Origin of the sequence: Methylocapsa sp. S129 (assembly GCF_009765995.1) — a bacterium.
Classification (GTDB): domain Bacteria; phylum Pseudomonadota; class Alphaproteobacteria; order Rhizobiales; family Beijerinckiaceae; genus Roseiarcus.
In genome coordinates this window covers 167,214-223,560 of the sequence record NZ_LMUI01000030.1, presented here as the reverse complement: position 1 = coordinate 223,560, position 56,347 = coordinate 167,214, and the positions used below count along the sequence as shown (strand labels likewise).

54 protein-coding genes (2 of these 54 only partly in view) are annotated in these 56,347 nt (G+C 63.0%); 20 read left to right on the top strand and 34 right to left on the bottom strand.

Annotation, left to right across the window (positions count from 1 at the left end):
* From GSQ90_RS18695 to GSQ90_RS18670, 6 genes are all read left to right on the top strand, one after another.
* A protein-coding gene (locus GSQ90_RS18695) for a phosphomannomutase/phosphoglucomutase (RefSeq protein ID WP_158816394.1) crosses the window boundary here: on the top strand, window positions 1–1,431 show its 3' portion. It extends 69 nt beyond the left edge of the window; only the last 1,431 of its 1,500 coding nucleotides appear in the window; its start codon lies beyond the left edge, outside the window; its stop codon occupies window positions 1,429–1,431.
* A 156-nt stretch (window positions 1,432–1,587) separates the two neighbouring features.
* Window positions 1,588–2,532 carry a substrate-binding domain-containing protein gene (locus tag GSQ90_RS18690; RefSeq protein WP_158816393.1) on the top strand — a complete coding sequence of 315 codons (945 nt, stop codon included), beginning with the start codon at window positions 1,588–1,590 and terminating at the stop codon, window positions 2,530–2,532.
* A gap of 346 nt (window positions 2,533–2,878) precedes the next feature.
* The gene (locus GSQ90_RS18685; RefSeq protein ID WP_158816392.1) at window positions 2,879–4,468 is read left to right on the top strand and encodes a sugar ABC transporter ATP-binding protein; all 1,590 of its coding nucleotides are present in this window, start codon (window positions 2,879–2,881) and stop codon (window positions 4,466–4,468) included.
* A gap of 8 nt (window positions 4,469–4,476) precedes the next feature.
* Window positions 4,477–5,511, top strand: a complete 1,035-nt coding sequence (locus GSQ90_RS18680; protein ID WP_158816391.1) for an ABC transporter permease — start codon at window positions 4,477–4,479, stop codon at window positions 5,509–5,511.
* A gap of 43 nt (window positions 5,512–5,554) precedes the next feature.
* Window positions 5,555–6,100, top strand: a complete 546-nt coding sequence (locus tag GSQ90_RS18675) for a mismatch-specific DNA-glycosylase (protein WP_158816390.1) — start codon at window positions 5,555–5,557, stop codon at window positions 6,098–6,100.
* Window positions 6,101–6,207: 107 nt separating this feature from the next.
* On the top strand, window positions 6,208–6,768 hold the full coding sequence (locus GSQ90_RS18670; protein ID WP_158816389.1) for an ATP-binding protein: 561 nt from the start codon (window positions 6,208–6,210) through the stop codon (window positions 6,766–6,768).
* Between the two features lie 71 nt (window positions 6,769–6,839).
* On the opposite strand, the gene GSQ90_RS18665 is transcribed toward GSQ90_RS18670, so the two are convergent.
* The 4 genes from GSQ90_RS18665 to GSQ90_RS18650 all read right to left on the bottom strand — a co-directional run bounded on the left by GSQ90_RS18665 (window position 6,840) and on the right by GSQ90_RS18650 (window position 9,750).
* Window positions 6,840–7,124, bottom strand: a complete 285-nt coding sequence (locus tag GSQ90_RS18665; RefSeq protein WP_158816388.1) for a hypothetical protein — start codon at window positions 7,122–7,124, stop codon at window positions 6,840–6,842.
* A 157-nt stretch (window positions 7,125–7,281) separates the two neighbouring features.
* The gene (locus tag GSQ90_RS18660; protein WP_158816387.1) at window positions 7,282–7,773 is read right to left on the bottom strand and encodes a cupin domain-containing protein; all 492 of its coding nucleotides are present in this window, start codon (window positions 7,771–7,773) and stop codon (window positions 7,282–7,284) included.
* On the bottom strand, window positions 7,766–8,881 hold the full coding sequence (locus GSQ90_RS18655) for a RuBisCO large subunit C-terminal-like domain-containing protein (RefSeq protein WP_158816386.1): 1,116 nt from the start codon (window positions 8,879–8,881) through the stop codon (window positions 7,766–7,768). Before GSQ90_RS18655 ends, GSQ90_RS18660 begins: the two co-directional genes overlap by 8 nt.
* Before the next feature lie 284 nt (window positions 8,882–9,165).
* Window positions 9,166–9,750, bottom strand: a complete 585-nt coding sequence (locus GSQ90_RS18650) for a YbhB/YbcL family Raf kinase inhibitor-like protein (protein ID WP_158816385.1) — start codon at window positions 9,748–9,750, stop codon at window positions 9,166–9,168.
* A gap of 165 nt (window positions 9,751–9,915) precedes the next feature.
* Between GSQ90_RS18650 and GSQ90_RS18645 the strand changes: the two genes are divergently transcribed.
* Window positions 9,916–10,797, top strand: coding sequence for a helix-turn-helix domain-containing GNAT family N-acetyltransferase (locus tag GSQ90_RS18645; RefSeq protein ID WP_158816384.1), 882 nt, complete (start codon window positions 9,916–9,918; stop codon window positions 10,795–10,797).
* Window positions 10,798–10,901: 104 nt separating this feature from the next.
* On the opposite strand, the gene GSQ90_RS18640 is transcribed toward GSQ90_RS18645, so the two are convergent.
* From GSQ90_RS18640 to GSQ90_RS18630, 3 genes are all read right to left on the bottom strand, one after another.
* Window positions 10,902–11,828 (bottom strand): bifunctional helix-turn-helix transcriptional regulator/GNAT family N-acetyltransferase, encoded by a 927-nt coding sequence (locus tag GSQ90_RS18640; RefSeq protein ID WP_158816383.1) that lies wholly within the window; start codon window positions 11,826–11,828, stop codon window positions 10,902–10,904.
* Window positions 11,829–11,953: 125 nt separating this feature from the next.
* Entirely contained in the window at window positions 11,954–12,412 is a 459-nt protein-coding gene (locus GSQ90_RS18635) for a GNAT family N-acetyltransferase (protein ID WP_158816382.1), read from the bottom strand.
* Entirely contained in the window at window positions 12,409–13,137 is a 729-nt protein-coding gene (locus tag GSQ90_RS18630; RefSeq protein ID WP_158816381.1) for an NAD(P)-dependent oxidoreductase, read from the bottom strand. Before GSQ90_RS18630 ends, GSQ90_RS18635 begins: the two co-directional genes overlap by 4 nt.
* A 93-nt stretch (window positions 13,138–13,230) precedes the next feature.
* On the opposite strand from GSQ90_RS18630, the gene GSQ90_RS18625 reads away from it, so the two are divergent.
* On the top strand, window positions 13,231–13,722 hold the full coding sequence (locus GSQ90_RS18625; RefSeq protein ID WP_158816611.1) for a MarR family winged helix-turn-helix transcriptional regulator: 492 nt from the start codon (window positions 13,231–13,233) through the stop codon (window positions 13,720–13,722).
* Window positions 13,723–13,786: 64 nt separating this feature from the next.
* Window positions 13,787–14,812, top strand: a complete 1,026-nt coding sequence (locus GSQ90_RS18620) for an LLM class flavin-dependent oxidoreductase (protein ID WP_158816380.1) — start codon at window positions 13,787–13,789, stop codon at window positions 14,810–14,812.
* Between the two features lie 24 nt (window positions 14,813–14,836).
* Here the strand turns inward: GSQ90_RS18620 and GSQ90_RS18615 are convergent, their stop codons facing one another.
* Window positions 14,837–15,163, bottom strand: a complete 327-nt coding sequence (locus GSQ90_RS18615; RefSeq protein WP_158816379.1) for a hypothetical protein — start codon at window positions 15,161–15,163, stop codon at window positions 14,837–14,839.
* Between the two features lie 719 nt (window positions 15,164–15,882).
* On the opposite strand from GSQ90_RS18615, the gene GSQ90_RS18610 reads away from it, so the two are divergent.
* Window positions 15,883–16,755, top strand: a complete 873-nt coding sequence (locus GSQ90_RS18610) for a YihY/virulence factor BrkB family protein (protein ID WP_246731661.1) — start codon at window positions 15,883–15,885, stop codon at window positions 16,753–16,755.
* Here GSQ90_RS18610 and ccrA read toward each other — a convergent pair.
* Window positions 16,752–18,008 carry a crotonyl-CoA carboxylase/reductase gene (gene ccrA, locus GSQ90_RS18605; RefSeq protein ID WP_158816609.1) on the bottom strand — a complete coding sequence of 419 codons (1,257 nt, stop codon included), beginning with the start codon at window positions 18,006–18,008 and terminating at the stop codon, window positions 16,752–16,754. The genes GSQ90_RS18610 and ccrA overlap by 4 nt on opposite strands.
* A 277-nt stretch (window positions 18,009–18,285) precedes the next feature.
* Between ccrA and GSQ90_RS18600 the strand changes: the two genes are divergently transcribed.
* From GSQ90_RS18600 to GSQ90_RS18590, 3 genes are all read left to right on the top strand, one after another.
* Window positions 18,286–18,597 carry a hypothetical protein gene (locus GSQ90_RS18600; RefSeq protein ID WP_158816378.1) on the top strand — a complete coding sequence of 104 codons (312 nt, stop codon included), beginning with the start codon at window positions 18,286–18,288 and terminating at the stop codon, window positions 18,595–18,597.
* 162 nt (window positions 18,598–18,759) lie between these two features.
* Window positions 18,760–20,706: a protein meaA gene (locus GSQ90_RS18595; RefSeq protein ID WP_246731660.1), complete on the top strand. Its 1,947-nt coding sequence runs from the start codon at window positions 18,760–18,762 to the stop codon at window positions 20,704–20,706.
* Window positions 20,707–20,881: 175 nt separating this feature from the next.
* The gene (locus GSQ90_RS18590; RefSeq protein ID WP_158816377.1) at window positions 20,882–22,357 is read left to right on the top strand and encodes an MDR family MFS transporter; all 1,476 of its coding nucleotides are present in this window, start codon (window positions 20,882–20,884) and stop codon (window positions 22,355–22,357) included.
* 18 nt (window positions 22,358–22,375) lie between these two features.
* Here GSQ90_RS18590 and phbB read toward each other — a convergent pair whose 3' ends face one another.
* Together phbB and GSQ90_RS18580 are read right to left on the bottom strand one after the other, a co-directional pair.
* Window positions 22,376–23,101 carry an acetoacetyl-CoA reductase gene (gene phbB / locus GSQ90_RS18585; RefSeq protein ID WP_158816376.1) on the bottom strand — a complete coding sequence of 242 codons (726 nt, stop codon included), beginning with the start codon at window positions 23,099–23,101 and terminating at the stop codon, window positions 22,376–22,378.
* Window positions 23,102–23,207: 106 nt separating this feature from the next.
* A complete protein-coding gene (locus tag GSQ90_RS18580; RefSeq protein ID WP_158816375.1) occupies window positions 23,208–24,386 on the bottom strand; it encodes an acetyl-CoA C-acetyltransferase in 1,179 nt (392 codons plus the stop codon).
* A 285-nt stretch (window positions 24,387–24,671) separates the two neighbouring features.
* Between GSQ90_RS18580 and phaR the strand changes: the two genes are divergently transcribed.
* Entirely contained in the window at window positions 24,672–25,265 is a 594-nt protein-coding gene (phaR, locus tag GSQ90_RS18575; protein WP_158816374.1) for a polyhydroxyalkanoate synthesis repressor PhaR, read from the top strand.
* A 28-nt stretch (window positions 25,266–25,293) separates the two neighbouring features.
* Here phaR and gloB read toward each other — a convergent pair whose 3' ends face one another.
* A complete protein-coding gene (gene gloB / locus GSQ90_RS18570) occupies window positions 25,294–26,067 on the bottom strand; it encodes a hydroxyacylglutathione hydrolase (RefSeq protein WP_158816373.1) in 774 nt (257 codons plus the stop codon).
* A gap of 86 nt (window positions 26,068–26,153) precedes the next feature.
* Between gloB and GSQ90_RS18565 the strand changes: the two genes are divergently transcribed.
* A complete protein-coding gene (locus GSQ90_RS18565) occupies window positions 26,154–26,975 on the top strand; it encodes a methyltransferase domain-containing protein (RefSeq protein ID WP_158816372.1) in 822 nt (273 codons plus the stop codon).
* On the opposite strand, the gene GSQ90_RS18560 is transcribed toward GSQ90_RS18565, so the two are convergent.
* From GSQ90_RS18560 to GSQ90_RS18500, 13 genes are all read right to left on the bottom strand, one after another.
* Window positions 26,917–27,882, bottom strand: coding sequence for an isopenicillin N synthase family oxygenase (locus GSQ90_RS18560; RefSeq protein WP_158816371.1), 966 nt, complete (start codon window positions 27,880–27,882; stop codon window positions 26,917–26,919). The genes GSQ90_RS18565 and GSQ90_RS18560 overlap by 59 nt on opposite strands.
* A 36-nt stretch (window positions 27,883–27,918) precedes the next feature.
* Complete coding sequence (locus GSQ90_RS18555; protein WP_158816370.1) at window positions 27,919–29,343, bottom strand: amidohydrolase family protein; 1,425 nt, start codon at window positions 29,341–29,343, stop codon at window positions 27,919–27,921.
* A gap of 247 nt (window positions 29,344–29,590) precedes the next feature.
* Window positions 29,591–29,992 carry an oxalurate catabolism protein HpxZ gene (gene hpxZ / locus GSQ90_RS18550; protein ID WP_158816369.1) on the bottom strand — a complete coding sequence of 134 codons (402 nt, stop codon included), beginning with the start codon at window positions 29,990–29,992 and terminating at the stop codon, window positions 29,591–29,593.
* On the bottom strand, window positions 29,989–30,774 hold the full coding sequence (locus GSQ90_RS18545) for a 5-formyltetrahydrofolate cyclo-ligase (RefSeq protein WP_158816368.1): 786 nt from the start codon (window positions 30,772–30,774) through the stop codon (window positions 29,989–29,991). Before GSQ90_RS18545 ends, hpxZ begins: the two co-directional genes overlap by 4 nt.
* A gap of 48 nt (window positions 30,775–30,822) precedes the next feature.
* The gene (locus GSQ90_RS18540; protein WP_158816367.1) at window positions 30,823–32,226 is read right to left on the bottom strand and encodes an AtzE family amidohydrolase; all 1,404 of its coding nucleotides are present in this window, start codon (window positions 32,224–32,226) and stop codon (window positions 30,823–30,825) included.
* Window positions 32,223–32,411, bottom strand: coding sequence for a DUF4089 domain-containing protein (locus tag GSQ90_RS18535; protein ID WP_158816366.1), 189 nt, complete (start codon window positions 32,409–32,411; stop codon window positions 32,223–32,225). Before GSQ90_RS18535 ends, GSQ90_RS18540 begins: the two co-directional genes overlap by 4 nt.
* 86 nt (window positions 32,412–32,497) lie before the next feature.
* Entirely contained in the window at window positions 32,498–33,178 is a 681-nt protein-coding gene (locus tag GSQ90_RS18530) for a cysteine hydrolase family protein (protein WP_158816365.1), read from the bottom strand.
* Between the two features lies 1 nt (window position 33,179).
* Complete coding sequence (locus tag GSQ90_RS18525) at window positions 33,180–34,724, bottom strand: ABC transporter ATP-binding protein (protein WP_158816364.1); 1,545 nt, start codon at window positions 34,722–34,724, stop codon at window positions 33,180–33,182.
* Window positions 34,721–35,830 carry a ring-opening amidohydrolase gene (locus GSQ90_RS18520; RefSeq protein WP_158816363.1) on the bottom strand — a complete coding sequence of 370 codons (1,110 nt, stop codon included), beginning with the start codon at window positions 35,828–35,830 and terminating at the stop codon, window positions 34,721–34,723. Before GSQ90_RS18520 ends, GSQ90_RS18525 begins: the two co-directional genes overlap by 4 nt.
* The gene (locus GSQ90_RS18515) at window positions 35,827–36,504 is read right to left on the bottom strand and encodes a cysteine hydrolase family protein (protein WP_158816362.1); all 678 of its coding nucleotides are present in this window, start codon (window positions 36,502–36,504) and stop codon (window positions 35,827–35,829) included. The genes GSQ90_RS18520 and GSQ90_RS18515 overlap by 4 nt, the downstream gene beginning before the upstream one ends.
* A 38-nt stretch (window positions 36,505–36,542) precedes the next feature.
* Entirely contained in the window at window positions 36,543–37,460 is a 918-nt protein-coding gene (locus GSQ90_RS18510) for an ABC transporter permease (RefSeq protein WP_158816361.1), read from the bottom strand.
* On the bottom strand, window positions 37,457–38,590 hold the full coding sequence (locus GSQ90_RS18505; protein ID WP_158816360.1) for an ABC transporter permease: 1,134 nt from the start codon (window positions 38,588–38,590) through the stop codon (window positions 37,457–37,459). The genes GSQ90_RS18510 and GSQ90_RS18505 overlap by 4 nt, the downstream gene beginning before the upstream one ends.
* Before the next feature lie 12 nt (window positions 38,591–38,602).
* Window positions 38,603–39,718, bottom strand: coding sequence for a BMP family ABC transporter substrate-binding protein (locus GSQ90_RS18500; RefSeq protein ID WP_158816359.1), 1,116 nt, complete (start codon window positions 39,716–39,718; stop codon window positions 38,603–38,605).
* Window positions 39,719–40,339: 621 nt separating this feature from the next.
* On the opposite strand from GSQ90_RS18500, the gene atzF reads away from it, so the two are divergent.
* The 3 genes from atzF (at window position 40,340) to GSQ90_RS18485 (ending at window position 43,942) form a co-directional block, all read left to right on the top strand.
* On the top strand, window positions 40,340–42,127 hold the full coding sequence (gene atzF / locus GSQ90_RS18495) for an allophanate hydrolase (protein ID WP_158816358.1): 1,788 nt from the start codon (window positions 40,340–40,342) through the stop codon (window positions 42,125–42,127).
* A complete protein-coding gene (locus GSQ90_RS18490; protein ID WP_158816357.1) occupies window positions 42,124–43,023 on the top strand; it encodes a polysaccharide deacetylase family protein in 900 nt (299 codons plus the stop codon). Before atzF ends, GSQ90_RS18490 begins: the two co-directional genes overlap by 4 nt.
* 76 nt (window positions 43,024–43,099) lie before the next feature.
* The gene (locus GSQ90_RS18485) at window positions 43,100–43,942 is read left to right on the top strand and encodes a protein-L-isoaspartate O-methyltransferase (protein ID WP_158816356.1); all 843 of its coding nucleotides are present in this window, start codon (window positions 43,100–43,102) and stop codon (window positions 43,940–43,942) included.
* Window positions 43,943–43,946: 4 nt separating this feature from the next.
* On the opposite strand, the gene GSQ90_RS18480 is transcribed toward GSQ90_RS18485, so the two are convergent.
* The 7 genes from GSQ90_RS18480 to GSQ90_RS18450 form a co-directional block, all read right to left on the bottom strand.
* Complete coding sequence (locus GSQ90_RS18480; protein ID WP_158816355.1) at window positions 43,947–44,330, bottom strand: RidA family protein; 384 nt, start codon at window positions 44,328–44,330, stop codon at window positions 43,947–43,949.
* 25 nt (window positions 44,331–44,355) lie between these two features.
* Complete coding sequence (locus GSQ90_RS18475) at window positions 44,356–45,264, bottom strand: alpha/beta fold hydrolase (RefSeq protein WP_158816354.1); 909 nt, start codon at window positions 45,262–45,264, stop codon at window positions 44,356–44,358.
* An 86-nt stretch (window positions 45,265–45,350) separates the two neighbouring features.
* Window positions 45,351–46,082, bottom strand: coding sequence for an aspartate/glutamate racemase family protein (locus GSQ90_RS18470; protein ID WP_158816353.1), 732 nt, complete (start codon window positions 46,080–46,082; stop codon window positions 45,351–45,353).
* Window positions 46,083–46,967, bottom strand: coding sequence for an ABC transporter permease (locus GSQ90_RS18465; protein WP_158816352.1), 885 nt, complete (start codon window positions 46,965–46,967; stop codon window positions 46,083–46,085). It lies immediately after the preceding gene.
* 3 nt (window positions 46,968–46,970) lie between these two features.
* Window positions 46,971–47,867: an ABC transporter permease gene (locus tag GSQ90_RS18460; protein ID WP_158816351.1), complete on the bottom strand. Its 897-nt coding sequence runs from the start codon at window positions 47,865–47,867 to the stop codon at window positions 46,971–46,973.
* A gap of 71 nt (window positions 47,868–47,938) precedes the next feature.
* A complete protein-coding gene (locus GSQ90_RS18455; RefSeq protein WP_158816350.1) occupies window positions 47,939–49,234 on the bottom strand; it encodes a PotD/PotF family extracellular solute-binding protein in 1,296 nt (431 codons plus the stop codon).
* A 28-nt stretch (window positions 49,235–49,262) separates the two neighbouring features.
* A complete protein-coding gene (locus GSQ90_RS18450; protein ID WP_158816349.1) occupies window positions 49,263–50,264 on the bottom strand; it encodes an ABC transporter ATP-binding protein in 1,002 nt (333 codons plus the stop codon).
* A 268-nt stretch (window positions 50,265–50,532) separates the two neighbouring features.
* Between GSQ90_RS18450 and GSQ90_RS18445 the strand changes: the two genes are divergently transcribed.
* Together GSQ90_RS18445 and GSQ90_RS18440 are read left to right on the top strand one after the other, a co-directional pair.
* Complete coding sequence (locus tag GSQ90_RS18445; protein WP_158816348.1) at window positions 50,533–51,285, top strand: GntR family transcriptional regulator; 753 nt, start codon at window positions 50,533–50,535, stop codon at window positions 51,283–51,285.
* A 190-nt stretch (window positions 51,286–51,475) separates the two neighbouring features.
* Window positions 51,476–52,342: a hypothetical protein gene (locus tag GSQ90_RS18440; RefSeq protein ID WP_158816347.1), complete on the top strand. Its 867-nt coding sequence runs from the start codon at window positions 51,476–51,478 to the stop codon at window positions 52,340–52,342.
* Between the two features lie 147 nt (window positions 52,343–52,489).
* Here the strand turns inward: GSQ90_RS18440 and GSQ90_RS18435 are convergent, their stop codons facing one another.
* Together GSQ90_RS18435 and GSQ90_RS18430 are read right to left on the bottom strand one after the other, a co-directional pair.
* Window positions 52,490–55,429 (bottom strand): tetratricopeptide repeat protein, encoded by a 2,940-nt coding sequence (locus GSQ90_RS18435; protein WP_158816346.1) that lies wholly within the window; start codon window positions 55,427–55,429, stop codon window positions 52,490–52,492.
* A 101-nt stretch (window positions 55,430–55,530) separates the two neighbouring features.
* A protein-coding gene (locus GSQ90_RS18430; RefSeq protein ID WP_158816345.1) for a tannase/feruloyl esterase family alpha/beta hydrolase crosses the window boundary here: on the bottom strand, window positions 55,531–56,347 show its 3' portion. 914 nt of this gene lie beyond the right edge of the window; only the last 817 of its 1,731 coding nucleotides appear in the window; its start codon lies off the right edge, out of view; the stop codon is at window positions 55,531–55,533.

The window sequence follows — 56,347 nt, the reverse complement described above, 5'->3', positions numbered from 1 at the left end:
CCGACAGGCTTTCGCGAATATGACGCGCGCTGGCTGTTCGAAAAAGAAATCAACCTGATGGGCGTGCAGGCGCTGGGTCTGGGCCTTGGCGCGCTGCTGCATGAAATGGGCGTGAAGCCCGAGATCGTCGTCGGTCACGATTTCCGCGGTTATTCCTCATCGATCAAATATGCGCTGATCGCCGGCCTGATGGCGGCCGGGGTCAAGGTGCATGACATCGGCCTCGCGATCACGCCGATGGCCTATTTCGCGCAATTCGACCTCGATGTCGCGGCGGTTGCGATGGTCACGGCCTCGCATAACGACAATGGCTGGACCGGGGTGAAAATGGGCGCGCAGCGCCCGGTCACATTCGGACCTGAGGAAATGAGCCGCCTGCGCGATATTGTCATATCGGGCAAGTTTCGCTTCAGCGAAGGCGGCGGCTATCGCTTCGTCGAGAATTTCCCCGCGCGCTATATCGCCGATCTCACGACGAGGCGGAAGCTGTCGCGCAAGCTCAAAGTGGTCGCCGCCTGCGGCAATGGCACGGCGGGCGCCTTCGCGCCGCAGATCCTGTCGGCGCTCGGCTGCGAAGTGGCGCCGCTCGATTGCGAGCTCGACCATACCTTTCCGCGCTACAATCCTAATCCCGAAGACCTGCACATGCTGCACGCGATGGCCGAGGCTGTGCGCGAATCCGGCGCGGATGTCGCGCTCGGCTTTGACGGCGATGGTGACCGCTGTGGCATCGTCGACAACGAGGGCGCGGAAATATTCGCCGATAAGATCGGCGTCATGCTCGCCCGCGACTTGTCGGCGCTGCACGCCAACGCCACCTTCGTCGTCGATGTCAAATCGACCGGCCTGTTCGCAACCGATCCCGTGCTCATCGCCCACGGCGTCAAGGCTGATTATTGGAAGACCGGTCATTCCCATATCAAGCGCCGCGTCCGGGATTTGAAGGCTTTGGCGGGGTTCGAGAAATCGGGGCACTTTTTCTTCAACGCGCCGATCGGGCGCGGCTATGACGACGGTTTCGTCACCGCCATCGCGGTTCTCGACATGCTCGATCGCAATCCAACGAAATCGATGGCCGACCTCTATCGCGCGCTGCCCAAGACCTTCGGTTCGCCGACGATGTCGCCTTATTGCGCGGATGAGGTGAAATATGCCGTCGCCGATCGCGTCGTCGCGCGCTTCAAGGACATGCAGGCCAAGGGCGCGTTGGTCACAGGTCAGAAAATCCGCGACATCGTCACCGTCAACGGCGTGCGCGTGACGGTCGAGGACGGCACCTGGGGGCTTGTTCGCGCCTCCTCCAACAAGCCTGAGCTCGTCGTGGTCGTCGAAAGCCCGGTGTCGGAGGCGCGCATGCGCGAGATGTTCGCGGCGGTCGACGGCGTGCTGCGGGAGAACGGCGAAGTTGGCGCCTATAATCAAACCATCTGAGGCGGTCCCGCCGCGCAATTTCGGCGAGGAGGGGCCAGGAGGGGCTTGGCAGACTTCATGAGGGGCTGGTATACCAGGCCCGGGTGATGCATATTCAAGCGACGTCATTCACCGGAAAAATCCGGACGTTAGAAACGAAAATCGGAGGAAACATCAATGCGCCTGACCCGTCGAATCGCCGTTGCGAGCCTTCTCGCCGCCGCTCTCTCGGCTCCCGCCTTCGCCGCGGACAAGCCGACTATCCTGGCTTCGGTGCCGGGAATGACCTTTCCCTTCTTCGTCCACATGATGGACGCCTTCAAAGCCGAGGGCGCCAAGCTCGGCGTCAACGTCATCGAGAGCGACGGCCAGGTTTCCTCGCCCAAACAAACCGCGGACATTGAAGCGGCGCTGACCAAGGGCGTGCAAGGCATTGTGTTGAGCCCGAACGAAGTTGACGCGATGGCCCCGGCGCTCCAGGAAGCGATCGACGCCAAAGTGCCCGTCGTCACCATCGACCGGCGCGTGCCTTCCGTCAAAGGCATCCTCGCTCATATCGGCGCGGACAATGTCAAAGGCGGCGAGGCGCAGGGCGAGTTGATCGTCAAATTGTTCCCCGACGGCGCCACGATCGTGAACCTGCAGGGCCAATCGGGCGCGAGCCCCGCCATCGACCGAAACAAGGGGCTGCATAACGTTCTCGACAAGGCCGGCGCCAAATATAAGGTCGTGTTCGAACAGACCGCCGGATTCGATCGCGCGCGCGGGCTGTCGGTGACGGAAGCGGCGCTGGCCGGACTCGCCGAGCCGCCCAAAGTGATCGTCGCCGGCAATGACGATATGGCGCTCGGCGCGATGGAAGCCGTCAAGGCGCGCAACCTCAAGGGCATCGTCATCATCGGCTTCGACGCGCTGCCTGAAGCGCTCGCCCAGATCAGGGATGGCGGACTGACTGCGACGGTCGAGCAATTCCCGGCCAAGCAATGCTCGCTCGGCGTGCAGACCCTGGTCGATTTCATCAAGAACGGCAAAAAGCCTGATCAGCAGATCACCTTGCTGACGCCGGTGGCGATCACCAAGGCCAATCTGAGCGAGGCGGAGCGCTTGAACGAGGTCAAGTGATTTCGCTTCTTTGACTTGTGGCCTGCATCGGTCGAACTAAAAGGCGCGACCCTTCCCCTCTTGCGGGGGAAGGTGTCATGCGAAGCATGACGATGAGGGGTAGTCGAGCGAAGCGAGACGGCTTTGAGCGGTTGCCAGGAATCGATCTTGGACGAGAATGGCTTCGCAAAACGGCTCCAGGGGAAAGACCTCTGAGGTTCAAAGCCGTCTCGCTTCGCTCGACTCCCCTCATCCGACCTTCGCTGACGCGAAGGCCACCTTCCCCCGCAAGGGGGGAAGGAGCGCGCATAGTCCTCTCAATTTGTGGATGCACGACGCTGAAATAGCCCAACCCTTGAGATCAGTCATGACGGGTACGGAAGCTCCATCAACGCCGGCGGACGAAGGGCCAGGGCGGCCCATTCTGAAGATGACCGGCGTCTCGAAGCAATTTCCGGGCGTCAGGGCGTTGGACGGCGTCGATCTGGAGATTGCCGAAGGCGAAATCCACGCGCTGCTGGGGGAGAATGGCGCGGGCAAGTCGACGCTGCTTAAAATCCTGTCGGGCGCGCAATCGGCCGATAAGGGCAGGATCGAACTGTTCGGCGACGAGGTTCGCTTCGAGAGCCCGCATGACGCGCAGCGCGCCGGCGTCGTGACCATCTATCAGGAGTTCACGCTGGCGCCTGATATGTCGATCGCCGAGAACGTCTTCATCGGGCGCGAGCCGGGCTCAAGATTGTTGGTGAGCTGGAAGCGGCTCGCCGCCGATACGCGGGCGATCACCGATAAGATCGGCCTCAGGCGCGATCCCATGACGCTGGTGCGCGATCTCTCTGTCGCGGAGCAGCAGCTTGTCGAAATCGCGCGCGCGCTTTCGATGCGTTCGCGCGTCATCGTCATGGACGAGCCGACATCGGCGCTGAGCGAAGCGGAAGTCGCCAATCTTGCGACGATCGTGCGCAAGCTTCGGTCCGAGGGCATTTCGATCATTTTCGTCACCCACCGGCTTGAGGAAGTGTTTCGCCTCTGCGATCGCTACACCGTGCTGCGCGATGGGCGCCTCGTTGGCGCGGGGATCGTCGCGGCGACCAATGTCGACGCCATCATCCGCATGATGGTCGGGCGCGACGTCGACGCGCTTTATGGCAGCCGGCCGATCCCCGAGCCGGGGCCGATCGCGCTTGAAGTCAAGGGCCTGACGCGGCGGCGAACGGCGCAGGATCCGCATGCGATCGAATTGATCGACGTTTCGCTGCGTTTGCATCACGGCGAAATCCTCGGGCTCGCCGGCCTGGTCGGCGCCGGCCGTACGGAAACCGCGCGCGCGATATTTGGCGCCGACCGGTTCGACCAGGGCTCGATCATAGTGGAGGGACAGCCCGTATCTTTCACCTGCCCACAGGACGCGATGAATTGCGGCATCGGGCTGGTTCCGGAGGACCGCAAGAAACAGGCTTTGTTTCTGCGCCTCGCGATCCGCACCAATGTGACGATCGCCGCGCATGACCAGATCAGCCGCCTTGGCTTTTTCATCGACGAGCGCAAGGAAAACAAGCTCGTCGAGCAATATCGCCGCCTGCTGAGCATACGCATGGCGAGCCCCGACCAGGCCGCGGGCAATTTGTCGGGCGGCAATCAACAAAAAGTCGTTCTCGCGCGATGGCTGGCCCTGCGTCCGAAAATATTGATCGTCGATGAGCCGACGCGCGGCATCGATATCGGCTCGAAGGTCGAGGTGCATAATCTGCTGGTCGAAATGGCCAAGACCGGCATTGCGGTGCTCGTCATTTCCTCCGAACTGCCCGAGATACTTGCGATCTCCGACCGTATCGTCACGATGCGCGAGGGCCGGATCACCGGTGAAATCAGCCGAACCGACGCCACCCAGGAAAACCTGATGGCGATGATGACGCTGCACGAGACGCCGGCCAACGCCGGCCCGAAAATAAACTGAGAGGCACAATGTCGGATTCGAAAGCCCTGGCGCAGGGCGAAGACAAGGGGTTCGATTTCTTTGGCTTCGTCGCAAGATTCGCGCCGCTCATTTTCCTCGTCGCGCTGATGATTCTGTTCGCGCTGCTGCAACCGCGCTTTCTATCCTCGATCAACCTGTTCAACGTGATGCGGCAGGTGTCGATCACGGGTCTGCTGGCGATCGGCATGACTTTTGTGATTCTGACGGCGGGCATCGACCTGTCGATCGGCTCGCTCGTCGCCTTCGCCGGCCTCGTCGCCGCGGCGGTCGCCAAGGGCGGATTGCAGGATCGGTTCACGGTCGGGGAGGGCGGCATCGGCTATGGTTGGGGCCTTGCGGCGCTCGCCGCGATCGCGGTCGGATTAATAGGTGGCTATATCCAGGGTCTCGCCATCACGCGGCTGAAGGTGCCTCCTTTCGTGGTGACGCTCGGCGGTATGTCCGCCTTTCGCGGCGCCGCTCTGCTGTTTGCGGCCGGCGGTCCGATATCGGGTTTCGAACCGTCGTTTACCTGGTGGGGGCAGGGCAAGATCGGTCCAGCCGATCTTGCCGTTCCGGTTCCCGTCATCATCTTTCTGGCCGCCGCGGCGCTCGCGCATGTGGCGCTGCGCTACACACGCTACGGCCGCAAGGTCTATGCGGTCGGCGGCAATCCCGAGGCGGCGCGCCTTTCGGGCCTGAACGTCAACCGGATGATCTGCAGCGTCTATGTCATCATGGGATTCTTCGCCGGGCTTGGCGCCTTCGTGCTGTCGGCGCGATTGAACTCCGCCGAGGCCGTCGCGGGCACCGGCTATGAACTGACGGTGATCGCGTCGGTGGTGATCGGCGGCACCAGCCTGTTTGGCGGATCGGGGACCATTTTTGGCACCGTCATCGGCTCGATCCTGATCGGCGTCTTGCTGAACGGTCTCGTGCTGATGAATGTCTCGTCCTATATCCAGCAGATCGTCATCGGCATCATCATCGTCCTGGCGGTCGCCTTCGATACTTTCGCTAAATCGAGGCGGCGCAGGATCTAAGCGAGGAAGCGGGCGGCGATTGGCGCGATGAGAAAAGCTGCGAATGGACGCCCGCCTCGATATGACTGCCGAGCCGCCGGCCTTCGTCTTGCCCGATCTCCTGCAGCCTGGTCTCAGGATCGTGTTTTGCGGCACGGCTGCCGGGACCACGTCGGCGCGGCGCGGCCATTATTACGCGCATCCGCAGAATAAATTCTGGCCGACGCTGCATGCGATTGGCCTGACGCCGCGCCGGCTCGACCCTTCCGAATTTCCCCTTCTTCCAGGCTGGGGCGTCGGGCTCACCGATATCGCTAAGACGGTTTCGGGTATGGATAAGGAGCTGCCTTCGGGCAGCCTCGGCCGTCTCGCCTGCGACGCCCTGCATCTGCGCATCCTGACGCATCAACCCGCCATTCTCGCCTTCACGAGCCTGACCGCCGGCCGTCGCTATCTTCGCCGCCAGGCGGAGTTCGGCGAGCAGAGCGAGACGATCGGCGCGACGCGCATCTGGTTGCTGCCCTCGCCCTCGCCGGCGGCGAACTGGAACTGGCGCGAACACGAGCGCTGGTGGCGCGCGGTGGCGGAAGGCGCGCGCGGAGGAGAGTGAGGCTGAAGCGCGCGCTGACCTTGTTCGCAAGCAGCGCCTTGGCTAGGCTTTGTCGTGTTGATGAGTCCGAGCTTCGTTCCACGACTCGACAAGAGGAGCAAGGCCGGATGCCGAACTCAAAGCCCGTTCTCTATCTCCTCTGCGGGAAGATCGCTGCGGGGAAGTCTACGATCGCCGCGGGCTTGGCGTCCCGCCCGGCGACCGTCCTCATCAGCGAGGATCACTGGAGCGCCCACCTATTCCTGGATGAGTTGAAGACCATCGCGGACTACCGCCGCTATTCCAGCCGGCTTCGCAACGCCATGGGCCCGCATGTCGTCTCTCTGCTTAAAGCAGGCGTTTCGGTAGTATTGGATTTTCCTGCAAATACCGTCGCGCTCCGACGCTGGATGCGTGGGATCATCGAGGAAGCAAACGTCGCCCATGAATTGCACTATCTCGATATCTCGGACGAGACCTGTAAGCGCCGGCTGCGGGAGCGGAATGCGGCTGGCGAACACCCGTTCCGGACCGGCGAAGCCGATTACGAGCTTTTTACGAGGTATTTTACGCCCCCCGCACCCGACGAAGGGTTCAACGTCGTCGTTCACGGCGAACCGCCGCGTGCGGAGCTTTCAGGAAAACCCCCGTATCCTCGGGGCGCATTTTCTAGACCAGAACAGACGTAACTCAGTAAAGCGACAGTTCACCTTCCGCCCGCCAGCTCTTCGAGAGTCGGCGCGACCGCATCGTCTGAAATTCAGGACTTCCGCCCAAAGGCGAGCTCCACCGCGTGGAAGAGGCCGATGAGCAACGCGCCTATGGCGACAGCGATCAATGATATGAGAGGGTACTGCCCGACATCCGTCCAATGCGCGAGTAGAACCGCTATGACGAAGCAGCTCCATCCGCCGATCAGATTGGGGATGGGCGAATTGCCCAACGCGCAGGGATAGGATTCCCCCGTAATCCCTTTCACGAAATGAGGGACGCCATTCGCGCCAAACAATCCGGCGAAAAAGCAGAGGACCGCTGTTTGCCACATGCTGACTCCTGTCGGCCCAATCATCCGTTGGTTTTCATGGTCTCGTATGGCGTGATTTAAGCGGCAATCTCCGAAAAACCAGCCGCGGGCCAAGCGCGGCCAGAGCGCGCTGGGGGAGCCGTTCCGCAAGCCATATCCATAGGCTGGCGCGTTTCGTCTAACGCCGTCCGGCGCTCTCGTCTTTGTTTACGCCGTCGAGAAAGTGCGCCACCTCCAAATCGGCTCGCAGTGCGGAAAGCTCTTCGAGCGTCGGCAATTGCGGCCGGTCGCGGTCGGCGTTGACGAGGCATAGGAAGCCGAGCTTTTCGCCCGGCGCCGGGCGAAACTGATGCCAGGTCCAGGGCGGGATCGTGATGAGGTCATGCGGCTTCACCGCATGAACAATCGTCCCGACGAGCACTTGCCCCTCGCCGCGCAGGATCATCACCGCATGCATATGCTCGTGGCGCTCCAGTGTGGAATAGCCATCGGGCTCAACCTCGAAATAGCGCAATTCGCCCGCCAGGCGCGGATCGGAGAACAGAACCTGCCGCGACACCGCTTTGAACGGCGCGGCGTTCTCCTCCTTGTAGCGGCGCGAATCGACGCCCGCCCAGCGAAAATCCTCGGCTTTGCGCAGCGAGGCCGGATCAAGAACGGCGTCAGACATCCTTTTCACCATAATCATGTTCGGCGACCGCGCGCACGAAACTGGCTGTCTCGGCGGCGAGATTCTCTCGGGGCGCCGACAGAAGCGCGCCGCCGATCAGCAGCATCGCATCTTTTCCGTAGAAGCGCAGCATCTCGGGAACGCGCCGCACATTCATGCCGCCGGCCGGCACCGGAACGCCGGCCTGGAGATCGCCCCATGGCTCGCGCAACCTGCTGGCGATTTGCCCACAGGTCTGGCTCGAATAGCCAAAGCGTCCGCCGTGATTGGGGAAAATGGCGCCGTCCGCGCCGAACAGCCGGAACAGCCGCGCGAAAAGCACGGGCGAGACGCGCGCGGCGCCCGACATGGTGGGGTGGGTGATGAAGGCGAAGTCTGGATGCGCGGCGACGAGGCCTTGCAATGTCGAGACGCCAGCGATGGCGGGCGCAATCATGACGGTGTCGATGCCCTCGTCGCGGGCGACGCCAAGCTGGCGCTCGATTTGCCCAAAATGGCCTGACAGGCTCGGGATATAGCGGGTTGGCGCGCCCGTGATCGCGGCGGCCTTGCGCACGGCTCCGGCGCAGGCGCGAACGCGCGTCTCAAAGGGGCTGTAGGATTGATCGGCCAGTCCGTGGTCGTCCTTGACGAAATCGAGGCCGCCCTGCGCCAGCGCGAAAGCAAGTTCGGCGAGCGCGTCCGCCGACAGGCCCTGAGGCTTGAGGGCGGAACAGGTCAGCGCACGATTTTCAGCCCGCGCACGGCGCCGCAGTCCCTGGAGTCCATGACGAGGACCGCCAAATCTCGCAAGCAATTCGTCCGGCAGCGCGACGTCGTGGAGAATGACATCCTCATGCAGCGAAGTATTGCCGAACAGCATATTGAGGAGTTGGCCCGCGTCGTCGCCGATCGTCGATGTCGCAAGGGCGATGTCGACATCGAACCAGCCGTCGCCGCGATCGGCGATGCTGCTCACCTGGCCGACGATGTCGCTCAGGATCGAAGCCTCGCGGACGGCCGACACCGGCATTTCGACGCTTTGCTCGATTGCGATCGTGCGCGCACGCTCATCGATCGCCTTCGCGTCGCTGCGAATGCGGTAGGAAGCAATCAGTCTTGAAGGCAAAGCAGCCCCTTCTCTTTGGGTGGTCCGGCGGCGGGCGCCTCATGACCTCGTTGTTTCTGTCGAAGCGGGTTCTTCTTTCGGGGCGATCCGTTCGCTTCAATACACCGGCCTCACGCCGGCTGTCGCCGCCGCATGGATGTCGAACGTCGCGGTATAGCGCAATGCGCGCCATGACAAGCCTGCGCGATCAGTCAGTCTGCGAAATCCGCTTTCGATGACGCGAAGCGCCAGAAAGCCTTCCGGGCTGTCTTTGATCAACCCCACTCGGATCGACGCGCGGAAAGTCAATTGGGATAGGGATTGACGAAAAGTCCGACCAGTCCCGCCGCGCCCTTCGTGCGCCCTGTCAAGCGCGCCCAAAGTTCCGGCATGGTCAGTCCCGGCGGCAATTCCTTGGCGTCCAGATCGGTGGCGATGACCACGAACGTATAGTGGTGGGGCGAGCCCGGCGGAGGGCAGGGGCCGGAATAATTGGCGACGCCCTGGCTGCTCCTGCCGCCGATATATTTATCCGACGGCTTGCTGACCTCGCCCTCCGCGAAGGAAGTTACGTCCAGCGGAATTCCGTAGGCGAGCCAGTGATAGACGCCCGTGCCGCCTCGCCCTTCCGGATCGACCATGGTCAGCGCGAAACTTCTCGTTCCCTCGGGCGCGCCTGCCCAGGCCAATTGCGGCGATACATTTTCGCCGACGCAATTGGGATTGGCCGGATTGGCGTTGGCGATCTTCTTCGGCATGATGGCGCCATCTTTGAAGGTCGTTGAAGTCAGCGTGAAGGGTTCGGCCGCCAGAGCGGCTCCGCCACAGCAAAATATCAGGATTGCGGCGCCCTTCGTCAGGAGCGTGGCCGCCGGCAGCTTGCTCGCCATAGCGTTTCCCCTTTCATCCTGTTTGACCGTGCTCGGACAGGCGAGTCCGTTGGGGGGATTGTGCCTCGCCATGGCTTTGCGGGCAATCCGCCCGATATCCCGCCTTATGCTTCTTCCACGAGCGGTCGCTCTTGCGTTTCAGAGATATCTGACTAAAGTCAGAGAATGGATTCGCGCCAGATTCAGCAAGTTCGTCATTTCAACCGCGTGGTCACCCAACGCATCGGCGCGCTGGAGGAAAGCTATTTGCGTCGCGGTCGCCCTTTGGGGGAGGCGCGGCTCATTTTCGAAGCGGGCGCGCATGGCGCGGATGTGCGCGCGCTGCGAAGCAAACTCGGTCTGGATTCTGGATATCTCAGCCGGCTTCTCAGGTCGCTGGAAGCGCAAGGCCTCATCCTGGTCGACAAACAAATCGGGGATGGCCGCTTGCGACGCGTGAGCCTGACGCCGAAAGGGCAGGCCGAATTCGCGGCGTACGAGGGGCTTTCCGACGAACTCGCCCAATCGATATTGGCGCCGCTCGAAGCGGCGCAACGCGACCGCCTGGTTGACGCCATGGCGGAGGTCGAGCGACTGATCAGAGTCGCCGCCGTCGACGTGCGCATTGAAGCGCCGGGTAGCGAGGACGCGCGATGGTGCCTCGACGAATATTTTCACGAACTTACGGAACGTTTCGAGAGCGGCTTCGATCCCACCAAGAGCAATCCGGCGCGCGATGACGAGATGGCGCCCCCGGCGGGCGTGTTCATTGTCGCTCGGCTGGATGGCTGTCCGGCTGGATGCTGCGCGCTCAAGTTTGGGGACAAGACGACCGGCGAGATCAAGCGGATGTGGACGGCCTCCTCCGCGCGCGGTCGCGGAATCGCACGAAAAATGCTCCAAACGCTTGAGGCCATTGCGCGGGACGCCGGCCTGACGGCGCTTCGCCTCGAAACCAACCGGACGCTCAAAGAGGCGCAGGCGCTCTACCGCAGCGAGGGGTATCGGGAAGTCGCCCCCTTCAATGACGAACCTTATGCGCATCATTGGTTCGCAAAGGACTTGTAGCGCGGCATAGAGTCGCATTGAAGCCGCCGGCTCTCGCGCCGGTTCAGATGCGGAGTTTCGCCGCGGATCTGTCTCGCCGTCCGCGACAATGAGGCGGTGGATTTCTACGTGATGGCGTGCAGATCCATCGTCCATGTCTGACCGACGAGGGCCTTGCCGAAAGAGACATGCGGCTCTTCGCTGATCAGCTTGAAGCCAGCGGCTTCATAAAGGCGCCGGGCGGCGACAAGAATGTCGTTGGTCCACAGGGTCAATCTGGCGTAGCCGACCTCTCTGGCTCTTGCGACGCAGGCGTCGACCAAAGCCGCGCCGATCCCTAACCCACGGGCCTCCGGCTCGATGTAAAGCAGGCGCAATTTGCCTGTCGCCTCGTCGTCGCCGCGCATCAGGAAGATCGAGCCGACGATCTCGCCATGACGCTCGGCGAGCCATCCCTGTTCGCGGACGGGGTCGAAGTTCTTGACGAAGCCGCCGAGAATTTCCGCAACCAATCCGTCAAAAGTCCAGTCCCAGCCATATTCGCCGGCATAGAGCGCGCCCTGGCGATGAATCACCCAACCGATATCGCCGACTCGCGGGCTCCTAAGGATGAAATCCGGGCCAGAAGGCGCACGCGGACTCAACGCTTCCTCGATAACATCGGCTGCGCCGATCAAGCGCCGGCGCGCCGTTTCGCCGAGTGGCGCCAGCATGCCGGCGATCTGTTCGACTGTCGCCTGTTCGAGCGTATCGAACGCCGCGCGCCCTTTGGGCGTGAGGGACAGCAGCTTGTGCTTGGCGTGCGCCGCGCTTGGCGCGCTCGTGAGCAGCCTCCGCGTCCTGAAAGCTTTGAGAATCCGGCTGAGCTGCGCGGGATCGAGGCCGAGATCGCGCGCGATTTCGGCGGCGGTCGGCGACGTGCGATGGGCCAGTTCATAAAGCACGCGCGCCTGGGTGAGCGAGAAGGGGCTATGCGAAAGGCGCTCGTCGAGCAGGCCGAGCTGGCGTGTGTAGAACCGGTTGAATCGCCGCAGCCGGCCGATCGCATCCATGATTTCTCTGTCTCCAGATCTGCGGACTTAGGTTAAGCGCCTGTGTTGACTAAGTCAATACAGGCGCTGAGGCCGTGCCGAGGGACCCGCGTCGACAGGGAGCAAGACGACCGCTTCGTCCTGGCTCAGGCGAGGGGCATGTTGAAACGCAAGGCCGCCGCCAGCAGGCCCTCGCGATAATAAAAACGGTGGCCGAGCGTATTCGTCAGCGGCGTATCGAGGACAAGCTTTGCGCAGCCGAGCGCGCGTCCCTCCGCCTTGAGGCGTTCTATCAGCGCGTGGCCGTAACCGCCGCTTCGCAGCGTCTCGTCGGTCACGAGATCGTCGACATAGAGATGGACGCCGTGCACGAAATTGTCCTGAACGCGATAGCCCGCCAGGGCCACTGGTTTCGTTTCCCGCCACATCGCGAGAAGGCGATAGCCTGCTGCGACCTGACGTCTCCACCGCGCGATGAATTCCTGCTCGGAGGCAAGATGCGGTCGAAGCTGGCGCATGAGCGGATAGCAGGCCGCGACCGCGTGCTCGTCGTCCACGCTACTGATGTCCGCAAGGGGTCCGGAGGCGGCGATCGACGGCGTCATGGTTTTGCTCTCCAGGCGGCGCTCCAGCCGAGCAAGCGCTTCGCTTTCTCGCTTGAGACCGCGCCATCGTCTTCCGCGATGTTGTAGATTCCCGGCGGCCCCTGCGTAACGGCGAGTCTTGCCGCTTGCGCGGCGGCGTCCACATGGACGGGGCCTGCGCCCGACGCCGCGTCAAAGCCCGTGCCAGGGCCGTAGAGCCGGCCGTAGCGTAGCACAATGGCGTGTAGCGGCGCGTCAAGCGTCTGCCGTTCAAGGCTCGCCACGCCGCGGACCGAGACGCTCGCGCCGCCATTGGCGTCGATATTGAGCCGATCTTCTTCGCCGTGCGGCGTCGGCCCATCCGCATAAGCGAAAGCGATGCTTTGGGCGATGAACCGTCCCGCGCCGGCGCGTACGGCGGCGGCGATGAGGTTGCGCGTCCCCTCGTCTCTGATGCGCGCGTTGCGGGGCAGCGCCGCGGCGATCTGACCGGGGTCGAGGCCGGCCGGCAGGTCGGTAAGCTGATGAACGATGACGCTCGGTTGCGCCCGCGCCACGGCGTCAAGCAAAGCGTCGGCGTCGAAGACGTCGATGACGATGGGTTCGACGCCCATTTGGCGAAGGGCCGAAATCTTGTCTTGCGAACGTGTTGTCGCGATGACGCGCCAGCCGTCGGCGACGAGCAGCGGCGCGAGACGCCGGCCGATCGCGCCGCTGGCGCCGGCAAGGAACAGGCAACCGCTCATGTCCGTGGGTTTCCTGGTGGTCGATGAGGCTGGCTCGCTTCATCGAAGCGTTATAATGTTAGAGCTCGAATAATATATCAGAGCTCTAACATGATGATCAAGCCTCACCCTGGCGCCCGATTGCCCGAAGCCGGCGAAGGCAAGCGTGGCGAGGAGGGCTATCTCGGCTATCTCTTGCGCCAGGCCGCCGGCGCGCATCGGCTCAGGATGGAACGGGGGCTCGCCGATATCGCCGTCACGCTGCCGCAATTCCTAGTGCTGACGATGCTGGCCGCCTATCCCGGCCATTCCAACGCCGATCTGGCGCGCGTCGCCTTGCTGACCCCGCAGACCGTCAGCGTCATCGTCGCCAATCTGGAGCGCATGGGCGCTTTGGCTCGCCGGCCCCATGCCGTTCACGGACGCATCCAGCATCTCGATCTGACCGAGCTCGGCGTCGCTTTGCTCGCCGAATGCCGCGCGCGCGCCCATGCCGTGGAGCGCGATCTCACCGCCGGCTTGTCCGCCTCGGAGGAACAGGCGATCAGGCGCTGGCTGGTCCGCGTCGCGACGAACGAGGGCGCCGGGAAAACGGCGCCGGCCTGATGTGAGCGGCGCAATCGATCAATCCCGTCTTGAACCTTCGCCCTTTCGTCCCGATGTTGCTGACATGACAACAGCCAGCAAACCGCCGCTCTTCTCGATCCTCGATCTTGCGCCCGTGCCGCAGGGGTCGACGCCGGGACAGGCGCTACGCAATTCGCGCGATCTCGCGCAGCATGCCGAACGCTGGGGCTACAATCGCTATTGGCTCGCCGAGCATCATAATATGGTCGGCATCGCCAGCGCGGCGACCGCGGTCGCCATCGGCTATGTCGCGGAAGGCACGCGCACGATCCGGGTCGGCTCGGGCGGCATTATGCTGCCCAATCACGCGCCGATGGTCATCGCCGAGCAATTCGGCACGCTGGAATCGCTTTATCCCGGACGCATCGATCTCGGCCTTGGCCGGGCGCCAGGCACAGATCAGATGACGCTGCGCGCTTTACGCCGCGCGCCCGAAAACGCTGATAATTTTCCGCGCGACGTGCTGGAGCTGCAGGCTCTGCTTGGGCCGCTGCAAGAAGGGCAGAGGGTTCAGGCCGTTCCGGGGACGGGCCTCAATGTCCCGATCTGGATTCTCGGGTCGAGCCTGTTTGGCGCGCAGCTCGCCGCCGCGCTGGGTCTGCCTTACGCCTTCGCTTCGCATTTCGCACCCGACGCGCTGATGCAGGCTTTGCAGGTCTATCGTAAAAAATTCGAGCCGTCGCAGCAGTTGCAGCGCCCTTACGCGATGGTTGGCGTGAACGTGGTCGCCGCGGAGACCGATTCGGAGGCGCGCCGGCTGTTCACCTCCGCCCAGCAGAGCTTCACCAATCTCTTGCGCGGAACGCGCGGCCAGTTGCGCCCGCCCATTGACGATATCGAAACCTATTGGACGCCGCAGGAGAAGGCGCACGCGTCCAATATGCTGACTTATGCTTTCGTCGGATCGCGCGAAACGGTGCGGCGCGGCTTGGCGGCCTTCATCGACGAGACTGGCGCGGACGAATTGATGGTCGCCTCCGCGATCTATGATCACGAAGCGCGACTGCGCTCCTACGAAATCCTCGCCGAGGTCAAACAGGCGCTGGGCCTGGAGAAGGCGCTGATCTAAGCGAGGCCTCGGCCGGGCTTCGCCTTATCGGGGGCGTGACGCCGCACGATCGCGCGGCGGAGCCGCCGATGCCGCGCGAATGCCGCGTCCGGCCCAGGTCTTCAACGCTGGCTTGACCGGCGCGACAATTGCGTCTGCGGGCGGGATCGCCTCGGCATCGGCGCGATTGAGCTGATGCTCCGCCACGACGCGCTCATAGGGCTCGGAGGCGCATTTGATCCGATATTGAAGCACATCGCCCAAGGGCGGCATGAGCGCGCTCACGACATAGGCCCCGTTGGTTTTCAAATAATGTCCCGAATGGGGGGTCAGGGTAACGGCCTCGCCCACATTATAGAGGTGACGGCTCATATTTGTTCTCGCTGCGATTGAGGGTCGGCGGCCGCCCGTTCGTCTGGCGACGGGCCAACCGATGTCCGGCTACGGATCGGAAGGCGGCAATTAGCTCTCGGCGTCGTCCCATTTGAAAGCGGGCGCCGCGACAAATCCGGTCTCGGAGCGATTGCCGATCCATGGCGTCGGCGGCGCGGCACGCCATCGGGCGTGGTTGTTTATCATGAGAATGAACTCCATAGCCACGCGAACTCAAATGACAGGCGCCGCGCTGGCCGAGGCGCAAAATATTATCGCTCACTCCGATAGTGTTTTGCGGGTTGAATATTCTCTATAAGGCAAAAGACGGCAAATGGATACGAAATAAGACGAAACGCCGTTTTCGCTCCAATTGTCGAAATGGCGACGATAACGTTGCAATACAACCGCCTTGTGGAAAGCGACCACTGGGCGCCTCGTCGACGGAAGCGTCCCGCAAATGAGCGCGCCAGTCCAGACAGGGAACGGAACCGGCACGAATCGGCGTTGAGCGCCGCCGGGCGCAAGTCAAGAGCTTCGGCTCGCCAGAAAAATAACGCCCTTGCAGCCAGGCCGCGATTCGGTTTGTCGTTGATTCTCTTGGCTTTTTGGGTCGCGGAGCTCTCGCGCCCGCGCGAAACCTTTATCCAAGAGTTGCGTTACCGCAGGCAGGTTGCGTAGCGTTTGTCAGGCGGCAGGGCCGGGGGCGGGGTTTCAATGTGGTTGCGATCAGGGCGCGGACTTGGCTTCGCATTCGCAGAATTGTCGCCGTCTTTGTCGACGCTTATGTCCGATTCACGGCGGACGACGGGTGGGCGATCGCCAGCCATATCGCTCTGACCACTCTGACCTCCCTGTTTCCGTTTCTGATTTTCGTTACCGCGCTCGCATCGTTTCTGGGGTCTCAGGACCTCTCCGACGAGGCTGCCAAGCTGATCTTCGACGCATGGCCCGCGATCGTCGCCAATCCCATTTCGAATGAAGTTCACAGCGTTCTAACCGCGCCGCGCGGCGGCCTTTTGACGATCGGCGCCATTCTCGCGCTTTACTTCTCTTCGAGCGCGATCGAGGCGCTGCGGGTCGGTCTCAATCGGGCCTACGAAACGGTGGAGGCGCGGCCGTGGTGGCTGCTGCGGCTGGAATCAATCGCCTATGTCCTGGTTGGCGCGTTATCGCTGTTGGCGCTTGCCTTCCTCGTTGTGCTCTGGCCGTTCATCTGGGCGACGGTCTTGCGCTTTGCGCCGAGCCTCGCGCCGCTCCAGAGCATGGTGACGTTTGCGCGATTGGCGATCGCCTCTTTCGTGATGGCGATCTCGCTGCTCATCGCGCATCGCTGGCTGCCGATGGAGCGCCGGACCTTCCTTGAGATCGCGCCTGGGGTCGCGCTGACCTTCGTCAGTTGCGTCGCGTTCGGCGAGATTTTCGGCGCCTATCTCGGTGAATTCGCGCGCAATTATGTTTCGACCTATGCGGGCCTGGCTTCGGTGATGATCGCGTTGGTCTTCCTGTATACGATCGCGGCGATCTTTGTTTTCGGCGGCGATCTCAATGCGGCGATCATGCGCGCGCGCAAAGAACGCCGCCGCCATTAAGCGCGGCCCGCCTCGATCGCGTCCTCAAGCGTGCGCAATCCTGTCTTCGGCGCATTGACGAGCACCGCCATATTGCCGGGCGCATGTTCGTTCTTCCACATTTTGGTATGCGCGAGCGGGATTTTGTCCCATGGGAAAACCTCCGACATACAGGGGTCGATGCGCCGGTCGACGACGAATTTGTTGGCGGCAGCCGCCTGTTTGAGATGGGCGAAATGCGAACCCTGAATGCGCTTTTGCCGCATCCAGACAAAACGCGCGTCGAACGTCAGATTGAAGCCGCTGGTGCCCGCGCAGAAGACCACCATGCCGCCGCGCTTGACGACGAAACAGGAGACCGGAAACGTCTGCTCGCCGGGATGCTCGAACACGGTGTCGACATCCTTCTTGCCGGTAATGTCCCAGATCGCTTTGCCGAATTTGCGCGCCTGCGCCATGAACGCGGAATATTCGTCCGAATTGACCTTGGGCAATTGGCCCCAGCACTTGAAATCCTTGCGATTGATGACGCCCTTGGCGCCCAGCGACATTACATAGTCGCGTTTGGATTCGTCCGAGATGATGCCGATCGCATTGGCGCCGGCCGCCGCGCAAAGCTGCACGCCAAACACGCCAAGGCCGCCCGAAGCGCCCCAGACCAGCACATTGTCGCCAGGCTTGAGGCGATGCGGCTCATGGCCGAACAGCATGCGATAGGCGGTGGCGAGCGTCAGCGTGTAGGAGGCGCTTTCCTCCCAGGTCAAATGCCTCGGACGCTCCATCAACTGGCGGTCCTGCACGCGGCAAAATTGCGCGAAGGACCCGTCCGGCGTTTCATAGCCCCAAATGCGCTGCGAGGCGGAAAACATCGGATCGCCGCCGTTGCATTCCTCGTCGTCGCCATCGTCCTGATTGCAATGGACAACGACTTCATCGCCGACCTTCCAGCGCTTCACCTTCGAGCCGACGGCCCAGACGATGCCCGACGCATCCGATCCTGCGATGTGATAGGGGTGCTTATGGACGTCCAGCACTGACACCGGTTCGCCCAGGGCGGCCCAGATTCCATTGTAATTGACGCCGGCGGCCATCACGAGGACCAGCACGTCATGGCTGTCGAGCGGCCATGTCGGGACGACTTCGATCTTCATCGATTCTTCTGGAGGTCCGTGCCGATCCTTGCGCACAACCCAGGCGTACATCGTCGCTGGGACGTGACCCAGCGGGGGAATTTCGCCAATTTCGTAGAGATCCTTGGTCGATTCGGCGCTCATTTTGGTCGGAGATTGCCTATCGAAAGAGGCTCCGCTTGTCGCGCGATTGGTCATGTCCGTCCTCGTCTCCCCGGGATGTCGGGTTGGCCGACTTGAAATATTGCGCCGCAGCATTGCCTTCATCGCGCCACCCGTGTGGGAAATCAATCCCTCCCTTAGATGAATCGTCCGCGCGAAGGCGGGCTCGGCGTTGCGCATTCACTGTTCTATCATCAATCGTTCGCTAATATTCGCTTCAACGTTCCAAGCTTTTGTGAACGCGCCGCGAGTTATCGCCATGAATTCAATTCCCTGGCTAGCGAATATGAAAGACCTTTCCGGCGCAGAATTTTCATTTCTGATTCTCATCGTGATTATCGCGGTGCTGGCGACCGGCTTTGTCCTTGACGTCATTGCGCGGGGCTCAGGATTTGGGCCCTTCCTCAATGGCGTTCTCGCCTTGATTGGCGTTTGCGCGGGAATCTATCTGCGCTATCGGTTGTTCGCGCCATTTCGCGCCGACGACCTTGTCCTGACGATCGGTTTCGCGATTGGGACTGCATTTGTCCTGTTCTTTGCGCTTGGCTTCGCCAAGAGCCGGCTTTCCTGAATCGGACGGGAGACTTCCGCCCGCCGCTCGGCCCTCTGAGCGATCGCTGGCGCGGGGCGAGGATTTCTGTAATTGTGCTCTGCAGCAAAAGCAGCGATGCGGCGGCAAGGGCGGATGATGCAGACGACGCCAAACGGCGATTTTGGGGCGCGAAAACGGGATATGCCCTGGATTTTCCGCACTTATGCGGGTCATTCATCCGCGGCCGAGTCGAACAAGCTCTTTCGCGACAATCTGGCCAAAGGCCAGACGGGGCTTTCCATTGCCTTCGATTTGCCGACGCAAACCGGCTATGACAGCGATCATCCGCTGGCGCGCGGCGAGGTCGGCAAAGTGGGCGTCGCGATCTCGCATATTGGCGACATGCGTGCGCTGCTCGCCGATATTCCGCTTGACCGGATGAACACCTCGATGACGATCAACGCGACCGCGCCCTGGCTGATGGCGCTCTATGTCGCGGTCGCCGAAGAGCAGGGCGCGCCGCGCGCCAGCCTGCAGGGGACGACCCAAAACGACATCATCAAGGAATATCTTTCGCGCGGCTCCTATGTGTTCCCGCCGGGCCCCTCGCTTCGCTTGACCAAGGACCTGATCCTGTTTTCGGCGCGCGAGACGCCGAAATGGAACCCGATGAACGTTTGCTCCTATCATTTGCAGGAGGCCGGGGCGACGCCGGTGCAGGAACTCAGTTTCGCGCTGGCGACGGCCGTGGCCGTGCTCGATATGGTGCGCGCGTCCGGCGAGGTCGACGAAGCCTCCTTTGCCGAAGTCGTCGGGCGCCTGTCCTTCTTCGTCAACGCCGGCATGCGCTTTGTCACCGAATTGGCGAAAATGCGCGCTTTCGCGGAATTGTGGGACGAGATTACGCGCGAGCGCTATCAGGTCGCCGACCCCGTCAAACGGCGCTTTCGCTATGGCGTTCAGGTCAATTCGCTCGGCCTCACCGAGCAGCAGCCGGAAAACAACGCCTACCGCATTCTCATTGAAATGCTGGCGGTCGTACTGTCCCGCAACGCCCGTGCGCGGGCCGTGCAATTGCCGGCCTGGAACGAGGCGCTCGGCCTGCCGCGCCCCTTCGATCAGCAATGGTCGCTGCGCCTGCAGCAGATCATGGCCTATGAGACGGACCTCCTGGAATTTGGCGACATTTTTGAAGGCAGTCGCGAAATCGACAGTCTAGTCGCCGCCCTCAAAGCCGAGGCGCGAACCGAACTGGCCGCCATCGGGGCGATGGGCGGCGCGGTCGCGGCGATTGAATCGGGCTATATGAAGCGCAAGCTGGTTCAGTCGAACACACGCCGTCTTGAGGCGATCGAGCGGGGCGAGCAGATCGTCGTCGGCGTCAACCGGTTCACGCAAAGCGAGCCGTCGCCTTTGACCGACGGCGGCAATTCCATCATCGTCATCGCGCCCCAGGTCGAAGCCGATCAGGTCGCGCGGCTGCAAAGCTGGCGCGCGGCGCGCGACGAGAATGCGGTTCAGCGCGCGCTCGACGATTTGCGCAAGGCGGCCAGAGAGGGAACCAACATCATGGTTCCCTCGATCGAAGCGGCCAAAGCGGGCGTCACCACCGGCGAATGGGGTGCGACGCTCCGAGCGACATTCGGCGAATATCGCGCGCCGACCGGCGTCAGCCCTGTCGCCCGTCAGGAAGCGGCCGATCTTGACGACGTGCGCGCCGAAGTCGAGCGCGTGTCGCTGAAGCTCGGCGCGCGGCTGAAGTTTCTGGTCGGCAAGCCAGGTCTCGACGGCCATTCCAACGGCGCCGAGCAAATCGCCGTGCGCGCCACCGACGCCGGCATGGATGTCGTCTACGACGGGATCCGATTGACGCCGGCCGAGATCGTGGAACGGGCGAAGGATGGCGTGCATTGCGTCGGTCTGTCGATCCTGTCGGGCTCGCATTTGGCGATGGCGTTTGAAGTCGCCGACAGGCTGCGCCAGGCTGGCCTTGGCCACATTCCTATGGTGGTCGGCGGCATCATTCCTGAAGCGGATGCCGAGACGTTGCGCTCGAAAGGCATCGCGGCGGTCTATACGCCGAAGGATTTCGCGATCAACCGCCTGATCGGCGATATCGTGAGGCTGGTCGATTCGCGAACAGTTTGACGCGGCGCGCCACCGTTAACTCTAAGCGTCGCTAACGCGAACGTGAGCGCCTCCGGGCCATTTGAACTTGCCGCGACGGAGGGGCTCAGCCATGTTCCGGCGGTTTTTGGACGGGCGCCGCGAAAAAAAAAGCGCGGATTTGAGAGCGACAGCCATATTGGATCGAGAATAAGCAATGGATATGTCGCCGCCTCAAATAGTGCCGCACGAACAGCGGCGCGATATCGTCATCGGCGTTCTGGTTGCGATGATGCTTGCCGCGCTCGATCAGACGATCGTCGCGCCGGCCTTGCCGACGATCGGCGCTTCGCTTGGCGACGCCGACTTTCTGGCCTGGATCATTTCCGTCTATTTGCTCACCGGCACGGCGGTCACGCCGCTTTACGGCAAGCTTTCAGACATTCACGGCCGTCGCCCGATCATGTCGCTGGCTTTGGGTATTTTTCTCGTCGGCTCCGTCATTTGCGCGCTTGCGCCGAGCATGCCGGTCATCATCTTCGGGCGGGCGATCCAGGGTCTTGGCGGCGGTGGGCTCGTCGCGCTTGCCCAGACCGTTATCGCCGATGTCGTGCCGCCGCGCGAACGCTCGCGCTACGTCGTCTACATCTCCACGGTCTGGGCGACTTCGAGCGTCGCCGGCCCGATCCTCGGCGGTTTTTTCGCGCAGCATCTGTCATGGTCGCTGATCTTCTGGATCAACCTGCCGATCGGCGCGCTCGCTTTTTTCATGACCCATACGCGCCTGAAGGGCCTGCCGCAGATCCGGCGCGACCATCGCCTGGATGTGTTGGGCGCGGCGTTGATCACAAGCGCGACGGTCGCATTGATGCTGGTCCTGACCTTGGGCGGCGCGCGCCTCGCCTGGACCTCGCCGATCATTCTCGCGCTCGCGCTGGCCGCCGCCTTGCTGACCGCGATGCTGCTCGTCCATCTCAGGCGCGCGCCCGAGGCGTTGATCCCGCTCGATATCTTCCGCAATGAAGTCGTCGGCACGGCGACCGCTTCGATATTTTTTTCGATGTTCGCTTTCATCGGCTCGACTGTCTATCTGCCGATCTATTTCGAATTCGTTCTCGGCAAGGATTCGACGGTAGCCGGCGCTGGCCTCATCGCTTTAGTCGGCGGCAGCGTCATTGGCGCAACGATCGCCGGTCGCACCATGCCGCGCATCGTCCATTACAAGCGCGTCGCCACGATCGGACTATGCTTCGCCATCATCGCCTTGGCCGCGTTGTCGCTGTTCGCGTCCGGCCTCAGCTTCTGGCAGGCCGAGACTTTGGTTTTCGTCCTCGGAATCGGGGTCGGACCCTTGTTTCCCACGGCCACCGTTTCCGTTCAAAACGCCGTCGACCGGCGCGATCTTGGCGTCGCCACCGCCACGCTCGCTTTCTTACGCACATTCGGCAGCGCCCTGGGCGTCGCCTTGATGGGCGCGGTCGTCATCGGATTTGGCATCGTCACAGACGCCGGCGTGCCGCAAAGCGCCGGGGCCATATTCGACCCGGAACTGGCTCAACGCGCCGGCCTCGCCTTTACCGTGATGTTCGCCCTGCAAGGACTGGCTCTGGCGATCAGCCTGGCCTGTTTTCTGATGATGGAGGAAAGGCCGCTGCGAGGCTCAACGCCGAGCGTGGCGGCGTTGGCGGAGTGAGCGCGCGGCCTTCTCCCGTCACGACATGATCTGACCGCCATTGGCGCTGAGCGTTGAACCGGTGATGAAGCCGGCGTCGTCCGAGGCCAGAAAGACGACGCAGCGCGCGACTTCCTCGGGTTGGCCGAGGCGACGCACCGGGATATGCGGCAGGATCGACTTTTCGACGACCTCTTTGGGCACAGCCAATACCATTTCGGTCGCGATATAGCCGGGGCAGATGACGTTGACGGTCACGCCCTTGCTGGCGTTCTCCTGCGCCAGCGCCTTGGTGAAGCCGATGTCGCCGGCCTTCGATGCGGAATAATTGACCTGGCCCATCTGCCCCTTCTGGCCATTGATCGAGGATATGTTGATGATGCGTCCGAAATTGCGCTCGCGCATGCCCTCGATGACCGGGCGGCACATGTTGAACAGCGAGTTGAGGTTGGTGTTGATGACGCCGTACCACTGATCCACGGTCATCTTGTGGAACATGCCGTCCTTGGTGATTCCGGCATTGTTGACCAACACTTCGACGGGGCCGAGGTCTTGCGCCACCTGCGCGAGGCCGGTTGCGCAAGACTCATAATGGGCGACGTCCCATTTATAGGTCTTGATGCCGGTTTCGGCGGTGAACTTCGCCGCCGCCTCGTCATTGCCGTGATAGGTCGCCGCGACGCGATAGCCTGCGGCGGCGAGCGCCCTCGAGACGGCCGCGCCGATGCCGCGCGTGCCGCCGGTGACAACTGCAACTCTCGCCATCGCGTTCTCCTTTTTCGACGTTTCCCCGGCGCGCGTTCTCTTTTGACGCTGCGCGAACCCTGTTCCGACCGGGCGCCGAAAGAGCGCGCCCGGAGCCGTGCGTCGCTTAACGTTCGACCGTCAAAGCAATGCCCATGCCGCCGCCGATGCAAAGCGTCGCTAGCCCCTTCTTGGCGTTGCGCCGTCCCATTTCATGCAGCAGCGTGACGAGAACGCGTGCGCCCGAGGCGCCGATGGGATGCCCGATCGCGATCGCGCCGCCATTCACATTGACGATGGCCGGGTCCCAGCCCATGTCCTTATTGACGGCGAGCGCCTGGGCCGCGAAGGCCTCGTTGGCCTCGACGAGATCGAGATTGCCGACTTTCCAGCCTGACTTTTCCAACGCCTTGCGGGAGGCGGGGATTGGCCCGGTGCCCATAATGGCGGGATCGACGCCGGCGGTCGCCCAGGAAACAATGCGGGCGAGCGGCGTCAGGCCGCGTTTCTTGGCCTCTTGCGCGGTCATCAGTACGACAGCCGCCGCGCCGTCATTCAGCCCCGAGGCATTGCCCGCCGTCACCGAGCCTTCCTTGGAGAAGGCCGGCTTCAACTTGGCCAAAGCGTCATAAGTCGCGCCATGGCGGATATATTCGTCGTCGGCGACAATGACGTCTCCCTTGCGGGAGGCGACGGTGAAAGGGGTGATCTCGTCCTTGAAGCGGCCGGCCTTCTGGGCCGCTTCGGCCTTGTTTTGCGAGGCCACGGCGAAGCGATCCTGGTCTTCGCGGCTGATCTGCCATTTGGCCGCGATATTCTCGGCCGTGTTTCCCATGTGATAACCGTGAAAGGCGTCGATCAGGCCGTCCTTCAGCATCGTGTCGACCAGCTTCAACTCGCCCATTTTCACGCCCGAGCGCAAATAAGCGCCGTGCTGGGCCTGCGACATCGATTCCTGACCGCCCGCGACAACAATATTGGCGTCGCCATTACCGATCTGCTGCAGCCCCAGCGCGACCGCGCGCAAACCGCTGCCGCACAATTGGTTCAGGCCGAAGGCCGTCTTTTCCTGCGGCACGCCCGCTTTCATCGCGGCCTGGCGCGCCGGATTCTGCCCCTGTCCGCCCGACAGGATCTGCCCCAGGATCACTTCGTCGACCTCGGCCGCCTCGATCTTGGCCAAGGCGATCGCCGATTTGACGGCGGCGGCGCCAAGCTCATGAGCGGAAGTGTTGGCGAAAGCGCCGCTGAACGAACCGACCGCGGTTCTCGTGGCGCTGACGATGACGATGTCTGTTGCCGGCATGAGATGCTCCTGGACGAAAATCGACGCCAGGCCGGTTTCGACCGGCGAGGCAGGGTTAAAGTGCTTATACTCATTGTTCGGCCGTTGCGAAATGAGCGCTTGAAAAGATTTGAGCGGCGCGATTTGATCTCCAGGCCGCCTCGTCAGGCGGATCATTGACAAATGCCGGTCAAAAATGGCGTTCTGCCCTATCGGCCCTGTGAATGAAGTTCCGGCGAGGTCCAAAACGGCCTATCGTCCCATCCGCCCCGCCGGGGCGCCGTCCCGACGTGGAACCCAATCGCCATGACCAACCCGACCGCACCAATCACCATCAAGAAATATGCGAACCGGCGTCTGTACAATACCGCGTCAAGCGCCTATGTGACCTTGGCCGATCTGGCCAAGATGGTGAAGGCAGGCGAAGACTTCGTCGTTCACGACGCCAAGACCGGCGAGGAGATTACTCGTTCGGTCCTGACCCAGATCATTTTCGAGCAGGAGGGGAAAGAAGGCCAATCCCTGCTTCCCATCACGTTCCTACGGCAGTTGATCCGGTTCTATGGCGACAGCGTTCAGGCCCTCCTGCCGAGCTATCTTGAATTCTCGATCGATCGCTTCACCGGCGAGCAGCAAAAATTTCGCGAGGAGGCCAGCCGCGCTTTCGGCGCCGCGCCCTTCGCTGCGCCCTCTTTCGGCGCTCTTGAGGAACTGACGCGCAAGAATCTCGCCGCCTTCACCAAGGCTTTGGGCATGTTCACGCCGTTCGTCGGCCCACTGCCGACGCCCGTCGATCCCGCCGCGCCCCATGCGCCGGCCGAGAAGGCCGATCTCGACGAGTTGAAAACCCAGCTCTCCGAAATGCAGCGCCGCCTCGACAGCCTCGCCGACAAGAGATGAAGGGCGGCGCGAGCGCCGCCGCCGATTGCTAAAATTTGTCCTTGCGGGTGCGGATTTCGGCGAAGACGGCGGCGGGGTCTGCGCCGATCATGCCGAGCGTCGTCTGAACCTCCGTCTCCTCGGCGCGCAGGAAGGGATTGGTGGTCAGCTCGAGGCTCATCGTCGTCGGCAAGGTCGCCTGACCGGCGGCGCGGCGGCGCGCGATCTCTTCGACGCGGTCCTTGAGGACGACATTGTCCGGCTCGATCGTCACCGCGAAGCGGGCGTTGGATTGAGTATATTCGTGCCCGCAATAGATCTCGGTTTCGCCGGGCAGGCGGTCGGCGAGTTTGACCAGCGAATCCCACATCACGCTGAGCGGCGTCTCAAAAACGCGCCCACAGCCAAGCGCGAATAAAGTGTCGCCGCAAAACGCAATCTCGTCTTCCTCGAACCAATAGCAGATGTGTCCGGCGGTATGGCCGGGCGTTTCGATGATCTTGGCGGCGATGTCGCCGACATGGGCATAATCGCCCTCGCTGAGCAGGGCGTCCAGCGCGCCGATGCGCGAGGCCTCCTTGGCGGGACCGACGATGCGCAGCTTGGGGAAGCGCGCCTTCAGCCCAGGTATGCCCTGGGTGTGATCGGCGTGATGATGGGTGATGAGCAGATCCGTCAGCTCCCAGCCCTGCGCGGCGGCGGCGGCGATGATCGCGTCGGCGTCCGGCGCATCGATGGCGGCGGTGGCGCCTGAACGTGAATCATGGATGAGCACGCCGAAATTGTCCTGCAGGCACATGAATTGATGGACATGGGTCGTCATGTCGGGCCTTTCGTGAATAAACTCAGGGCGTCAAGAACTTCCATAGCGGGCTTTTCGCCGCGCCGGCGAAATGCAAGAACATCGCGATGCCTCTCGATGTCAACGAGCTTCGTGGTTTTTATGCGACCCCTCTCGGCGATGTGGCGCGCCGGCTGATCGGGAGGGTGCTGCGCGCGCGTTGGGATAATTGCGTCGGCCTGTCGCTGATGAGCCTGGGCTTCGGAGCGCCCTATCTCGACCGCTTCCGCGATGAGGCGATGCGCGCCCTGGTCTTCATGCCGGCCGAGCAGGGCGTGGTGAATTGGCCGGCGTCGGGGCGTTCGTCCTCGGCGCTGGTCGAGACGGTCATGCTGCCGCTGCCAGACGCCTCGATCGACCGCATTCTCGTCGTGCACGCGCTCGAGACCGCCGAGCATCCCAACGCTTTGCTCGAAGAAGTCTGGCGCGTCCTGACGCCGGGCGGACGCGCGCTGTTCGTTGTGCCTTCGCGGCGAGGGGTCTGGGCGCGGGTCGACGGCACGCCGTTCGGCTTTGGCCGGCCCTATTCCAAGGGGCAATTGCGCGAATTGATGCGCGAGACCCTGTTCTCGCCGATCTATTGGGGCGAGGCGCTCTACGCGCCGCCGTTCCAGCGCCGCCTGTTCCTGAATTGGGCGACGATGTTCGAACGCATCGGGGCGGTGCTAGGCCTGCCCTTTGCGGGCGTTTTCATCATCGAGGCGACCAAACAGCTCTACCGCCCCGTCAGCGTGCGCCGCGCCATTCGCCGCGAAGTCGCCGAACTGCATCCGGCGGCCCTCGCGCCGAGCGCGCATCGCGGGTTGAAGATCGGCCGCTTGCGCGACGCGCTCACATCGCTGGCGCGGCGTCGATCCCGGCAGGCTTGCTCGCATCGAGCCGCATCTTGAGATAATCGGCCGCTGAAATCGGCTGATATTTTGCGCTCTCGCCTTCGGGCACGCAGCTTGGGATCGCGGCCACTTTGGCGTCAGGATTAGGATCGAGGAAGAAGGCGATCGAATAGCGCTCCTTGCCGCTGCGATTGACCACGCGGTGCGGCGTCGACACATAAATGTCATTGGTCCAGCGCATCAGGCAATCGCCGATATTGACGATGAAGGCGCCCGGCATGACCGGGGCGGCGATCCATTCGCCGCCGCGCGTCTTCACTTCAAGGCCGCCGACATTGTCGGTCGCCAGCAAAGTGATGTTGCCATAATCGGTATGCTCGCCCGCGCCCATCTGGCCGGCCGGCGCATCGGCGGGCAGGGCGGGATAATGCAGCATGCGCAAAGTCGCCAGCGAGCGGTCGAGCTTGTCCCCGAAGAAGCCGGCGTGCAGCCCCAGATCCAGCGCGAAAGCGCGATGGATTCGCTGGCCGAGCGCGATGCAATCATCGAAATAGCCGAGCAGAACCTTTTTGAAATCGGGCAGGTCGGGCCATGCGTTGAGGGAGCGGAACGGCACGCCGGCGAGCAATTCGGGATCGTCGGGCGCAAGGTCGAGGCCGATGTTGAAGGCCTCCTTCATATCGGCGCCCGCGGCCGGATCGAGCGCCTCATGCAGCAGGCCGGAATAGCCCCGATTGCCGCCAATGGTCTCGATCGCCAGCGCGCGTTTTTTGGCGATCGGCTCGGCGAAAAATTGCGCCGATTGCGCGAAAGCGGCGGCGATGGTGTCGACGCCGTGATTGACGACGTAGAAGAAACCGATGGTTCGGCACGCCTTGCCGATGTCGCGCGAAATCCTGTGCAGCGCTATGTGATCGCTGCTTTCCAGACCGCTGAGATCGATGATCGGAAGTTCATTGGTCATGGCTACGACTCCCATTTCACGCGTTGCAAATCCGGTTCAACAACAGCCAAGTTGTCCGCGATAGAATTGCGCCGCGCCCGCCTCCAGAGAAGTCCAAGCGTTGAGGAACGGCTGCCGCGACGGCATGGCGCGGCGATAGCTTTCGCGCAGCGCCGCATGCGCCGCATCAAGATCGGGGCCGGTCAGGCGGCCGTCCCGCACAATTTCGCGGGCCGCCACAATCAAACGCGCGACATGCGCCATCGAGGCGCGTGCGAAGACGAGATCGACCGGCGCGACAGGCATGATTCCATCGCGATCGAGGCGATCGAGATCGAGAACGAGAATGTCTGCGGGCTCGCCGATCTTCAGCGCGCCTGCCCCCGGCGCGCCATTGGCGAAGCGGCCATGGGCGACGATCGTCTCCAGCCATGGTCCGCGTTCGATCACATTCTCAAATCCCCAGCCGCCATGCAGGAAATGACCGAGCCGCATTTCGCGCAAAATATCGTCGTCCTCGTCGAGCGCCGAAGCATCGACGCCGAGCGCGACGCGGCAGCCGCGTTTGATCGCTTCGCCGATCGGCGCGATTCCTGAGCGCAGATGAAGGTTCGAGCTCGGATTGGTCGCGATGATCGCGCCGGCTTGCGCGATGAGATCAAGCTCGTCCGGGCGCGCGTGAACGCAATGGGCGAGCGTCAACCTCTGCGTCAGCAGGCCAATGTCGCGCAGATGCGCGACGACGCCCTGGGGATAGGCGCGATCCGCGAAAGCGCGCTGATAGAGCGTCTCCAGCAGATGCATATGAATGCGCCGGCCGGTGCGCGCCGAAGCGTCGGCGATCGCGCCAAGCAATTCGTCCGAGCACCATTGCGGGCCATTGGGGCCAAATTGAACGGTGAAGGTCGGGCTCTCGACCGCCGCCGCGATCGCCTCGACGCGCGCAATCTGCTCGCTGGCGCTCGGCATGGGACTGAGGAATTGCGCTTCGACGATGCTGCGCGCTTCGGCCGGCATCGTGTCCAGCACCGCCGACGATGGTCCATAGACCAGCGGATTGCGGTCGCGCATGAAGAGAGCGAACGTGACGCGTATGCCGACATCGCTCGCGGCCCGCGCGATTTCGCGCGCCTCGTCGATGAGGGACATTGGCCCATGCGCGCGCGTATAATGGGCCATGACGGAAGCTGCGCCGCCGCGCGCCGCGCGGCCGAAGGCGGCGAGCGCGCCAAGATAGGGATCGATCGCCGGCATTGCGCCAAGCCGCAACAGCCACGTCTCCAGCGGCTTGCCCGCGCCGCCAAAAGAGGTCGGCGACAGCGGCCGCGCATGATCATGCGCATTGGCGAGCGCGGGCAGGGCGAGCAGGCGGGGGGAGGGGGTTGCGGTGGAAGGCGAGATCGCGGCGATGAGGCCGTTTTCGATGACGATGTTGACGGGTGCGGGGTCGCTTCCAAGAAGCGTAACGCCGGACAGAATCACAGCGCCCTCCTTCCCCCCTTGCGGGGGAAGGTGGCCTTCGCGTTAGCGAAGGTCGCGGACGAATGCTCCGCATTCGCCTTGGGATGAGGGGGCGCCTGACGTAGGCGCCATACTCGCCGATTTGCAGACTTCGTCGACCGCATCTTCTTCGGCGCCGACCCCTCATCCCACGGCGAACGCAAAGCGTTCGTCCGGATGCTTCGCATGACCCCTTCCCCCGCAAGGGGGGAAGGGGCGCATATCGGGCTCACGTCGCACCTTTAGCCGCAGGCTCGTCAATCACGCTCACATGCGCCGCCACGATCCGCCAACCCTGCGGAAAGCGAACCCAGGTCTGCATCTGGCGGCCGATCTTGCCTGGCGCATTGTCGCGGCGGAACAAAGTGGCGGCGATCGCCAGATCATGGCCGTAGGTCGTAATGGCGGTCTGTTCGAGTTTGCGCGCGAGCCCTGCCGCCGGGCGGCCAGCGCGAAACGCCTTGATCGCGGCATAGCCATAGAGATTCTCAGCCACCCCATAGCGGACGGCGCTTTCGCTATCGAGGAAGAAATTGTCGAGCGCCTCGACGTCATTATGGACAAGCGCCTGCTCGTAGGCGGCGAATTCGGCCTCGACTTCGGCTTTGATCATGAGATCGTTGATAATCATCTTGCGCCTCTACGCGCTTCGATCGCCGCGCGAACGTCTCTCAAAAACGGGATGTCGGCGAACTGGTCGGGACGGATTTTCTCCCAGGCGACGCCGGCAGGTTGGAGATAAGGCGTCTCGGTGTCGATCAGTTCCAGCTCGGTCGCGATAAAATTCAGCGCGCTGTCGTGATTCTCCATGACCACCCGGTCTTCCGCGACAATCTGGGACGAATGAACGCAAGTGGCGATCGGCGTCTTGTCCGTAACTTTGCCAAGCTCGCGGAAAATACCCTGTTCGAGATCGGCGAAGCCCGCGCCCTTGCCGGTGCGCCCGCCGCGCCGCGTCACCGCGACGCAGCCGACGACGCAAAAATCGAGCGCGGGCATGTCCTCGAAGGCAATCGGCTCGCCATGAATCATGAAGCCTTGCGCCGTCGCCGCCGTTTCGAAATCGACGCCCTTGGCGGCGAGCTTGTCAGGATCGATGCGCAGGTATGGGAAGCCCTTGGTCAGATAGGGGACCGGCGAAAACAGCAGCTTGCCGTCGTAGAGCGCGCGCAGGCGCAGCGGAATCTGCGGCGGGTCGGGATTGCATTTGACGACGCGGGCGCTTTTCCAGGCGTCGAGTTCGGAGAGCCGTTTGGCCGCCATGTCGGCGCCGACGAAATTGGGAATATGGTCGAAGGTCGGGCCGATATTGACGCCGGCATCGATCAGCGCGCGCCAGACATCGGCGCGCACGATATCCTTGGCGCTGTTGCGCCCCACCCACCGCGACTGCCCTTCGGCGCTTTTGGTCATGGCTCATCCGCTCTTGTGTTCTCCCTCCCCCACAAGGGGGGAGGGGATTCAACGCGCCTTTGCGATCGGCGCGCTGACAATTCCTTGCGCTTCAAGCGCCCGCGCGACGCGCAGCACGAGATCCTCGCGCCATGGCGCCGCGATGATCTGTACGCCTATCGGCAGCTTTTCGCCATCCGTCCAGACGGGAACCGTCGCGACAGGCAGGCCGATGAAGGATATCGGCTGGGTGAACAGGCCAAGATTGGGCCGCACCAGCATTTCCTGCCCATCTAGCATCATCGTCCTCTGGCCGAGCAACGGCGCGCGGCAGGGCGTCGCGGGGGCGAGAACAATATCGACGCCTTTGAAGACTTCAGCGACTTGATGACGAAACCAGCTACGAAATTTCTGCGCCTTGACGATCCAGGCGGCGGGCAGCATCGCCCCGGCGATCAGCCGATCGCGGACGTCGGGGTCGAAGTCGGCGGCGCGCGTGCGCAGGCGATCGAGATGGAGCGCCGCGCCCTCGGCCATGGTGATGAGATAGCCCGAGGCGCGCGCGCGCTCGGCCTGCGGGAGGTCGACCACGCGCGCCGCGCCGAGCGCCCTGGCGACCCGCGCGACCGCCTCGAAAGCGGCAGGCTCGCCCGTCCTGGCGAAATAGCCGCCGAGCGCGGCGATGCGCAGGCCGCCGACGCCCTGTTCGAGACTCGCCGACACAGGATTGGGCGCGACATCGGCGAGCGCCGGATCGTCGGCGTCGGGCCCGAGCATCGCGTCATAGGCGAGCGCGAGATCCCGCACCGAGCGTGCGAACGGCCCGAGATGATCAAAGCTCGCAACGAACGGAAAAGTGCGCGCGCGCGACAGGCGTCCATAGGTGGGTTTCAGGCCAAATATGCCGCATAGCGAAGAGGGCACGCGGATCGAGCCATTGGTGTCGGAGCCAAGCGCCAACGGCACCATGCCGCTGGCGATCGCCGTCCCCGATCCGCCCGACGATCCGCCCGACATATGGTTGACGTCATGGGGATTGCGCGAGGGGCCGTCATGCGCGTTCTCGCCTGTGAAGTCATAGGCGTATTCGCCCATGTTCAGGCCGCCGACAAGGATCGCGCCCGCCGCTTCCAGGCGCTGCACAAGCGTGGCGTCGGCGCCGGCGGGCGGCAGGTCGCGGTTGATTTTCGAACCCGCCCGCGTCGGCAGGCCGGCGATGTCGAACAGATTCTTGGCGGCGAAAGGCGCGCCGGCCAGCGGACCGAGCGCCTCGCCTTTGGCGCGCGCGGAATCGATGGCGTCCGCTTTGGCCAGCGCGCGCGTCGCCGTCACATCGGTGAAGGCGCCGAGCGCGCTATTGCGCGCCTCGATGCGCGCCAGCGCCGCGTTCACGAACTCACGTGCGCTCGCCTCGCCGGATTTCACGGCGGCGGCGATTTCGGCGGCGGGAAGATCCTCACTGGCGAATGTCATGGCGTGAACACCGGCGCCGGCTCCTCGTGATCGCTGAGATCGGCCTCCTCCATCAACGCAGCGTAGCGTGCGGCTATATCGAGATGCGTCTTCACGGCGTCGCGCGACGCTGCGCCGACGACAAGGCCGAGCAGGGGCGCGAGCGCGTCGATGATGGCATCGGCGTTGAAGGTGGGTTCGGTCATAGCGCAATTCTCACTTTAACCCACCGCCGTCATGGCCGGGACAAGCCCGGCCATGACGCGCCGGAGGCACAAGGCGTTGCCGTCTCTCATCCCAAAGCCTTGCTTAGCGCATAGAGCGGCGTCGTCCAGCCGACAATGGCGCCCTGCGCGCGGATCATATCCAAAGCAGCCGCCTTGAAGCGCGGGAAATAGCTGGCCGTCGCATCTTCGATCAGCAGGCATTCATAGCCGCGATCATTGGCCTCGCGCATCGAGGTCTGCACGCAGACTTCCGTCGTGACGCCGGCGAAGACGAGGTGGGTGATGCCGCGCTCTTTCAGGATTTCGCCAACTTCCGTCGCATAGAACATGCCCTTGCCCGGCTTGTCGATGACGATCTCGCCGGGCGCCGGCGCGCAGGTGGCGACAATCGCATTGCCCGGTTCGCCGCGCACGAGAATACGGCCCATCGGGCCCTCGTCGCCGATGCGCAAAGCCGGATTGCCGCGCAGGCGCTTGGCCGGCGGACAATCGGAAAGATCGGGCTTGTGGCTCTCGCGCGTATGCAGGATCGGCCATTGCTTCCGGCGAAACAGGGCGATCAGCGCGGCGACGGTCGGGACGATCGCAGCGACGGGCGAAAGATCATTGCCCAAAGTTTCGCCAAAGCCGCCAGGCTCGACGAAATCACGCTGCATATCGATGACGACCAATGCCGTGTGAGCGGGATCGAGCGGGTAGGGGAAAGGGCTCGCGGCGACTTCTATTCTGTCGGGGGCTCCGGACATTTTAATGGCCCGCCATATAGCGGCCGATCGTCGTGCGGTCGGCGCCCGCCGCCGGCGTAAGATAAGCAACTTTCCCCTCGGAGATGACGGCGATGCGGTCGGAGAGTTCAAGAATTTCGTCGAGGTCTTCGGACACGAGAAGCACCGCGGCGCCGCGGTTGCGTTGGTCCATGATCTGCGCGCGTATGTCGGCGACCGACACAAAATCGAGACCGAAGCACGGGTTGGCGACGATGAGGACATCGACGTCGACCGAGAGTTCGCGCGCCAGCACGGCGCGCTGCACATTGCCGCCCGAGAGATCGCGGATCGGCGTATCCGGCGTCGGCGTCTTGACATTATAGCGCGCGATGAGATCGCGCGCCTGCGCCCGCATCGGCTCAGGAGACAACCACCATTTCATGCTGGCGATCGGCGGCTTGTCGAAGCTGCGGAACGCCATGTTTTCGGCGACCGACATGGTCGGCACCGTCGCGTTCTTCAGCGGCTCCTCGGGCAGGCCGAAGACTTTGAAACGATAAAAATGATCGCGCTTCGGCTCGAAATCCTGATCGTTGATCAGCACCTGTCCCATCTTGATCGGCCGCTGCCCCGACAAGGCCTCGACCAATTCGCTCTGCCCGTTGCCCGAGACGCCGGCGATGCCGACAATCTCGCCCGACTTGATCTTGAGGTCGAAGCCGGCGACGGCGTCGCGGCCTTCGTCGTTTTCAACGAACAGGCCGGCGATTTCCAGGGACGCGCCGATCCGGGGCGGGTCGACCCGGGCGGCCGACTGGCGGATCACCGCGTCGCCGATCATCATCGCCGCCATTTCGCGCGTCGTCAGCACGCCGACCTTGCCTCCGCCGACCTTGGCGCCGCGCCTCAACACGCTGACATCGTCGCAGAAAGCTTCGACCTCACGGAATTTATGGCTAATCATCGCCACCGTGATTTCGCCGCGATGGGCCATGTCTCTCAGCAGGCCGAGAATCTCATCGGCCTCGCCCGGCGTCAGCACTGAAGTCGGCTCATCAAGAATGAGAAAGCGCTGGTTGAGATAGAGCAATTTCAGGATTTCGAGTTTCTGCTTCTCGCCCGCGGCGAGCGAGGACACCGGCCGATCGAGCGGCACGCGGAACGGCATGCGGTCGAGGAACGTCTCAAGCTCGCGCCGCTCCTTGCGCCAGTTGATGACAGCCGGCGCATCGGCGCGGCTCGCGACGAGGTTTTCGGCGGCCGTTAGCGAAGGCACCAACGTGAAATGCTGATAGACCATACCGATTCCGAGCGCCTGTGCGTCGCGCGGATTGTGGACCGCGACCTCCTGCCCATCGAGCTTCAGCGCGCCCTTGTCTGGGATGTAAAAGCCCATGATGCATTTGACGAGCGTCGACTTGCCCGCGCCATTCTCGCCAAGCAAAGCGTGAAAGCTGCCTGCCGGCACTTTGATCGATACGTCGTTGAGCGCGACCAGCGAGCCGAACACTTTGGTCATGCCGATCGTCTCGAGTGACGGGCCTTTGGTGGTGACCGCCGGAGGAAGCATTTGCGCAACGCTCATGGGGCATTCCTCATCTCTGTGGCGATGATGGCGACCGGGCCGCCGCCATCCGGACCCTGATGTTCGGCGCCGCCGGAGACATAGAGTTCGGCGTGGCCGACAAGGCTGGCGAGCGCCCCGGCGACGAAGCCGCGCGCGTGACGGGTCGAGGAAATGTCGGAATCGTCGAGCATGGTGTGGCGGTGGCCGCGCAGGCGCCCGGTCGAGCCGGCTTCCGCCTTGGCGAGCAAAGCAACGAGGCGCGTGCGATCGGGCGCCGCCAATTGACCCGGCGATGCGAGGCCCAGAGAGGCCAAAGCCATGCGGACGGGCTCGATGTCGATGGAATCGCCCATCACGCCATGCGCGATGCGCAACGGGCCTCGCCAGCCGGGCGCGGCGCCGAGCACGACAATCTCATGGTCGATCAATTCGACGCCGGCCGAGGCCGAGGCGCGTGAGGAAAACAACGTAAGGTCACGGCCGATCGCGTCATGGGTCAGCGCCGCACGCTCGATCTCGCCGAGCGCAACGCCGATTCCGAGCGAGGACGCGGCGCGCGAAAGCCCCATGGATTTCAGCGGGTCGCGCGTCGCCGTCATCGCGCCGCGCGCTTCGACCTCAGCGATGCGGTCGAGCGTCAGTAGCGGACACTTGATCTGCACGAAATGAACGTCGCTGGCGTTAGCGATCCCCGCGTCTTTCATCGCCGCCTTGACGGCGCCGGCAACCATGTCGACCTGTTCGAGGCGTCCGAGATGTTCGAAAGGCAGATCGACGGTGCGCGCGCGGCCGAGCGCCAGCGCGCCTTGTTCAGCGGCGCCCTCGACATCGCGCCGTTCAAACACGACGATATGAGGCGAGAGCGCGCCTTCCGTGCCGCCCGACATGACGATGCAGACGGCTTCGGCCTCGGCTGCCGGCATATGGCGCTTGAGCAGGTCTTTCAGTGCGCGGCTCGCAAATCCTCGCGTGAAATCATTGACGCAACCGTTGCCTTCCGTCTTGCCGAGGATCGCGACGAGGCCCGGCGCCCTGATTTCCCCCGAGACGAGCATCGCCTCGAGCGGCTGGATATCGTCGGGCGCCCGCGTCGCGATGCGATGGACGAAGGCTTGGCGCGTCATGGCAGGCCCGCGACGAAGGTCGCGGAATCGCTGACGGCGCCGAACACGCCGCCCTGCATCTTGACCATTTTGATCGCGGCGAGATGATTGCCGTGGTCGGTCGCGGCGCAGCAATCCTCCAACAGCAGGCATTCGAAGCCGCGATCATTGGCCTCGCGCATGGTGGTGTGCACGCAGACATCGGTCGTGATGCCGGTCAGCACGAGATTGTCGATGCCGCGCGTGCGCATGATCAATTCGAGATCGGTCGCGCAGAACGAGCCCTTGCCAGGCTTGTCAATGATCGGTTCGCCGGGCTCGGGCGCGAGTTCGTCGATGATGTTCCAGCCGGGCTCGCCGCGGATGAGGATGCGCCCGCAAGGGCCGGAATCGCCGATGCCGGCGCCGATGCGCTGCGAGCGCCAGCGCTTGTTGGGCGGCAGGTCGGCAAGGTCGGGCCGGTGACCCTCGCGCGTGTGGAAGATATGGTAGCCCTTGGCGCGCATAGCGGCGAGCAGGCCCGCGATCGGCTTGATCGGCGCTCTGGTCAGCGCGAGATCATAGCCCATGGAATCGACATAACCGCCCTTGCCGCAGAAATCGGTCTGCATGTCGATGACGATGACGGCGGTGTTCTGGGGGCGCCAGTCGCCGTTATAGGGCCAGGGATAGGGGTCGGCGGCGATGGTCGGCATGATGCTAGGCGTCCGCGTCAGAGAAGAAACGCGCGTCCCTAGCGCGCCATCGAGAGTTCGCCCGGCATGTCGCGCGCCGAGCGTTTGGCGCTCGATGTCGCGATCATGATGACGAGCGTGAGGATGTAGGGGGCGGCGTTGAAGAAATAATAGCCTTGGGTAATCCCCACCGATTGCAGCGCCGGCCCGATCGCGCCGGCGCCGCCAAACAACAAAGCGGCGATCACGCAGCGCATCGGATTCCAGCGTGCGAAAATAACCAAAGCCACCGCCATCAGCCCTTGCCCCGACGAAAGGCCCTGGTTCCAGGAGCCGGGATAGGACAGCGAGAGAAAGGCGCCGCCGACGCCGGCCAGAAAGCCGCCGACCGTTGTGGTCAGAAAGCGCACGAGATCGACCGAAATGCCCATCGCGCGCGCCGCCGCCGCGCTATCGCCGACGGTGCGCACCACCAAGCCCCAGCGCGTATTGCGCAAAGCCCAGGCCATGACGATCGCAATGACGATGCCGACGAAAAACAAAGGATTGACGTCGAGCGCGCTTTTGAGGCTCGAACTGTCGCTCCAGCCGCCGAGCGGCAAGGAGGGCAGGCGCGGCGCGGTCGGCTGGATGTAGGGCTTGCCGAAGAAGAACGCGACGCCGGTGCCAAACAACATCATCGCAATGCCGACCGCGACATCGTTGACCTTCGGCAATTTGCAGATCGATCCGTGCATGGCGCCCAGCGCGGAGCCGGCGACGCCTGCTGCAAAAACGCCGGCCCAGGGCGAGCCGGTGTGATAGGAGGCGGCATAGGCGACCATCGCGCCCAGCACCAATGTGCCCTCAAGGCCGAGATTGACCCGCCCCGATTTCTCCGTCAGGCATTCGCCAAGCGCGACGAACATGAAAGGGGTCGAGACGCGGATTGCGCCTCCCAGCATGGCGATGAGGACGGTCGCGAGCCCATCATTCATGTCCGGTCTCTTCCCTTGATCGGCTTGAAGAAAGCAAAGCGGCCGTAGAGCGTCTCCGAGGTCAGCAGGACGACGAAGATGAGGCCCTGCAGCACCAGAACGGTCGCGTCGGGCAGATCCATGCGGCGCTGGATCAGGCCGCCGGACGCGACGAGGCCGCCGAACAATATCGCGACGGGAACGATGACGAGCGGATTATGGCGCGCGAGAAACGACACGAGAATGCCGGTGAAGCCATAGCCCGCCGCCAGCGAGGCGTTGGCGCGGCCCTGGATCGCCGCCACTTCGAAGAAGCCCGCCAGCCCCGCGCAGCCGCCCGCTATCATCGCGCAGCTTACGATCAGTTTGCCGACGGGCAGGCCTTGCGCGAGCGCGGCGCGAAAATTTCCACCCGTAACGCGCGCCGCGAAACCGAAGGTCGTGCGCGTCATCAGGATGTAAAGCGCGATGGCGAGCAGGACGCCGACGGCAAAGCCCCAATGCACATCCGTGCCAGGTATTTTGCCGACCATATAGGCGTCGCCGAGCGGCTTGGTCGAAGGCTTGTTGGGGTTGCTGGCGTCGCGCAGGACGCCCTCGACAAAAAAGTTCATAATTGCGATGCCGATATAGGTCAGCAAGAGTGACGCAATGGTCTCGTTGACGCCGCGCGCATAGCGCAAATAACCGGCGATTCCGACCCACAGTCCTCCCACCGCGATCGCGGCCACGACCATGATGGCGAGCGTTAGGAACGGCGGCGCGACGCCGATCATCGGCACCGCGATCGCCGCCGCCGCGAAACCTCCCAGCACCAACGCGCCCTCGGCGCCGATCATGATCAGGCCGATGCGGGCGGGTATCGCGACGGCGAGCGCCGTCAGGATCAGCGGCGAGGAGCGCTGCAGCGTGTTCTGGAAGGAGAACGCCGTGCCGAATCCGCCGCGCCAGACGTAAGCGACAAAGTCGATCGGCGACTTGCCGATCGCCAGCAGGAACAGCGCGAACAACAGCGCCGCCATCAGAAGCGCAAAAGCCGGGATCGCCACATATTCGGAATTGGCGCGCAACCGCAACGCGAAATCCGATCCGGCGGCCGGCTTCATCGCCACCGCCGGAACTTCGCTCGCCGTCGGCGCCCCGGTGCTCATCGCGCCCTCGCTTTAAGTGATCGAGCCGACAACGCCTTCGAGCAGATAGTTCATCTGATCGAGGTAGGGGTCGAGATTGCCATAGGTCTTGTCGATGACGATCTTGCCGGTCTTATTGTCTTTCAGCGGACCGACATAGATCGGCTTCTTCGCCTTCATATCGGCGATCGCCGCCGTCGCGGCGGTCTTGGCCGCGTCGGTCGCGCCGGCGCCGAACGGCGTGTTCTGCACCATATCGAGCTCGATGCCGCCGGCGGTGAAGTTCGACAGCGTTTTACCGGCGGCAAGGTCGGCGGCGTAGCCCTTGTAGATGGTCTCCCATTTGTATTCGGCGCCGGTGATGAAGCCTTTGGGCGCAAGCGGCGCCTGACTGGCGTTATGGCCGCAGCTTTTCACGCCGCGTTTTTCGGCCGTCTCGATCACGACCTTGGGCGAGTCGACATGGCAGGTGATGACGTCGCAGCCCGCATCGACCAACGCGCTCGCCGCTTCCGCCTCACGCACCGGCATCGACCAGTCGCCGGTGAAGATCACCTGCACCACTGCGTTCGGATTGACCTTGCGCGCGCCCAGCATGAACGAATTGATGTTGCTGAGCACGCTGGCGATCGGTTTGGCGGCGACGAAGCCAAGCTTGTTCGATTTGGTCGACAGTCCGGCGGCGACGCCGTCGACATAATGGCCCTGGTTGAGATAGCCGAAATAGCTGCCCGCGTTCTTCGGGTCCTTGTCCTTGTCCCACAAGGGCGCGGCATGGCGGAATTCAACTTTGGGGTATTTCTTGGCCATGTCGACGACGAAGGGCGTGTAATAGCCAAAGGACGTCGCCAGGATCAGCCCGGCGCCATCGAGGTTGATCATCGATTCCATTGTCTTGGCGCAGGCGTCGGTCTCAGGAACGTTCTCCTCCTCGACGACCTTGACGCCGGGCACCAGTTTCAACGCCTGAATGGCGACCGCATGCGCCTGGTTCCAACCGAAGTCGTCGCGTGCGCCGACATAGACAATGCCGACGGTAAGATCGGCTGCGAAAGCGCGCGTCGCGCCCCCCAGGCTCAACGCCAGGCCCGCCGTTCCGGCGGCGGTGGTTTGCAGAAACGCGCGACGAGAAAGGTTCGCTAGTGCCATGGGGAGATCCTCTATCGATAGGAGGCGCGAGCAAATGTCGTGCCTGCGTTGAGGGAAAAGCAAGGAGCATGCCAAAATCACTTTATGTATTCATAGCCTAGATATTGCATACAATTAGTCTATCGTGCATGCTTATAATCTAGGGTTGCGTGCTGATTTTGCGTGCCTTGGATGCTCAAAGATCGTGCATCTGGAATCGCAACGCCGGCGCAAATGGAACGACTTGGCGAAGAAATTGCCGGTCTGCGCCGTCTGGTGAATTCCTGTTAGGTCCCCGTCTCGATGAATGCATGCTGGCCGAACGTTGAGGCGTGTTCCCGACGATGGCGGGTGAAACGCTTCGACGGCCCGTTTCGATGGGTCCCAACGACCTTAGCCGGGCGATAGACAAGCGGTTCCTGAGCGAGCAAACCCGTAACATTGGGCCTGGGAGCGGAGGCGTACGTCAGAGACTGCTCAAGATCGCGGCGCCTTGCCGGAATAGCGAGCGGGACGCGCGCGCCCTTCTCACTTGCAGGAGAAGTCGGCCTTCGCATCAGCGGGAGGGCGCGCAATCGCCTGAGATTTGCATAGAGGCCCGAAAGAGGCGTCTTTTCTTATTTACACATGGAGTTCGACGGCATGGGGTTTACGATTCAATCGGTTCTTGCGGCCCATGCCGCCGGGAAAAAGCTGACCGACACGATAGAGGAGACCTACGCCCGCATCGCGGCGCATGACGATCCCGCCCTGTTCATCGCGTTGCGCCCGAAGGCCGAAGCGCTGGCGTTGGCTGTCTCCATTCAGGCGGCGGGCCCTGAGGCCAAGCCTCTCTTTGGCGTTCCCTTCGTCGTCAAGGACAATATCGATGTCGCGGGCCTGCCGACCACAGCCGCTTGTCCGGCCTTCGAATATCAGCCCGAGCGCTCGGCCTTCGTTGTCGAGCGGCTCGAGCGGGCAGGGGCGATCGTCATCGGCAAGACCAATCTCGATCAATTCGCCACCGGCCTCGTCGGCGTGCGTTCGCCTTATGGCGTTCCGCGCAATGCGCTGCGGGCCGATCTTATTCCGGGCGGCTCCAGCTCCGGCTCCGCAACGGCGGTCGGCGCCGGGCTCACGCCCTTTTCGCTCGGCACGGATACGGCTGGCTCCGGCAGGGTGCCCGCCGCGCTCAATGGCGTTGTCGGACTCAAACCGACGCTTGGCGCCCTGTCGATGACCGGCGTGGCGCCCGCCTGCCGCACGCTCGATACCGTCTCGATCTTCGCCCTTGATGTCGCCGACGCCTTTCTTGTCTATCAGATCGCGGCGGGTTTTGACGCGGCCGACCCGTGGTCGCGCGCCTTCGCCGCGCCAGCGCTGTCAGCGGCGCCGAAGCATTTTCGCGTCGGCGTCCCGAGAGCTTCGCAACTTAAATTCTTCGACGATGGCGAGGCGCAGGCCGCCTTCGAGCGCGACATCGCCGCGCTCGTTTCGCTAGGGGCGAAAATCGTCGAATTCGACATGGAGCCGTTCTACGCCGTGGCGCGGCTGCTCTATGAGGGCCCCTGGGTCGCCGAGCGTTACGCCGCGACTATGCCGCTGATCGAGACCAATCCGGGCGCTCTTCACCCCGTGACGCGCGCGATCATCGAAGGCGCCCGCAAACATGACGCGGTCGCCGCCTTCCAGGCGACGTATAAACTCGCCGCCCTGCGCCGTCAGAGCGCCGCCGTTTGGGCCGCGTTCGAGATCATGGCTGTGCCCACTATGCCCCGCCCCTACACAATCGCTGAAGTCGAGGCTGATCCGATCGCGCTTAATTCGAATCTCGGAACCTATACGAATTTCGTCAACCTGCTCGATCTCTCCGCGATCGCGGCGCCCTCCGGCATGCGCGCCGATGGATTGCCCTCCAGCCTGACTCTGATCGGCCCCGCGGGCGCGGACGGTTTTCTGGCGGGCGTCGCCGCGCAAGTTCAGGCGCATTCGGGCGTGACGATGGGCGCGACCGGCCTCGCCGTTGAAGCGCCGGCGTCAGCGCCCATGCAAGCGCCACCGGGGCGGATCGAAATCGCGGCGGTCGGTGCGCATCTGTCAGGTCTGCCGCTCAACCGCGAGCTGGTGGAGCTGGGCGGAATTCTTCTACGCGAAGTTGAAACCGTCCCGAGCTATCGCCTCTACGCTTTGCCGGGCGCGGTCCCCGCCAAGCCCGGCCTGCTGCGGGTGACGCCGGAAGAAGGCGTCTCGATAAAGGCCGAAATCTGGGCGCTCGACGCCAAGGCGTTCGGGGCTTTCGTCGCGGCCATTCCAAGCCCGCTCGGCATCGGCACGCTGAGCTTTACCGATGGAACCAGCGCCAAAGGCTTCCTTGTCGAAGCCGAGGCGGTGAAGGGGGCCAAAGACGTCACGCAGTTCGGCGGCTGGCGCGCCTATATCGGCTCGCTATGACGCGCGCCCCCGCGAACCATGGCCGCTACGATTATTCGCCGATCCGCGGACGCCCACGCTATCTCTGGCCGAATGGCGCCGGCCTCGCCGTCTATATCGCGATCAATCTTGAATGTTTTGCGTTCGGCGAAGGGTTAGGCGCCGAGCTCGCGCCGGGTGGTCCGCAACCCGACGTGCTGAACTATGCCTGGCGCGACTATGGCAATCGCGTCGGCGCCTGGCGGCTGATCGACTTGCTTGACGCCTTGCAGGCGCCCGCCTCGGTGCTGATCAATTCGGATATTTACGCGCATGCGCCGGGCCTTGCGGAAGCCTTCCGCGCGCGCGGCGACGAGTTTGTCGGGCACGGGCGCACCAACAGCGAAAGACAAGGGATTTTAAGCGAGGCCGAAGAGGCGGCGCTAATCGCGCAGGCGACCGCGATCATCGCGCGCGAGGAGGGCGCCAAGCCCAGGGGCTGGCTCGGCCCGTGGATTTCGCAAAGCCGCGCCACGCCCGATCTGCTGGCGGAAGCGGGCTACGATTATTTGCTCGACTGGTGCATGGACGATCAGCCAATCTTTATGCGCACGACGCATGGGCCGATCCTCGCCGTGCCCTATCCGCAGGAGATCAACGACATCCCGATGATAGTCGCGCGCAAGATCGAGGGCGCGGCTTTCGCGCAAATGATCGTCGATCATTTCGACGAAATGCTGGCGCAGAGCGCGCATGAGCCGCTCGTCATGGGCGTCGCGTTGCATCCCTATATTGTCGGCCAGCCCCATCGCCTGCGCCACCTGCGCCGCGCGCTGACGCATATCGCCGCGCATCGGCAGCGCATCTGGCTGACGACGACGGGGGCGATAGCGGACCATGTGCGGGCGCTCCCGAAGGGGAGCATACCGGGAGGGTGAGAGCCTGAGTTCGCGCCCCCATTGTCGCGCGAGCCCGCACGGCGCACAATTGCTGCACATGCAACCGAGCATTCTCATGAACCGACGCCATTTCCTGCTCGCCTCCGCAAGCGCCCTCGCCTTCGCCAACATCTCGCCCGCTCGGGCCAACGTCCCCGCGCCCCTCTCCCCCGACGTCTCTCCACCGATGAGCGACCGCGAGGCCTTCGTTTCGTGGATGCAGAAGAATCGCGGCGAGGACGCGGGCTATCTCGGGCAACGCTTCGATCGCTTTCTACAACTCGTCAGCCATCAAGACCTGTGGGACGAAGCGGACAAGCGGGCGTATCTGCTCACCCCGCGTGAGGAGTTCGTGACGGCCGAGAATCTGTCGCGCGCCTATGAATGGCATCATCTCAACATCGGTTTTGGCGTCACCATCACCGGCCCTCATACGGTGGCGCGCATGACCAACACATTAGGGATCAAGCGCGGCGACAAGGTGCTCGAAATCGGCACGGGGTCGGGCTACCAATCGGCCTATCTGTCGAACCTCACCGACAAGATCTGGTCGATCGAAATCATTCCGGCGTTAGCCAGGCGCACCCGCGCGCTCTATGATTCGCTGATCGCGCGCGGCTATAGCGAATACAGCGTCATCAATACAAAGAACGCTGACGGCTACTACGGTTGGGAAGAGGCGGCGCCCTTCGATAAGATCATCGTCACCTGCGGCATCGACCATATCCCGCCGCCGCTCCTGCAACAGATAAGCCCCCGCGGCATCATGGTCATCCCCGTCGGGCCGCCCGGCGCGCAGCATGTCATTAAGGCGGTCAAGCAAAAGGCGGCGGACGGGACGATGAGCGTGACGCGCTCGGACATCTACGGTGGCGCGATCATCCCGTTCGTGCCATTCACCGGCGGACATCAAACGTGATTATTCAAGGACGGCGCGCGATCAGATCGATCTCAATCAGTGCGTCATAAGCAAGGCCGGTCACGCCGACGCAGGTGCGCGCCGGCAGACGGCCTTCGGCGAAGAAGGTCCGATAAACCTCGTTCATCTCAACGTAATCGTCCTTGAAACGCGTGAGATAGACGCGCGCCATCACGACATGTTCGAGCGCGAGGCCAAGGCCGGCCAGCACTGTCGAAAGATTGGCCATGACGTTGCGCGTCTGCGCGGCGACGCCCTCGGGCAGGATACCCGGAGCGGCAGGCGTATCCGGCATCTGCCCGGTGACGAATATGAAGCCGTCGCTCTCGACGGCATGGCTGAACGGCGCGACGGGTTTGGGTCCGCCGGGAATCATGTGAAATCGCACCGTCCGCTCCCGAGTTCGTCAGCGCCTATGAAGTCTTCACGCGCGCCTCGACTTTCGAGACGAAATCGCCGATGTGCCGGACATAAGTCGATATGAGCGAATCCGGGAACTCATGGCCGGCGCCAGGGATGACGATGAGTTCGGCGCCCGGAATGCTCGCCGCGGTGTCCTCGCCGCCGGCTACCGGCAGCAGCGGGTCGTCGGCGCCGTGGATGACCAGCGTCGGCGCGCGCACGCCTTTCAGAATCTCGTTGCGAGGCGGCGCGGCGATAATCGCCGCCATTTGACGGGCAAAACCTGTCGGTTCGTAAGGAGTCCGATCGACCTCCTCCTCGGCGAGCTTGCGGATTTCCGTGTCAGTGCGCGGATAGCCGGGGCTGCCGATGACGCGCCACGTGCGGACCGCGGATTCGATGAGATCGTCGCGGCGCGTGCTGGCGGGCGGCGTGACGAGCGCCGCCATCACTTCGGGCTTGGCCGGCGGTAGGTCGCGCCGACCTGTCGTCGACATGATGGAAATTAGGCTGCGGGCCCTCGAAGGATGGTTGACCGCCACGAGTTGAGCGATCATGCCGCCCATCGAGGCGCCGACGATATGCGCCTGCTCAATCCCGATCGCATCAAGCAGGCCTACAGCGTCCGCGGCCATGTCGTCCAACGAATAGGGAATCTCAAAGGGTTGGCCGGTCATCAACTTGTTCATCAAGACAGCCGAATCGGGCGCCGGTTCCTCCATCAGATGCGTGGACTTGCCGACATCGCGATTGTCGAAGCGGATGACGCGAAATCCTTTGTCCGCCAGGCCGCGGCACATCGGCTCGGGCCACAGGGTCAATTGCGCGGCATAGCCCATGATGAGCAGAATCGCGGGATCGCTGTCGCGTCCGAAGATTTCGAACTCGATATCGACGCCATTGACCTTTGCCTGCGACATTCGCGCGTCTCCTTGATTTCGTCAGGTTAGCGGAGCTGTCTTGAAATTCAAACCGCCCGCGTTGCGACCGCCTTTGGCGGCGCAAATCAGGCGGAGAGCGCGGAAAACATTCCAGCGAACGCCTTCGGGATTGGCCTGGCGTAGGGCCCGCTCTTCGACGTGGCGTGCCCGAGCGCGACCAGCGCCTCGGCGAGCTTGACCGCCGCCGCGACGCCATCGATCACCGGCAGCCCATGTTCGCGCGCCAGCGACGCCGCAAGGTCGGCCATGCCGGCGCAGCCCAGCACGATCGCGTCGGCGCCGTCCTGCGCCTTTGCGCGCCCAATCTCCGCCGACAATTTCGCGCGGGCGCCCGAAGCCGCGTCGTCGAGCGCGAGCACCGGCACGTCGCAGGCGCGCACGCGGGCGCAGCGACGATCGAGGCCATATTTCACGAGGTTGGCTTCGATCGGCGCGATCGAGCGCGACAAGGTGGTCACCACGCTGAAGCGATGCGCGATCAGCGTCGCCAGATGAAACGCCGCCTCGCCAATGCCGATGACGGGGCCGCTCGCGCAGCAGCGCGCCGCCTCAAGCCCGGTGTCGTCGAAGCAGGCGATGACAAAGGCGTCGATTCCAGCCGTCTCGCCCTTGATGATTTCCTCCAGCATGCCGGGCACGGCGAAAGCTTCGTCGAAATAACCTTCGATCGAGGCCGGGCCGCTTGACGGATTGACGGCGGCGATCTGCGTGCCGGCGCTTGCGGCGGCGCGCGCGGCCTCGCCGATCCGCGCGGTCATGCCGGCGCTCGTATTGGGATTAACGACGAGGAGCTTCACTTACGCCTGTCCAGCGTCGGAGCCGTGGCGTGCTTGGCGCGCGCGTAGGATCGCGATCGATCCGAGTGCGACCGCGATGACGCCGAATGAGACGGCCGTGGTCGTGGTGCCGAGCGCATAGATGTCCGGGTTCGTGACCGTTGTCGTCAGCGCCTGCAATTCCATGGGCAGCGTGTTGTGCTCGCCCATGGTCTGGCTGGAACGTGCGATTTCATCCCATGACAGCGTGAAACCGAACAGGCCGACGCCGACCACCGAAGGCGCCACGATTGGCAACACGACATAGCGCAAAGTCTGCGAGGGCGTCGCGCCCTGATCGCGCGCCGCTTCCTCATAGCGGCCGTCGAAGCGGTTGAAAATCGCGAACATCACGAGCAGACCGAAGGGCAGGGTCCAGGTCAGATGGGCGCCGAGGCCTGAAGTGAACTGGCCCATGGTCGTTTGAAGGTTGTCGGAGATCCAGGACGGGCCGTAATTCTTCAAGACATCGTCAAGCACATGGAATTCAATCGCAATGCCCAGCGATGTGACGATCGAGGGCACGATCAAGCTCGCCACTGTGACGAAGAACAATATGTTTGAAAAGAAGAAACGCTTGCGAAAGGCGAGCCCGGCCGTGAGCGAGAACAAAACCGTCAGCACCATCACAACGAGGCCGAGCGCGAGCGAACGCTTAAAGGCGCCTGCGATGTCGACGATGCCGCCGCCTTCCCAAAGCCGTTGAAACCAATGCAGGGACACGCCATTCATCGGGAAGGTCAGGCCCCCGGTCGGGCCCTGGAACGACAAGACGAAAATGACGATCATCGGTCCGTAAAGGAAGAGAACGAAAAGGCAAAAGAAGGCTGCGAGCGCGTAAAAGGCCGGAGAGCGTCCCTCGTTCATGGCTCAAAGCTCCCGGCGAATGTCGACGATGCGGTTGAGCACGGTGATGATCACCATGGTCGCCACCAACAGGATCACCGCGCTCGCCGCCGCCGGCGGAAATTGCAACGCGCTCAAACGCGTGGCGATAACCTTGCCGGCCGAGGCGATCTGGCCGCCGCCCATTTCACTGAATGTGATGAAATCGCCCATCACGATCGTGACGACGAAGATCGAGCCGATGGCGATGCCCGGCTTGCTGAGCGGAATGATGATATTGGTCAGCATCTGCCAGGTGCTGGCGCCTGAATCATAGGCCGCTTCGATCAGGCGACGGTCGATGCGCATCATGGAATTGAAAATCGGCGCCACCATGAAGAAGGTGAAGAGATGCACGAACGCGAGCGCGACCGAGAATTGCGAATAGAGCAGCCATTCCACCGGGGCGTTCACGATGTGCAGGCTCATCAAGACTTGATTGACGAGGCCGTTGCGCCCGAGCAGCGGAATCCAGGAGATCATCCGGATGACGTTCGAGGTCCAGAACGGAATCGTGCAGACCAGAAACAGGACCATCTGCGTGGTTGCGCTGCGCACGTAGAAAGCGAGGAAATAGGCGACGGTGAAACCGATGAAGAGCGTGAGGATCCAGACGATGGCGCAAAACTTCGCCGTCGAGACATAGGTCTTCAACATCGTGCAAAGATCGGGAAGTTGCGTCAGGCAGCCCTCGAAACTCTCGACATAACTGCGCGACGTGAAGGCCGGGATCATCTCGTAGTCGTTGTAGTCCCAGAAGCTGACCGTGATGACGAAACAAAGCGGCAGTACGAAAAACAGCAAGAACACCAACGCGAAAGGCGTCGCTTGAATCCAGCCGGGAAGACCGGGGCTTTCCAGAGGTGCGCGCGCTTCGGCCATGGGGAATTGCCTTGCGTAAAATAGGCTCCTTCTCCCGCAAAGCGAGAGAAGGAGCCGGCGTTATCTCAACCTCAGGCCGCGATGAACTCGTTCCACTTGCGGACCATATAGTCGTTTTCGTCCATGACCGCGTTCCAGCAGGCGACATTGCCCATGCGGTCGTCGTAGGAGCCGCCGTCGCGCGCCGCGCCGGCCTTTTCGAGCAAGGAGCCATCCGGCGCCTTAATGTCTTTTTCGGCGGGCTTGCCTTCCATCCAATAGGCCCATTCGTAAGGCTCCATGTTGGCTTTGGCGGTGGAAAGAACCGCCGAGTAATAGCCTTGCCGGTTGAGATAAGCGCCGGCATAGCCGCTGAGGAACCAGTTGACGAACTCGTAGGCCCATTCCGACTGCTTGGACGTCACGCCCTTCGACATGCAGAAGCCCGAAGCCCAAGAGCGATAACCTTCCTTGAGCGGTTGGAAGGTGCAAGCGATGCCCTTGGTGCGAACCGCCGTCACGGCGGGCGACCACATCGACTGAATGACCGTCTCGCCCGAGGCCATCAGATTGACGCTCTCGTTGAAATCCTTCCAGAACGCGCGGAACTGACCAGACTTCTTGGCTTCGGTGAGAACCGCGATCGTCATGTCGATCTCAGCCTTCGTCATATTCCCCTTGTCAGGATACTTGTACTTGCCGATGGCCTCGACGACCATCGCGGCGTCCATGATGCCGATCGAGGGAATATCGAGAATCGCCGCCTTGCCTTTGAACTCAGGATTCAGAAGTTCGGCCCACGAGCTGATCGGGCGCTTGATGAGGTCGGGACGGATGCCGAGCGTGTCGGCGTTGTAGACGGTCGGGATCAGCGTGACCCACTCGGTCGGGGTCTTCGAGAATTTTGTGGAATGCTGGCCTTCGAGGAACATGACTTTCTTGGGCGCCGTGCCCTGATCGCCGATGACCTTGCCGTTCGGCAATTGGCCTTTGGTGAAGATCGGCGTGATATTGTCGAATTCCTTGATTTTCTTGGCGTCCATCGCGAGGATGTTGCCCGACGGCACCAGCTTCTTCAGGCTGAAATATTCGGTGTCGAGAATGTCGAAGGAATTGGGCTGGGTGGCGACGCGCTTGGTCACGTCGTCGGTCGTGGCGACAATGTTCTGGATCGTGATGCCGGTTTCGGCCTTTACCTTCTTGGTGATGTCGTCCGATTGATTCACGGCGGTGCCGAGATAGCGCAGCACTTTCTCCTCGGCCGCCCAAACCGCCGGGAATCCGGTGACCGACGTGACGCCTGCTGCCGCGCCTGCGAGTCCGGCTGCGCCTTTCAGCAGGCTGCGGCGCGAAACGCCCGCTCCTTTGTCCGTATATTTGTTCGACATATTCCTCTCCTCCTGAAACCCGTGCCTATCAAGGCGCCGGGGAAAGCGCGTGGATATCGTTATCGGCCCATTGAACCGCGACATTGTCGCCGATCGACAGTGGGGTCGCGGCGAAGGCGGCGTCGCTGACCGTCGCCGTGAGATCGGTGTTCGCGCCGTTTTCGAGCGCGACCTGATAATGCGTGCCCTGATATTCGATGCCGCGAATGACGGCGTTCAGCCGTGTGTCGTTGGCGCCGGAGCCATTGGCGTGCAGCGTCAGGCGATCGGCGCGGACGGCGATCGCACCTCCTGGCGTGGCGATCACATTATGGCCGCCAAGAAAGCGCGCGACGAATTCGGTGGCGGGCTTTTCGAAGACTTCCTTGGGGGGCGCCGCCTGCTCGATCTTGCCCTTGTTCATCACGACCACGAGATCGGCGAGCGCCAAAGCTTCGTCCTGGCCGTGCGTGACATGCACGAAAGGAATGCCGAGCCGCTTTTGCATCTGCCGCAGCTCGGCGCGCATGCGCACGCGCAGGAAAGGATCAAGGGCGGAAAGCGGCTCGTCCAGCAGGAGGATTTGCGGATCGGTGACGAGGGCGCGCGCCAGGGCCACGCGCTGCTGCTGGCCGCCCGACAATTGCGCGGGCACGCGCGCCGCGTAGGGCTCCATCGCGACGAGGCTCAAATATTCCATCGCCTTGGCGCGACGGGTCGTCTTGTCGACGCCCTTCATCTTCAGCGAGAACGCGACATTGTCGAGGCAGGACAAATGCGGAAACAGGGCATAGCTTTGGAACATCATCGCCGTGCCGCGTTTGGCGGGCGGCAAGTCCGTGACGTTCGTTGGCCCTATGAGGATGTCGCCTTCGCTTGCGCTCTCATGGCCGGCGATCATACGCAGGGTTGAGGTCTTGCCACAGCCCGAAGGGCCGAGCAGACAGCAATATTCGCCGGCTGCGACGCGCAGATCGATGGCGTCGACCGCCGTCGTCGACCCATAGCGCTTCGTCACATGGACGAGTTCGAGATTGGCGGGTTGCGGCATGGCCTCACATATGGCGAATGATCCCGTTAAGGGTTTAGCAAGGGATGTGCCACGGCATCGGCATCCCAGCGAAATGGAGCCAAGCCCATGAAGTTGCTGAGGATTGATAGCGCCGCGCGGGTGTGGGGCGCCGGCCTCGAAGGGCGCTAGCCGGTTTATTGGGCGCCGTTGTTCACAATTTCAGCGCGATTGTATACAAATTGAGTTGGCGCATATCGGGGATGCGTGACAGACTTGCTCAACCAATAAAAGAGGTGCGCGTTTCGCAATGTCTGCGACAGCGATTTCCCCCGAGGAAAAAAAGGAATTTCCCTCTCCCGGACGCGGCTCCATCGCGGGCGGCTCGCGGGCCGCGAGCCTTTATTGCAATGTGCTGGAGGCGGTCGTCGAACACCGACTGCCGCCGGGCGCCAAGCTGACCGAGGAGCAACTCGGCGCGGTGTTTGGCGTCAGCCGCACTATCGTGCGCAGCGCGTTGCAGGCCCTGGCGCACGATCATATCGTCACGATCTCGCGCAACCGCGGCGCCTTTGTTTCGGCGCCGACGGTCGCCGACGCCCATGATGTCTTCAAGGGCCGCAAACTCGTTGAGGCGGCGATCGCCCGTGAAGTCGCGCGCCAGATCGAGGCGAGCGACATTATTGCGCTGCGGGCCATTCTGGACGAAGAACAAGAGGCGATGCGGCGCGGCGATCGGCACGCCGCCATTCGCCTCTCTGGCGCGTTTCATGTCGCTGTCGCAGCCGTCTGCGGGGAAGGCGTGTTGACGACATTCCTGCGCGGCTTGATCTCGCGCTCCTCCCTCGTCATCGCGCTCTACGGCCGCGGCGCCGCCTCGGCATGCGGTCATGACGACCATGTGCAATTCCTGGCGGCGCTGGAGGCGCGCGACGGCGAGAGGGCGGCGATGCTGATGACCGAGCATCTCGACCATATCCTCGGCGATCTCGATCTGGCGCGGGGCGGCGGCGCGCCCGTCGATGTGGCGGCCGTCTTGCGCGAGCGGCTGGCGCTGGCGTGAAGGCGCCGTGGCGGCGCGGGCCTTTGGGCAATACCCGGAACTGCCACAGGGTGTCCGAACGCCGTCCGGACTGACTTTCCGGCAGCGACATGGTTAAATTTACGTTAATTGCAGGACTTTCTTGCGGCTCAGCGGGGTCGGCGTATCCATGGGCGTCGGAGGCCGCCCGAAGAGACGTAAGGAGAGCGCTTTGCGCCAATTTGCTGCATTATTGTTTGCCGGCCTCGCCCTTCCCGCTGGCGGATCTGCGGCTTTGGCCGGAAGCGCCTGCTATCGCGTCGTGGTCGATCCCGCTCAATATCGAACAATTGAAGAAAATGTGCTCGTCGCGCCCGAGCGCGAGGTTGCGCATTATGTGGCGGCCGTGACGCGTCAGGTCGAGCAAAACGTGATCGTTCAGCGGGAGCGCACGGTCACGCATTTCGTGCCCGCCGTCACCCGCCTGGAGGCGGAAAACGTGTTGGTGCGCGCGGCCAGCCAGCAAGTCCATGTCGTCCCTGCCGTGACCCGCGTGACGAGCGAAAGCGTCGAATTGACCCCGGCGCGAACCGTGTCGCACACGATCCCCGCCGAATACCGGACAATGACCGAGAACGTGCTTGTGGCGCCGGCGCACCGCGAATGGCGCGTCGGCCTCAAGCATGGCGACACCGTCGGCTGCTGGGTCGATGTCCCCGCGCTCTATACGCCTCGCACGCGGGAAGTGCAGGTGCGCGCCGAACAAACGATTGATGAGACGATCCCCCCGACTTACGGAACGCGGCAGCGCGAGGAAGTCGTCGAGCCCGCGCATGAGGTCGTCACCGAGATTCCCGCTGTCTATGAGACGCGCGAACGCCCGGTGGTCGTCGAACCCGCGCATAGCGTCGAAGAAACGATTCCCGCGGTTTACGGAACGCGCATGGTCGAAGAAGTCGCGGAGCCCGCCCATACGGTCACCGAGACGATTCCCGCGCAATATGCCGTTCGCGAGCGTCAGGAACTCGTCTCACCCGCCGCGCGCCGATGGGCGCCAGCGCCCGGCGATGGCTATTGCGCGCATCCGGCGGCCTATTGAAGCCGAGGCGGTTTCAGCGTCGGCACGATCGATGAAACCCCGACGCCAATGGACCGTGACGGATTGCAAGCCTGACGGCGCATCATGGTCCCGTTCGGTCAGGGCCGCCGCGAAAACCCAAGCTCCCGGCGGCCCGCCCCGACGAACTCAGGGCTTACTCGGCGGTGGGGCGGTTCCCATCGTCTTCAATTCGGCTTCGGCCAATTGCCGTTCGTCGTAGGCCAGCGGGCAATCGCTTGCCGCCTGCGTGAACAGCGGGGTCGCCTCCTCCTTGCGGCTGCCCAGCAGCGCCAATTCGCCGGTGTAGAAATGCGCTTCGCAGATTCTACCCTGCTTGGTCAACGGATTGGGATCGTCGGCGGCGGCGAGCACCGCCTCCGGATTCAATTGCTGAAGATAGAGCCGGATCACGGGCGCCGGCCATGCCGTCATGTCGAGCTTGGCGCTCAACTCATTCAGCCGGCTCGGCAGCTTGCTGCGCTGGCCGATAATTTCGAGCATCAGGGCGGAATAGGCGTTGGCGGGATCGAGCGCATTGGCTTGCGTCATATCCGCCAGAGCTTTCGGCAGCGCGCCCGCGAGGTAGTAAGCGAAGCCCCTGAGGTAATAGGGGGTCGCCCATTTCGGAGCGAGCTGGATCGCCTGGGTTGAGTCAACGACAGCATGGTCGAAATCGCCCTTGGCGCGATAGGACAGGCCGCGATCATAAAAGGCCGCCGCGAAGTTAGGGTTGCGCTTGATCGCCTCGCCGTAATCGGCGATGGCGCGGTCGTGGTCGCCCTTTAGCCGAAGGAGCCAGCCGCGGCTGCGATAGGCTTCAGCGCTACCCGCATCGAGCTTGATCGCCGAATCGTCGTCGGCGATCGCGAGATCGAGCTTGTTCAGCGCGCGATAGGCGTCGGCGCGTGCGATCAGGGTTTGGGCGTCCTTGGGATCGCGCTTGAGGGCTTCGCCGTAATCGGCCACGGCTTTGTCGAAATCGCCATTGCCGGCATAGGCGAGGCCGCGGTCCAGATAGGAATGGGCGGCATTCACGCCAAGCTTGAACGCCTCGTTATAGTCGGTGATCGCGGCGCTGTAATTGCGCTGGAAGCGATAGGCGACGCCGCGATTGAGATAAGCGAGCGGATTGGCGGGGTCGAGCTCGATCGATTGGGTTGAATCGGCGATCGAATGGGCGGTGTCGTTCTTGACGGCATAGACCCAGCCACGGTTCAGGTAGGCGTGCGCATTTTGCGGATCGAGCTTGATTGCATCGGTGTAATCGGCGAGCGCGTGGTCATAGTCCTTGCGATTCTTATAGGCGTTGCCGCGGTCATAATAGGCGACCGAACGATTGTGCGGCGTGTCGCTGAGGTCTTCAGCCATCCGGCTGCACGCGGGAATGACTTTCGCGGGGTCCTCCGAGCGGGTGCAATCGTCCTCATCGTGACTGTTCCCCCTCTGACGGCCGCCAGGCGCGCCAACGAAAACCCCCGACGCCGGCGCGTCGAGTTTGGCGACGCCGCCGGCAAGGTCGAACGTCACCCATTCGGAATCCTTGCCGTCGCCCGAGGCGCGGATCTCCATCAGCACCTTGTCGTTGCGGGGATAGAACATCTTGTCTTTCGAGATGGTGATCCGCTCGATTGCGCCATGGGTCATGCCCAGCTTCGCCATCGTCTGTTTTTCGAGCGCGGCGAGCGACTGCACCACCGGGGGCTGCAGCAGCGCCACGTCCCACAACCAATCGGGTCCGCCGCCAAAGGCGTTGGCCATCGTCTGGAGCATCTCGGGCGCGCGCGCCACGTCTCCGTCCTCGTAGGTGAACGCGGCGAATTTCTTTGAATCCTGCGGGTCCCGCGCAGTAATCTTGATGGTCTTGTCGTCGATCAGCAGCTCGCTCAAGAGAACGTGCGGACCGAGCCGCTCAACGATCTTGTCGATCGCTTTCTGCAGCGTGGCCGGGTCGAACAGATTGGTCTGCGGACCGCGCCCCGGCGGATATTTGGCGTGCAGGACATTGCCCTTCACATCGAAAGTCACCGAGCCCTCCACCACGGGCGGGGCGCCAGGCATCGTGAACAACGGTGCGCTGGCGCTTTTGACCTGCACCTCCCATTCGATGGCGCCGCCTCTTTCACGGTGCGGTTTCGATAGGATGACCCTTTGCGCCACGCCGTCGGCGATCCCAAGCCTGTCCTTCGCCGCCGCTTCGATCTTGGCCATGAGGCTCAAATCGACATCAGCGAGGCTGAACGGATCATCGGCCGGCATTCCGGGAAACGCCATATGCGGCATGTTCAGATTGCTGGTCTTGATGTCGCTGAGGCTTGCTGTGAATCTGGTGATGCGCGCTTCCTTGGAGCTCGCCAGATGCACGTCGAAGTTGATGTCCGTCTTTTGGATCTCGATATAGTGGAAGATCCAGTCGTCCTTCATCTCATGGCGGATGTTTTGGACCATCTCGTCGAAATCGGGGCCGCCGGCCAGCAGGTTCAAATCTTGAGCGCGCCGGGTGCGGTTGAGGTCGGCGTTCTTGATCTCGCCGGTGAGCTTGGCCGAAATATCGGCGTCTTCCTCGGGCGCCTCGACATGCATCTGCCAATAAGGGTCGCGCGCCGCCGGTCCCAGGAATTTCGGCAGCCGCATCAGCTCCATTTCCGTGGCGTGGCCGGGCTGCTGAAACCGGGCGCGGGCCAAGGCGTCGGCGACGAGCTTGGGCACGATGGCGAGGCCTGCGGCGTCGATATCGATGACGCTTTCGGCGATCGTGCCGCCGCCGGGGAGCGAGGCGCGCGCCGAACCTTCCCGCACCGGCAAATCGACGCCAAGCGCGCCCGCTAGCCCCCCATGCGACACGCGCCACGTCTCGACCTCGCCGGGCGCGTCGGCATTGGGTATGCCAACGCTCAACTCGTCCCGCGTGATCCTCAGCGTCAGCACGCGCAGATTGTGTCCGACCTTGTCCTGGATCGCAGTGAAAGCGTGTTGGGCTTGGCCCTCGTCGAACATTGTCGCGTCTTCCGCGCGCGCCGCTCCGCCCATCAGCCATAAGGCGACGATGCAAACCCCATAGCCCATACCGCGATGACCGAATTGACGCATTGTCGATGCCCCCGTTGACGCTGCCGCGGCATCTTATTACGGGATTGCTTCGTCGGAGCGAGGGAACGTCATTTTTTCAGAAGGTCAGCGGCGTTGACCTTTTATCGACAGGCAAAACTGTCAACTTTTTCCTTGTCGCCGCCGATATAGCGCGCAACCTTGGGCCAGGGGCAAAGCGGGCGCGTGCGCTCCGGGCTCCAATCGACGGGGATCTCCTTGTTGCCCGCGCTCACTGTGGCGATGATGCGGTCCGGCGCCTTGCCCTGTTCGGCCCAATCGACGATCGCCGACAGCATGTCGAAATTGTCGGTCGCCGGACCCTTCGAACAATGGTTCATGCCGGGCACGGCGAAGAGGCGCGCGAAAGACCCGGCGTCGCCGCCATTGTTGGCGTCGAGTTTCTCGATCCAGGTCGCGCTGGCGTTGAAAGAGAAAACCCCGTCGCTTTCACCATGATACAGGATGATCTTGTGGCCAGCCGCCTTCAGCGCGCTGAGCTTGGGATCGTCGGCGTCCGGCGGCGTCATGAACGCCCAGGCCGATTGAGAATAATCGATCGTCCTGCCGTCGAGCGAGGACGGACCTTTCGCATAGATTTTCGGCGCGTCGCGATCGAAATCGAAATGGCTCAAGTAAGCCATCAGCGAATCGGGATCGCCCTTGGTCATGGTCGGCGGCGTGGTGAAAATGGCCGCGAGCGAGGCCGCGCCCATCGTCGCAATCAGCGGATTGTTGTTCCACGGCGGGATGCCGCTGAATACTTTCCAGAAACGCCAGTTGGCTCCGCCCATTCCGGCGTCGAAAGGCCAGTCGGAATAGAGCTGTTCGCCTTTGCTGTTGCGCGGGCCGCCAAAAGCGCGCGTCAGCGCCTCGACCTGAATCTTCGACAGGCATTGGTCCGTTTTCTCGCCCGAACAT

Coding starts and splice junctions, on each gene's coding strand:
- GSQ90_RS18690 (WP_158816393.1), top strand. CDS start 1,588: ATGCGCCTGACCCGTCGAATCGCCGTTGCGAGCCTTCTCGCCGCCGCT.
- GSQ90_RS18685 (WP_158816392.1), top strand. CDS start 2,879: ATGACGGGTACGGAAGCTCCATCAACGCCGGCGGACGAAGGGCCAGGG.
- GSQ90_RS18680 (WP_158816391.1), top strand. CDS start 4,477: ATGTCGGATTCGAAAGCCCTGGCGCAGGGCGAAGACAAGGGGTTCGAT.
- GSQ90_RS18675 (WP_158816390.1), top strand. CDS start 5,555: ATGGACGCCCGCCTCGATATGACTGCCGAGCCGCCGGCCTTCGTCTTG.
- GSQ90_RS18670 (WP_158816389.1), top strand. CDS start 6,208: ATGCCGAACTCAAAGCCCGTTCTCTATCTCCTCTGCGGGAAGATCGCT.
- GSQ90_RS18665 (WP_158816388.1), bottom strand. CDS start 7,124: ATGTGGCAAACAGCGGTCCTCTGCTTTTTCGCCGGATTGTTTGGCGCG.
- GSQ90_RS18660 (WP_158816387.1), bottom strand. CDS start 7,773: ATGTCTGACGCCGTTCTTGATCCGGCCTCGCTGCGCAAAGCCGAGGAT.
- GSQ90_RS18650 (WP_158816385.1), bottom strand. CDS start 9,750: ATGGCGAGCAAGCTGCCGGCGGCCACGCTCCTGACGAAGGGCGCCGCA.
- GSQ90_RS18645 (WP_158816384.1), top strand. CDS start 9,916: ATGGATTCGCGCCAGATTCAGCAAGTTCGTCATTTCAACCGCGTGGTC.
- GSQ90_RS18640 (WP_158816383.1), bottom strand. CDS start 11,828: ATGGATGCGATCGGCCGGCTGCGGCGATTCAACCGGTTCTACACACGC.
- GSQ90_RS18635 (WP_158816382.1), bottom strand. CDS start 12,412: ATGACGCCGTCGATCGCCGCCTCCGGACCCCTTGCGGACATCAGTAGC.
- GSQ90_RS18630 (WP_158816381.1), bottom strand. CDS start 13,137: ATGAGCGGTTGCCTGTTCCTTGCCGGCGCCAGCGGCGCGATCGGCCGG.
- GSQ90_RS18625 (WP_158816611.1), top strand. CDS start 13,231: ATGATCAAGCCTCACCCTGGCGCCCGATTGCCCGAAGCCGGCGAAGGC.
- GSQ90_RS18620 (WP_158816380.1), top strand. CDS start 13,787: ATGACAACAGCCAGCAAACCGCCGCTCTTCTCGATCCTCGATCTTGCG.
- GSQ90_RS18615 (WP_158816379.1), bottom strand. CDS start 15,163: ATGAGCCGTCACCTCTATAATGTGGGCGAGGCCGTTACCCTGACCCCC.
- ccrA (WP_158816609.1), bottom strand. CDS start 18,008: ATGAGCGCCGAATCGACCAAGGATCTCTACGAAATTGGCGAAATTCCC.
- GSQ90_RS18600 (WP_158816378.1), top strand. CDS start 18,286: ATGAATTCAATTCCCTGGCTAGCGAATATGAAAGACCTTTCCGGCGCA.
- GSQ90_RS18595 (WP_246731660.1), top strand. CDS start 18,760: ATGCCCTGGATTTTCCGCACTTATGCGGGTCATTCATCCGCGGCCGAG.
- GSQ90_RS18590 (WP_158816377.1), top strand. CDS start 20,882: ATGGATATGTCGCCGCCTCAAATAGTGCCGCACGAACAGCGGCGCGAT.
- phbB (WP_158816376.1), bottom strand. CDS start 23,101: ATGGCGAGAGTTGCAGTTGTCACCGGCGGCACGCGCGGCATCGGCGCG.
- GSQ90_RS18580 (WP_158816375.1), bottom strand. CDS start 24,386: ATGCCGGCAACAGACATCGTCATCGTCAGCGCCACGAGAACCGCGGTC.
- phaR (WP_158816374.1), top strand. CDS start 24,672: ATGACCAACCCGACCGCACCAATCACCATCAAGAAATATGCGAACCGG.
- gloB (WP_158816373.1), bottom strand. CDS start 26,067: ATGACGACCCATGTCCATCAATTCATGTGCCTGCAGGACAATTTCGGC.
- GSQ90_RS18565 (WP_158816372.1), top strand. CDS start 26,154: ATGCCTCTCGATGTCAACGAGCTTCGTGGTTTTTATGCGACCCCTCTC.
- GSQ90_RS18560 (WP_158816371.1), bottom strand. CDS start 27,882: ATGACCAATGAACTTCCGATCATCGATCTCAGCGGTCTGGAAAGCAGC.
- hpxZ (WP_158816369.1), bottom strand. CDS start 29,992: ATGATTATCAACGATCTCATGATCAAAGCCGAAGTCGAGGCCGAATTC.
- GSQ90_RS18545 (WP_158816368.1), bottom strand. CDS start 30,774: ATGACCAAAAGCGCCGAAGGGCAGTCGCGGTGGGTGGGGCGCAACAGC.
- GSQ90_RS18540 (WP_158816367.1), bottom strand. CDS start 32,226: ATGACATTCGCCAGTGAGGATCTTCCCGCCGCCGAAATCGCCGCCGCC.
- GSQ90_RS18535 (WP_158816366.1), bottom strand. CDS start 32,411: ATGACCGAACCCACCTTCAACGCCGATGCCATCATCGACGCGCTCGCG.
- GSQ90_RS18530 (WP_158816365.1), bottom strand. CDS start 33,178: ATGTCCGGAGCCCCCGACAGAATAGAAGTCGCCGCGAGCCCTTTCCCC.
- GSQ90_RS18525 (WP_158816364.1), bottom strand. CDS start 34,724: ATGAGCGTTGCGCAAATGCTTCCTCCGGCGGTCACCACCAAAGGCCCG.
- GSQ90_RS18520 (WP_158816363.1), bottom strand. CDS start 35,830: ATGACGCGCCAAGCCTTCGTCCATCGCATCGCGACGCGGGCGCCCGAC.
- GSQ90_RS18515 (WP_158816362.1), bottom strand. CDS start 36,504: ATGCCGACCATCGCCGCCGACCCCTATCCCTGGCCCTATAACGGCGAC.
- GSQ90_RS18510 (WP_158816361.1), bottom strand. CDS start 37,460: ATGAATGATGGGCTCGCGACCGTCCTCATCGCCATGCTGGGAGGCGCA.
- GSQ90_RS18505 (WP_158816360.1), bottom strand. CDS start 38,590: ATGAGCACCGGGGCGCCGACGGCGAGCGAAGTTCCGGCGGTGGCGATG.
- GSQ90_RS18500 (WP_158816359.1), bottom strand. CDS start 39,718: ATGGCACTAGCGAACCTTTCTCGTCGCGCGTTTCTGCAAACCACCGCC.
- atzF (WP_158816358.1), top strand. CDS start 40,340: ATGGGGTTTACGATTCAATCGGTTCTTGCGGCCCATGCCGCCGGGAAA.
- GSQ90_RS18490 (WP_158816357.1), top strand. CDS start 42,124: ATGACGCGCGCCCCCGCGAACCATGGCCGCTACGATTATTCGCCGATC.
- GSQ90_RS18485 (WP_158816356.1), top strand. CDS start 43,100: ATGAACCGACGCCATTTCCTGCTCGCCTCCGCAAGCGCCCTCGCCTTC.
- GSQ90_RS18475 (WP_158816354.1), bottom strand. CDS start 45,264: ATGTCGCAGGCAAAGGTCAATGGCGTCGATATCGAGTTCGAAATCTTC.
- GSQ90_RS18465 (WP_158816352.1), bottom strand. CDS start 46,967: ATGAACGAGGGACGCTCTCCGGCCTTTTACGCGCTCGCAGCCTTCTTT.
- GSQ90_RS18460 (WP_158816351.1), bottom strand. CDS start 47,867: ATGGCCGAAGCGCGCGCACCTCTGGAAAGCCCCGGTCTTCCCGGCTGG.
- GSQ90_RS18455 (WP_158816350.1), bottom strand. CDS start 49,234: ATGTCGAACAAATATACGGACAAAGGAGCGGGCGTTTCGCGCCGCAGC.
- GSQ90_RS18450 (WP_158816349.1), bottom strand. CDS start 50,264: ATGCCGCAACCCGCCAATCTCGAACTCGTCCATGTGACGAAGCGCTAT.
- GSQ90_RS18445 (WP_158816348.1), top strand. CDS start 50,533: ATGTCTGCGACAGCGATTTCCCCCGAGGAAAAAAAGGAATTTCCCTCT.
- GSQ90_RS18435 (WP_158816346.1), bottom strand. CDS start 55,429: ATGCGTCAATTCGGTCATCGCGGTATGGGCTATGGGGTTTGCATCGTC.